The organism is Occallatibacter sp., assembly GCF_049510455.1.
Taxonomy (GTDB): domain Bacteria; phylum Acidobacteriota; class Terriglobia; order Terriglobales; family Acidobacteriaceae; genus Telmatobacter.
In genome coordinates this window covers 1-57,286 of the sequence record NZ_JBEKYX010000054.1, presented here as the reverse complement: position 1 = coordinate 57,286, position 57,286 = coordinate 1, and the positions used below count along the sequence as shown (strand labels likewise).

Below are 57,286 nucleotides of genomic sequence, written 5' to 3'. Positions count from 1 at the left end.
GAAGCGCCAGCGATTGCCCAGTTTAAAGGCAGGCACAAAGCCCTCGGATGCGTACTTATACAGCGTATCCGGAGATATGCCCAGGTAGTCAGAGGCCTGGCGGATGTCCATGACCTCGCGCACCTCGGGAACCAGTAGATTGGAACGACGTGCTGCCGCATTATTCATGGAATTCCTCCAGAGTAAGTTGCGCCAGACGGGGAGCCAATTCGCTTTCTGGCCGGTGTTCTTGTATATAACGCGGTTTCATCCGGTAATTCAAGGATTTTTTCCGGCTTTTCCAGTAATTTTTTGCTGGATAGACCGCAGCAGCCGAACCATGGATCGGCCAGAATCCGGGAACCCCGGCTATCTTGAGATGCTGCATCGGGCGAGCCGCAAGATATTGGGCTGTTATGTCGAATGGTGCGTCTTTCGGGCGGGCCTATAGTACGTTCCGCCACCAGGCGGACGGTTCGCTGCTCAGGTATTTGGTCTTGTCGCCGCGCGAAAGGTAAAAGTCCAGGTGCTCGTCCGGGCGGTAGGTCGAGCAATCGGGCCAACTGGCATCCTTTTCGAGATGGGTGCGGTCGTTGTGGCCGTCAACCAGCGTAATCTCTACCGGGGAACACTGGATCACGCGCTGCGCCTTCAGAGCAAACGCCGTTCCCGGCGGTGCTGCCGGAGGCACCTGATTGGCAATCTTTGTGAGCAGAAGGATAAATGCGAACACTGCCACAAGAATGGCGATTCTCTTCATAACCAAGGTCCAACTGTCTCGCAATATACCGCTTCAGCCTGAATATCGGCTGTTTTTTTGATCTCTCAAGTCAGAGCGGGGAGACACGTACAGAGTACCGCATTTGTCTGAAACAAATGCGGTACGGAGGGGGTAGAAACTTGACACAAGTGTGTTACGAGCCCTAGTTTTGCTGGTTTGGCTGCTGGCTCCCGCCGTTACTGCCAGTAGTGCTGCTGCCGGTAGTACCGCTGCCACTATCGCTTCCGCTACCCTGCTGGCCGCTCTGCTGCCCCTGATCGTCGCGACGCTTGAGCGTCGGGCGATCATCGCCGCTGCCCGATGATCCGTCGCTTGAATTCGGGTCGGAGCCTGATGCTGTGCTGGCGCGGCGCAGCGATGGCTTCTTGTCCTTCGTATCCGTCAGCCTGCGCTTATTCTCGATGCGGGCCAGGCGCGCCTTCACGTCGTCAAACTCCGACGTGGTAACGGTGTACTCGTCGCGCGGCGGCAGAATCCGGGCAATCTCTTCCTGAGAATGCAGAATGCGGTCAGGCGTCTGCGGATGGTCGGAGAATGCCTTGGCCACCAGTCCGGGCTTGCGCTTCTCCAGCGCTTGAACCTTCTCAAAGAAGGCGATAAACGCCTGTGGATCGTACCCGGCGCGATACATATACTGCAAGCCCAGGTAATCCGCCTGCGCCTCAAACTCGCGGAAGAAGTGCAGGAAGGTCATCGGTATGCCGATATTGGCCGCTTCGTAGATGCCGTATCCCGTCCAGCCGCCGATAAAGATCAACGGAATGGTGCCGATCTGCGCGTACTCCGCCCTGGTCATCTCGCGCGCCGTATGGTGTGCGCAAACATGCGCTGTCTCATGCGCCATGACACCGGCCAGTTCGGCCTCCTCATCGGCGTTGAGAATCAGCCCGGAATTGACGTAGAAGAAGCCGCCGGGGAGCGCCATGGCATTGATCTCGTCCGAATCGATAACCTTGATCGTGAACGGAACCTTGCAGTCTGAGTTCTTTACGATGTTCTGGCCGATGCGGTTGACATACTCGGTCACCACCGGGTCGGTAATGAATTTTGTGCTCTTCTCGATATCCATCGAGGCGGCCTTGCCCATCTTGATCTCGGTATCGGTGGAGAACCAGTTGCCCAGGCCGCGTCCGCCAATATCGCGATTGCCGACCGCGCTCACGTCGTCGATGCTGCCCGGCTTGACATTGATCTTCTGGCTGCCCGGCTCCACTACTTTTTCCGGATCCACGTTGACCGTGGGGGATACATCGCCATTCACAGGCGCGGTGCCGGGCGCGGGATTCTTCTTGTCTTTATCCTTGTCCTGAGTCTGAGTGCTCTGGCCGGCGCTCTGATTGGCGGGCTGTGCCGAGGGCTGCGTATCTCCGGCTACCGGCGTGGTGCCCGGATCGGGAGCGGTGGATGGCGTAGGAGTAGTGGATGGCGTGGAGGGAGGCGGGCTCGGCGGCTGTGCCGGAGTCTGCGTTTGAGGAGCCTGCTGCGCGTATGCCGCTGTAGCCAGCAAGACTGCCAGCGATAGAACAATTCTTTTCATTGCCCCGTGCCTCATGGCACACCTCCGCTTGAGAATACACCCTCTTCGCTCGACACGTTAGACGTTAGTATCCCCCTTTTGGCATGCATGCGTGGAATATATTCGCACCCCTGAAGTCTTCATTTCGATCCTGTGAAACCAAATACGGCTCATTTTCGTTTTAGCTTGTAAGGAACTGGCCAATCTGCCCGGAGTGGATGAATCTGATTCCTCACCCTGGCTGGCATTTTGCGTCGCAACCTGTCTGTTAGAGTGGAGTCCACAAGGGAAATGAAGCGAAAGCCACTTCTGTACCTATGCTTGCTCGCCCTCGCACTGCTGGCTCTGTGCGGCAGTAGCAGTGCGGCAGCGCAGGCGTCATCGGACCCTCCACAACCCCATCCGCATCCTCACGGCGGACCACCGGGGCCGATTCATGCCTTGAATCATCTGCTGGCTCCGCCGCCTGGGCAACGTTCGCCCGGCAAGGGTAAAACCGACACGCCGCCCGATGAACCGATCCTTCTGGACGCTACCCACATCGGCGTCCCGGTGATGTTGGCCAGAGGCTGGCGCGTGGGCGTATCGGGCAGCGAAGCCTCCGCGTCTGACTTTGACGATTCCAACTGGGCGGTGCGCAATGCAGCCGAATCTATTGCCGATGTCGATGACAACTCCGATAAGAACAACGATAAGGGGCCCAGGAGACAGGGTCCGACTGACTTTGTCTGGTTCCGGCTGCATGTGAAACTCGCGCCAAACCACGGCCCACTCGCTCTGCTCATTGAGGTGCCGGTCAAGGAAGGCGCGTCTTTGAATGGAGTCGGCAACTTCAGTTCCGACGCGGTCGTTTTCGCCAATGGAGAAGAGATTCGCCCCGATGGACCGAATAATGTAACTCCGGAGCGCTACCAGTCCATTTCCCGCATGTACCACTTGCAGGTGCCTCCGGAAGAGACCGATCTCACTTTAGCCATTCGGACATTACATATTCCCTTTGGCTTGACGGCGTACACGCACTTCTTTGCCGCGCGCACGCTCCTGCTGGGCAGCCCGGAATCGCTGAATCGCTCGGTGGATTTATGGCGCGATCATAGCCTCTTTGAGCTGCTGCCCAAGCTGGTGAATTCGATTCTGCTAGTGGTCCTGGCGGGGTTTCTTTTTGCACTTTATTTCACGCAAAAAGGGCACCGGGAATATCTCTGGCTGGGTTTGTATGAGCTGGTGCAGGCGCCCATCAGCATCATCGACACGGCAGGAAGTTTTGCGTATATCGAAACGTTGCTCTATGCCGCCACCTTTGCCCAGCTCGTGACTATTTCTGCCTACCTATATTTTGAATTTCTGGTGGCATTCCTGGACCTGCATCGCCGCTGGACGGGCAAATTCAAGCGATGGTTCATCTATCTGCTCCGCTTCATCGCGCCTGTTCTGCTCGGCGTGGGTCCGCTCCTGTTTTTTGTTGAGCACGGCCGGCTCATTGACGTTCTGCTGGTAGTTGACCTGGTGGCAAGCATCTTCTGGATGCTCCTCTGGCTGGTCTTCTGCCTGGTTGTGCTCATCGCTGCCACTGCCCGGCGCAACTATGAAGCAGGTCTGCTGTTGATTCCGCTGCTGCTCTCGTTCGTTGGACGGATCGAGCCCATCTTTACCTCAGGCATGATGGACACCAGCGGCCATCCTTATCATTCACCCCTCACGGTTTATGCCGGCCCTGTGCCCATTCACTTCGCTTCGATTGCAGATTTTGTCGGCCTGCTCACCATCGTGCTCATCATCTTTGGCCGATTCGTCCGCATTCAACGTACCCAGGAGCGTGCCTCAAGTGAACTAGCCGCGGCACGCAGCGTGCAGGAGTTGATGATTCCCCAGGAGAAAGTCCAAACACCTGGCTTTGAGGTGGAATCGGTCTACAACCCTGCTGCCGAGGTTGGCGGAGACTTCTTCCACGTCGAAAACACCCCCGACGGTGGAATGCTGGTTGTCATTGGCGACGTGGCCGGAAAAGGCCTCAAAGCTGCCATGAACGTCTCCATGCTGGTAGGTGCTCTACGCGGCGTGGATGTGCATAGTCCCGCCAGAGTTCTGCAATCGCTGAACAGGGCAATGGTCGGCAGCGACAGCTTCACTACATGCCAGGCGGCATGGTTCGGCCCAAACGGCGAGCTTGTCATAGCCAATGCGGGTCATTTGCCGCCTTATCTCAACAGTCAGGAGATTGCCATTCCTGGTGGCCTGCCGGTTGGCGTACTCGCCGACGTCACGTATGACGAGATACGCCTCTTTCTGCATCCCGGTGACCGAGTGCTCTTTCTCTCGGACGGTGTCGTCGAAGCTCGCAGTTCTTCGGGTGAGCTTTTTGGTTTTGACCGCGTGCATAATCTCAGCAATCAGTCAGCTTTCTACATCGCTGATGCCGCCAAGGAGTTCGGCCAGGAGGATGACATTACTATCCTCACCGTCCGTCGCCTCGCGCCTGCTGCTGTAGCTGCGTGATTTCAAGGCCGTGCTAGACTAGCTTAAGCTAGCTTAAATTGAGGTTTCCATGCTTGAAGTCGGCGCATTTGAAGCAAAGAATACCCTCGGGACACTCCTCGACCGCGTCGAAGCCGGTGAAGAAGTCCGTATCACGCGCCATGGCCGGCCAGTGGCAAGGCTTGTGCCGGACGCGAAACGGGATATTGACAGGGCGCGGGAAGCCGCGGCACGCATACGCGAGCGGGCGAAAGAAAATAACCTGGGTCCGTTCAATTGGGAAGAGTGGAAGGCCTATCGCGATGAAGGCCGCCGTTGAGTCTCGTTCTGGATGCTTCCGTTACACTGGCCTGGATTCTACCCGGCGAAAGAACGCTAAAGATTGAATCCGTGCTTAAGACCGTTGTAACTCATGGCGCTGTTGTTCCGGAACTCTGGCGTATTGAAGTCGCTAACATTCTGTTAGTAAGTGTTCGCCGTTCAAGAATCACGCCGGTATATAGAGATGAATCGCTGGAAGACCTGAACGACCTTGCTATCTCCGTTGACAACGAAACCAACCTACATGCGTGGTCGCGCACCCTCTCCATTGCTGACAAGCACAGCCTCACACTTTATGACGCGGCCTATCTGGAACTTGCACTGCGGCTCGCATTGCCGCTTGCTACGCTTGACATTCAATTGCGGCGCGCTGCGGAAACGGAAAAAGTTCAACTTCTCGGCGCATAAATGACGGATTGAAAAAGCAAAAGCCCCATCCGAGCGAATGGGGCTTTTCTACTTCATGTCACGCGGCTCAAATCAGTCGTAATACTCCAGCCCAAGGTGCGTAATCAACCCTTCGCCCTTGATATGCCGCAGCGTGTTCTTCAGCTTCATCGACTGAATAAACAGATCGTGCTCCGGGTACAACCCCTCAGCCGTCTGCGGCGATTTCAGGTAGAAGCTCAGCCACTCCTGAATGCCAAGCGAAGCCAGCTCCGGCGTACGCTTCGCCAGGTCAAGGAACAGCACCAGGTCAAGCGCAATCGGCGCGGCAAGAATCGAATCGCGGCACAGGAAATCCACCTTGATCTGCATCGGATAACCGAGCCATCCGAAGATGTCGATGTTGTCCCAGGCTTCCTTGTCGTCGCCCGCCGGCGGATAGTAGTTGATGCGAATCTTGTGGTAGATGTCCTTGTACAGATCCGGGTACAGATCCGGCTGGAAGATGTATTCCAGTGAGCCCAGCTTCGACTCTTCCTTGGTCTTGAAGCTCTGCGGCTCGTCCAGCACCTCGCCGTCGCGGTTGCCCAGAATGTTCGTCGAGAACCATCCGCGAACACCCAGCATGCGAGCCTTGAAGGCCGGTGCCAGCACAGTCTTCATAAACGTCTGGCCGGTCTTGAAATCCTTTCCGCAGATCGGCGCGGAGTTCTTCTTAGATAGCTCAATCATCGCGGGTGTATCTACCGTCAGGTTCGGCGCGCCATTGGCAAACGGCACTCCCTCGCTCAGCGCTGCGTAGGCATAAATCTGCGAAGGCGCAATGCCCTCGTCGCTGTTCTCGAGACCCTTCTCAAACGCCTCAATCGACTGGTGAACCGCAGACGGCTCGAGGAAAATCTCCGTCGAACCAGCCCAGATCATCACTACGCGGTCCACTGTCTTCCTGAAGTTGCGAATGTCTTCAATCACCTGCTCTGCAAGGTCCTTCTTGTTCTTGCCCTTCTTTACGTGCGTGCCGTTCAGGCGCTTCACATAGTGCTGATCAAACACCGCGGGCAGCGGCTTGATCGTCTCAAGATACGGCTTCAGTTGCAGCAGCAGATCCTTATTGAGCACCGCCGCGTGCGCCGCGGCCTCATACACGTTGTCTTCAAAAATATCCCAGCCCGTAAAGACCACATCGTTCAGATCCGCCAGAGGAACAAAGTCCTTAATCAGCGGCGAGGTGCCATCCGTGCGCTTGCCCAACCGGATCGTACCCATCTGCGTCAGCGAGCCGATCGGCTTCGCAATCCCGCGCCGCACAGCCTCTACACCTGCAATCATCGTGGTGGCCACGGCGCCTAGGCCCACCACCATTACTCCCAGCTTGCCCGTCGCGGGCGCTATGCTCTGCACTTCCTTGCTCGACATCGTTACTCCTCGTCCTTCCTGTCTATTCCAGCGCGGCTTTTTCGCATACCGTACTGTTTCAATTCGCCTTCATGGCCAAACACGTTAGTGTATCGCGTCAGGCCCCTTGCTTTCCCTGCGGGCGCGCTGCACATGCGTCCATACAAACCACACACCGGCCACCAGGATCAGCACAATGATCGCCGTGTGGAAACGATGAAAATATTCGTGAAATGGTGAGTGCGGATCATCCCACTGCTCACCCAGCTTCATGCCCGCATACGCCAGCGCCAGGCACCACGGCCACGATCCGATAAATGTGTACAGATGAAACTTCCCCTGCGGCATCTTCGCAATACCTGCGGGAAACGCAATAAACGTTCGGACGACCGGCAGCAGCCTGCCAACCAGCACGGTAGCCGAACCGTATTTCTCAAAAAACTGCGTCATGCGGTCCAGGTCGTGCCGGCTCATCAGCACCCAGCGCCCATAGCGCTCCACCAGCGGCCGTCCGCCCTTGGCGCCAATCCAATACGCCACCACAGAGCCCAGATTGCATCCGATCGCACCCGCCGTCGCCGTCCACCACAGGTTCAGGTGTTTGAGGTACACCAGGTAGCCCGCAAACGGCATAATGATCTCAGAAGGCAGCGGAATGCACGCCGATTCAATTCCCATCAGCGCGGCAATTCCGGCATACCCGCCGGCATCTATCACACTCGTTACAAAGTGAACAAGAAAGGCAACGATCTTATCGCTCATGCGTAGTTTTCAGTATAAAGGGTTCTTCGCGGACGGCGAATGCCCGCCTCACGGCAGGTTGTGTGAAAAGGACAGACTCGTTGCGGGTACTGGCTCGGTTTGAATTGTTTTGTAACAGGGCACGCGTTTACAGCTTGCTGAAAAACTAAATCGCACCAGCTTTGTAACAGGGCACGACTTTAGTCGTGCCGAAAATCCGGCTGATAAAGTCTTTGGGCTTTAGCCCCTGCGCGATTTTTCAAACTGAGTCATTACCTCGTTGCGCTGTTACGATGAATAGTCACATAAAGATAAAGAGGTGCTCGTTTTGTCCGACTTTCCTCCCGTTCCGCTCACGCTTGAGGGCTCCGCCGTACTCCATCAGTTCTTCCGCTTCGACTGGAAATCATGGCGGGCCTTCGCGGATACCTCTTCATACAGCGAGTCCTACTCGGAGAGCGAACGCAAGAAGATCGTCGTCGAGTTCATCGCGGTATTGCACAACCTTGAGAAATCCGCCGACGGCAAAGTTCAGTCCGCGCTGTTTTCGCAACTCGGCCATAAGGGTGACCTGATCTTCATGCACTTCCGCGACTCGCTCGAAGCATTGAATCAGGTAGAGCTCACACTAGCGCAAACCCGCTTCTACGACTTTCTGACGCCGGTGCACTCCTACGTCTCCGTCGTCGAACTAGGGCTATATGAATCCACGCGCAAGACGTATGAGGCCGCCGCCGAGAAGAGCCTCGTACAACACTCGCCGGAGTGGAACGCTGAAATTGCGGAATCGCTATCGCGTGCAAGCGCGGCTATGGCTCCACGCCTCTTCCCTGCCGTGCCTGATGCGAAATACCTCTGCTTCTACCCCATGGACCGCAAGCGTGACGAGCAGAAGAACTGGTACACCATCCCTTTTGCTGATCGCCAGCGCATGATGCACGACCACGGCATGATCGGCCGTCGCTATGCGGACCAGGTGCGCCAGATCATCACCGGCTCCATTGGCATGGACGACTGGGAGTGGGGCGTGACGCTTTTTGCAGAAGACCCCGTCGTCTTCAAAAAGCTCATCTACGAGATGCGCTTTGATGAGGTCAGCGCCGACTATGCGCTCTTTGGGCAGTTTTATATTGGGCTACGGTTGCAGATTGATAGGCTCAGCGACTGGCTCAGCGGAAAGCTCTAGTTCTTTGTTATGAGAGGTCAACGATGGCGCTGACGGTTGACGAACTCGAACGCGGCAGATGGATAGCCGAGAAGCTTCAAACTCTGATTAAGTGGCACGAACGGTAGGTCACGGCTTCAGCCGTGACATAAATGCAGCAAAATCAATGCGGCTTTAGCCGCTGAGGTATGCTTCACGGACTTAATCAGACCTTCCCTAGCTGACTTGTGGGGTGCGATTTGCGGGTATGACAAACGACCGGAGACCGAGCAGAAGCACATCGCAAACGCGTTTCTGCTAGCTTGTCTCCTCGATTATCGGAGAAGAGACAAGATCGACGATCCGTGGAATGCCGTCTACAAATTTTTTGAGAACGGCCCTGAATTCCGGGATGACCTGTGGCGTAAGATTTACGAAACTCCCGAGGAGGAGTGGCGCTCAGATTTCGCCTTCAGGCGACACAAGCTCCACAGGGAGCGCCCGCCGCACAACCGCCTATGGCCTATTGCTGAAGCAATTACATACTGGTTCGATGGTGATGCCCGGCTCATCTGGAAGGACAAAGATGCTTTCAGCACGCTGGCTCGGCTTCACTGGATTGGCGCTGGAGAACAAATCTCCCGCATGATAGTTGGTGCGCTCAAGGACTGCGGCTATGTCAAAGGCAAGGGCGACCCGAAGGCCGACGTTCGTATCTGCCGCGTCATCGGCCGCAGCATTCTCGGCGAGGCAATTCCAACCTCCAGGCCATTCTCTGCTATCCGCATCTGCCGCGAGATACATCCAGACGACCCATGGGAGTTGGACGGCCCACTCTGGCTCTTGGGCGAGAAGACCTGTACTTCGATAGCGCCAGACTGTGACCGATGCTATCTGCGCGAGAGATGCGCATACTTTCAAAAAAACCGCACTATGTAGCAATCATGGCAAAGCCTACGCCGCATTCAAAATAAGCTTCTTCCCCAGCGCGCGCAGCGCAGCATCGATGCGATCAATCTTCGTGGCGTGTTTCAGGTCGGTCAGCCGGTTTACTTCCTGCTTTGTTGTTCCGATGCGCCGCGCCAGCTCAATCGGCCTCACCTTCTGGCTCAGCATTTCATTCAGCAGCAGAACCTTTGCCGCTACGCTCACAGGCAGTTCCACCAGAACCTGTCCACGCTTGGGCTTCGACGGCATCGGCACCGGGCGCTGGTCCTCAAAATAGAAGTCCATTGCCAGTTCCAGCACTTCTTTCGCCATCTCCAGCGCCTCGGCGCGGTCTTTGCCACAGGTAATTGCTTCCGGAATATCTGGAAACGTAACCAGAATCGATTTCCCGTCCTTACGAAGATTTGCCGGGTAGCCTTGCATAGCTCTAGAGTACACAATTTTGTTTACATGCATATATATGGGTACTGGTTTCCCGGAGGGAGCAGGGGCCTTCAGGCCCCTGAAACAGGGATGCAAAATAACGCGGCTTTAGCCGCGGGCCTTTCGTTTATCCTTCCGCCATGCGCCTCGCACCGCAGGAAATCCGCACCTATCTCGTCACCTCTGTTACGGCTCAACGCCGCTCTCTCTTTCAGGTCACAGCCAGCGCAGAGATCTTGCAGCAAACAATCTTCGACTATCGCGCACAAGGCAAGTTTTTACTGCATGCATTTGTCATCATGCCGGACCATTTCCACGCGATCATCACACCCGCTCCGGAAATTTCTCTGGAAAAGGCCGTGCAGTTCATCAAAGGTGGCTTTTCGTTTCGATTTAAAAGCAAACTCGACGTGTGGATGAAAAGCTTCAACGAGAGCCAGATTCTTAATGAAGATAAATTTAGGAATGCCGTCCTATATATAGAGCAGAATCCTGTGCGGCGCGGGCTTACATCGTTACCGGAACAATATCCCTATAGCTCTGCTGCGAGAGTTTCTCTCGATCCTATGCCTGAACATTTACAAGCCCGGGCCTAAAGGCCCGGCATACTGCCGCATCCATTTCAGGGGCCTGAAGGCCCCTGCTCCCTCCGCTGAGATAGCATGAACTCAATCGAGATCATCATGCCCGCAACCAGCACCGCCGAAAAAAAATCCCCCTCTAAGAAAACTGCTCTGAATAAAGCCGTTGCCAACCACGGCGACCTCTCTCCCGAACGCGTTGCCGCGATCTTGCACGGCCTCGATGAAGCCTATCCTGAAGCCATCTGCGCGCTCGATCACAAATCGCCTTGGGAGTTGCTGGTGGCGACGATTCTTTCGGCGCAGTGTACCGATGTGCGGGTAAATATGGTCACACCCGCTCTCTTCAAGCGCTTCCCTACTCCTGCGGCGATGGCGAAGGCTACGCTGCCGGAGCTTGAATCCCTGGTGCGGACCGCCGGGTTTTATCGCAATAAGGCGAAGTCGATTCAGGGCGCGGGAAAGACCATTATGGAAACATTTGGCGGCAAGGTTCCGCAGACGCTTGCCGAGCTGATCACCGTTCCCGGCGCGGCGCGCAAGACGGCGAACGTGGTGCTTGGCGTCAGCTTTGGCAAGGCTGAGGGCGTTGTTGTGGACACGCATGTCTTTCGTATCTCGCGGCGTCTCGGATTGGCGAAAGGCGATACCCCACAGAAGGTGGAGCAGGAGCTGATGCACATCATCCCGCAGGATCGCTGGATCAGCTACTCGCACCAGATCATTCATCACGGACGCAAGGTCTGCATCGCCCGCAAACCCAAGTGCCATGAGTGCAATCTGGAGCAGCTCTGCCACTCGAAAGACAAAACCTGGCATTCCTGAAAAATTCTTAAAATAGTTTGCACAATATATAGTCCGTTTGTGCCACAATGATTTCAAGTTGAAAAAGGCCCGAATCCATTGCGGATTTGGGCCTTTCGCTTTTGAGGCTGTACAGTTGCACAGTTCCGGAATGAAGATCGCATAAAGATTCAAATAAGGACTGTGCAAACGTCTCCAATAACCACAAAATAAATTACTTAGGATTCAGCATTGCACAGGATAACTCAGCAATTTCTCTCAAAAAACCGCTTCACCGCAGCGATAAGGCCGGGAATGTCGCTGGGATTGGCTTCAGCGGCGGGAGGCCAGTTGTGCTCGCAGAGAGTCTGGCTGGTGATGGGACCGATGGAGATGGCGGCTATGCCATCCAGCGGAAATGGAATTCCTGCCTTGGCGGCGGCTTCCGCCAAATGCGTCACGCTGGATGAGCTAGTAAAGGTAGCAGCATCGAGTTTTTTCGCTAAAGCTGAGCGCAGCTTTTCAGGAGCGTCGGTCGGCATCACATTGCGATACGCATCGACGACATCGACCTGGGCTCCTGCGGTGCGGAGAGCATCGGGGATCACGTCGCGGGCCTGCGATGCCCGGGCCAAAAGGACTCGTTGACCGGGCCAGTAGCTGGCGAGACCTTTGATGAGGCTTTCTGCCACATAGCTAGTGGGAACGAAATCGACTTGAAGGCCCGCATTTTGAAGCGCAGCCGCAGTGGATGAACCGATGGCGGCGATCCGGGTATGCGGGGAGATGGAGAGTGCTGCTATCCCATCCATTTCGCGGTGAGACTGCGAAATGGATGGGGCACCCACGGTTGTGGCCCGCTCTATGAGGGCATGGACTGTATTGGTGCTGGTGAAGATGAGCCAGTCATAAGAGGCAATGTCGTGGAGTGCAGAGTCGAGGGCGGCAAAACTTCCCGGAGGACGGATTTCAAGGACGGGGACTTCGACGGGTTCGGCTCCGAGGGTTCGGAGGCCTTCTGAGAGTTTGCTGGCCTGATGCGCGGCTCGGGTGACCAGGATGCGGCGACCGGAGAGAGCCGTCATCCTCCTATACCTATGCGTTTTGCGGCGCCGGACTGCATCAGGCGTTTGGCGGCCAGGAGTCCGAGGGAGTGCGGGTCGGTTCCGTCGCGCAGTTCACGCTCGTGGATGCGGATGGCAGTGCCGGTGGCGGGGTCGGCTACTACGCCAAAGATTTCAACGTGTGCGGCGTCTGGGAAGCGGCAATGGACGCCGATGGGAACCTGGCAGCCGCCGCCTAAATCGGAGAGACAGGCGCGTTCGGCGATGATGGCGTAATGCGTGTCTGCATCATTGAGGAAGCTGAGGGCTTCGATTGTGGCGGTATCGCCTAAGCGAGTTTCGATGCCGAGTGCGCCCTGACCTGCGGCTGGGCAGAACTGGTCGGGTTCGAGGCGCTGGCGGATCCAGTCGGTGCGTTCGAGGCGGTCGAGGCCGGCAGCGGCTAAGAGGATGGCGTCTACCTGGTATTCTTCCAGCTTGCGGAGGCGGGTATCGACGTTGCCGCGAAACTCGATGGCTTCGAGGTCGGGACGGAGAGCTTTGAGCTGAGCGCGGCGGCGCTGACTGCTGGTGCCTATTCTGGCTCCCGGCGAGAGTGAGGCGAGGTTTTCGTACTTGATTGATACGAAGACGTCGCGCGGATCGGCGCGGCGGGGTGTGGCGGCCAGCTCGAAGCCTTCGGGAAGTTCCGTGGGCAGGTCCTTCAGGGAGTGGACGGCTAGGTCGACTTTGCCTGCGGCGAGTGCATCTTCGATTTCTTTTGTGAAAAGGCCCTTGGTGGTGCCGGATTGCTCGGCTACCTGCGCGAAGGTAATGGACTGGAGGCGGTCGCCAGTAGTTTTGATGATTTCGATTTCTACGGAGTGGCCTTGATCGCGGAGAAGTGCGGCGATGTGATTGGCCTGCCAGAGAGCGAGCTGGGAGCCGCGGCTACCGATGCGAAGGTTCATTTGCGGGACTCCGCGTCAGAATAAGCATTGAGCGGAAGCATTTGCTCCGTGACTGCTTCCGGCTGCGCTGTGATGACCTCCGGGCCGCCTTCCGTGATTACGGGAAGCGAGTACGTCTCGCAGATGGCGTCGAGGCGAGTGGCGTCGTTGTCGCGGGCGGCCTGCTTGAGCGCCTGCATGGGCGGGTGAAGGAACTTGTTGACGAGGCCGCGCGTGAGGGCTTCCACAGCTTCCAACTGATCGGGAGTGAGTGGACCGAGGCGGGAAAGAGCGCGCTTGATTTCAGACTGACGGAGTTCTTCGGCCTGCTTTTGCAGCGCGACGATTGCGGGCGCGGCGGAGACGGCGCGCTGGCGCTCGTGGAAGCGCTCGACTTCGCGGGCGATGAGGGCTTCGGCGTCGGCAGCCTCACGGCTGCGTTCGTCGAGATGCGAGGCGGCTACCTGCTGGAGATCGTCGATGTCGTAGACGAAGAGGCCTTCGAGCTTGTTGACTGCGGGGTCGACGTCGCGCGGGACGGCGATATCGATGAAGAACATGGGGCGGTTGCGGCGCTTGTGTAAAAGCGCCTGGCCGTGTTCGCGGCGGAAGATGGGATGCGGCGCGCCGGTGGATGTGATGACGATGTCGGCTTCGGCGGCGGCTTCATGGAGGGCTTCAAACGGAATGACGCGAGCGTTGAAGGGCTCGGCCATTTTGTGCGCGCGCTCGGCGGTGCGGTTGGTGACGAGGACGGCGCCTGCGCCCTGCTGGACCAGATGGCGCGCGGCGAGCTCTGACATTTTGCCCGCGCCGACGAGAAAGACGGTGCGGCCCTGGAGCGAGCCGAAGATGCGGCGGGCGAGCTCGACGGCTACTGAGGCGATGGAGACGGAGCTGGAGCCGATTTCGGTTTCTGTGCGGACTTTTTTGGCGGCGGCGAAAGTGGATTGGAGGAGATGGTCAAGCTGTCCGCCGATGGTTCCTGTTTCGCGAGCGATGGAAAAAGCCTCTTTGACCTGGCCGAGGATCTGCGGCTCGCCAATGACCATGGAATCGAGGCTGGAGGCGACTCGAAAGAGATGTCTCACGGCCTGCCTGCCGCTGTGTTGGTAGACGTGGCCTTCGAGGGATTTGGGGCCGAGGCTGAACTGGTTGCGCAGGAACGCGGTGAGATCGGGGCTGCTGCTGTTCTGGTTATCGAGGGCTGTGATGAGTTCGACGCGGTTGCAGGTGGAGACGATCATGCACTCGGCGACGCCGGGTACGGAGGCAAGTGCGCGGGTGACGGAGGCCAAGTCGTCACGGGAGATGGCGATGCGCTCGCGCAACTCAATGGGGGCGGTTTTGTGATTGACGCCTAAGACGCCGAGGACGGTTTTGTGATTCTGCTCGGGTGCGAGGTTGGGCTTCATGGGGCACCGTACCTGTGGACCGAGCTGAAGACGTTGGCTGCCCAGACGGCGAGCATGACCAGGAGGACGGCTCCGGAGAGATATGCGGCGCGGCGGCCTCGGAGGCCGGCTGTATTACGAACGAAGAGCAGCAGCACGTAGACTGCCCACATGATGAAGGAGGCGATGACCTTGGGGTCGCGGAAGTAGGCTGCGCCGAGAGCGGAATCCTGAGCGAGGACCACACCTATGATGAGGCCGACGGTCATGCAGGGAAAGCCGAAGAGCAGCGTGGCGTGCGCGATGCGCTCGAGGTTGTCGAGGGGTGGGAGCCAGTCGAATGTGCTTGGACCGGTGCTGGAAAGCTTGGTTTTGATGCTGCCGGACTTGATTCGTCTTTCTTGCACCAGATACAGCAGCGAGGCGAGGACGCTGAAGCCGAGGGCGGTGTATGCGGCGAGCAGGGCCACAATGTGCGCTACGAGCCAGCTGATGCGAACGCCGGCGGAGGGAAAGATGTATCGATCTACGCCAAGCGCGGGGATGAAGATGATGAAAAAGGTGACGGGCAGGGCGAAGATGCCGAGCGAAACGGCTTTGTACAGCCACCAGACGAGAAAAAACGCAGCGGCGATGAGCAGGGCGAGGAGCGATTCGGCGTCGCGGACGCCGACGGGAAGCCAGCTATGGGCGGCGGCGAGCATTTCCACGACGGAGACGAAGTGGAAGAAGAAGGCCAGGCCAGCAAGGTAGAAGGTGGCTTTGCGCCAGCGCTCGCGGGCAAAGAGCACGGCAGGAAAGACAGCGACGCCTCCCGCTGCGTACAACACCGCCGCTACTCTGAGCCAAAGTAAATACATTCCGCCGACCTCTTGGGACGCAAGTATCAGTATAGTTTGCGTTCTTGTTGTGCTGCCTGAGGATGGCCTGGGGAGGTTAAGCGCGGCATCCTCAATAGGGTTGATTTGGGTGGGGTGGGTCGGTGCGCAGGCTGGTTCGCTTTGCGGGGCGAAGGGGTGGAAGCACGATAATCTTGTTATCAATTGTGATTAAGGATGAAAGTCAATCCGTGGTGGAGACGTTTGCGCTGACTAGCCCTGGTGCTGAGGTGGGTGAGGGTTTGAGCGCGGAGCCGGCTGTGTCGGGTAAGGCTGCCGAGCTGACGCCGTTTATGCGGCAGTGGACGGCGGCGAAGACGGAGAATCCGGATGCGCTGCTGTTTTTCCGCATGGGGGATTTTTACGAGCTTTTCTATGACGATGCGGTGACGGCTAGCCGCGAACTGCAGTTGACGCTTACGGCGCGGGATCGGGAGCGGCTGGTGCCGATGTGCGGGGTTCCGTATCACTCGGTGGAAGGCTATCTGGCGCGGCTGTTGAGGCGGGGGTTCAGGATTGCCATCTGCGACCAGATGGAAGATCCGAAGCTGACGAAGAAGATTGTGCGGCGCGAGGTGACGCGGGTGCTTTCGCCGGGCACGGCGCTGGATGCGTCGCTGGCGGCGGAGCAAAATAATTTTTTGGCGGCTTATTTTGAATTTCACCCTGGCAATTCCCACCCTAGCGACAAGGACAAAGGCGTCGCGAGGGCGGGGCACACGGTTTGTGCCGTGGCGTTGCTGGATATTTCTACGGGGGAATTTAGGACGGCGGAGTTTGCGGGAGCGAATGCTCGGGCGCAAGCGGCGGACGCGATTCTGATGGCTGGTGCGAATGAAGTGTTGCTGGGGGTGAGTGCGGAGGTTCCGGCGGGGTTGGAGCGCGTCGCGGCCAGGACTCGCGTGGAGGATTGGGTCTTTACGCATGATTTTGCCGTGCCGCTGGTGGAGCGGCAACTGCATGTGAAATCGCTGGAGGGATTTGGGCTGGTTGGGCATGAGGCGGCGGCGATTGCGGCGGGTGCGGTGCTGCACTATGTGCGGACGACGCAGAAAAATGAGGCGCTGCATATTGATTCGCTGCGGTTCCAGGAGCACTCGACGGCGCTGGAGTTGGACCAGGTTTCTGTGCGGAATCTCGAATTGATTGAGCCGCTGTTTCAGGGGCAGAACTCGCGGGTGACGCTGTTTCATACGCTGGATGAGTGTTTGACGCCGATGGGCAAGCGGTTGTTGCGGGCTACGATTCTTCGGCCACTGATTGAGGCGGCGGAGATTGATGCGCGGTATGAGGCGGTGGGTGAGGCTGCGGGCGATTTGATGCGGCGCGAGGAGTTGCGGCGGGCGTTTGCGGGGATTCTGGACCTGGAGCGGCTGCTGGCGCGATTGTCGCTGGATTCGGCAGGGCCGCGGGATGTGAGGGCGCTGGCGGCTAGTTTGGCTAGGCTGCCGGGGCTGAAGGTGGCGATTGGCGCGATGAATGCGCCTCTGTGGAGGGCGATTGCGGCGAGGCTCGATGCGCTGGAGGATGTGACGGCGCGGGCTACGGCGACGCTGGTGGATGAGCCGCCGCTGACGTTGGCGGATGGCGGTGCGATTGCGGCTGGCGTGGATGCGGAACTGGATGAGTTGCGGACGATTTCGACGAGTGGGCGACAATCGATTGCGGCGATTGAGGAGCGTGAGCGGCAGCGTACGGGGATTGGATCGCTGAAGGTTCGGTATAACTCGGTGTTTGGCTATTACATCGAGATTACGAAGGCGAATCTTTCGCTGGCGCCGGTGGATTATGAGCGTAAGCAGACGCTGGTGAATGCGGAGCGGTTTACTACGCCGGAGCTGAAGGCGTATGAGGTGAAGATTCTTACTGCGCATGATCGCTCGATTGAGATCGAGAAGCGGATCTTTGCTGAGCTGAGGCGATTCGTGCTGGAGGCGGCTGGGCGGATTCGGCGTATCTCCGCTGCTGTGGCTGAGGCGGATTTGCTGGCGAACTTTGCGCATCTGGCGGCCGGACGGAAATATGCGAGACCGCAGTTGAGCGAAGAACCGATGATGGAGGCTGTGGGGGCGCGGCATCCGGTGATTGAGCACTGGATGGAAGAGACGCGTGAGGGAAGGTTTATTCCGAATGATATTTTTCTGAATGCGAATGGACTGGATTTGAACGGAGTGGGTCCGAGCCTGCTGTTGATTACCGGGCCCAATATGGGCGGCAAGAGCACGTATCTGCGTATGGCAGCGATGCTGGTGTTGATGGCGCAGATGGGATCGTTTGTGCCGGCGACGAGTTTACGGCTGGGATTGGTGGATCGAATCTACACCCGCATTGGGGCTAGTGACAATGTGGCGCGCGGCAGGTCCACTTTTATGGTGGAGATGACGGAAACGGCGACGATTCTTAATACGGCTACGCAGCGATCGCTGATTCTGCTGGATGAGATGGGGCGTGGCACGGCGACGTTTGACGGACTGAGCCTGGCTTGGGCGACGGTGGAGTATCTGCATGCGGAGACTGGCGCGCGCACGCTCTTTGCCACCCATTATCACGAGCTGACGATGTTGGCTGAGAAGCTGCCGCGTGTGCGAAATCTGCGTGTTGGTGTGAAGGAAGCGGCGAGCGGAATTGTCTTTCTGCATACGATTGAGCCGGGTGCGGCGAGCAAGAGCTATGGTATTGAAGTGGCGAAGCTGGCGGGGCTGCCGTCTGCGGTGATCGAGCGCGCGCGGCATGTGCTTAAGCAACACGAGAAGCAAGAACGGCAGAGCGTGCAGGTAGAGACTGAGCCCGAGCCGATGCAGTTGACGATTTTCACGCCGCTATCCCAGCGCATTGTGGACCGGATTGCGGAGGTAGATGTGAATGCTTTGACGCCGCTGCAGGCGTTGAATCTTTTGGAAGAATTGAAGAATGAGATTAAGGGCAGGGACTAAAGAACATGACTGTCTTTGGAAAATCATCATGTTTTATGAAACAAAAGCAAAACCTCAGGGGCTAAAGCCCAGCGAGTTTTTTGCGTTTCTTACGGCACGACTAAAGTCGTGCCCTGTTACAAAGCTGGCCTACGCTGAGCGACCGAAAATACTGAGCTGAGGAGTTGAAGGGACGGGATGGCTACGAGTATTCGTCATGCGGCGGGGAGCTTGATTGTTGTGGGGCTGAGCAGGACTGAGCTTAGTGGCCTGGAGAGCGCGTGGCTGAAGCTGGTGCGGCCGGGTGGAACGATCCTCTTTCGAAGAAATACTGCCGATGCTTTGCAGACGCGGGGGCTGCTTGGCGAGATCACTTCTTATTGCGCGCCGCGGGCGCTGCGGTGTGTCGATCTGGAGGGTGGCACTGTTGATCGGCTGCGCGATGCGCTTGCGCCGATGCCTGCGGCGCAGTTGGTGGCGAGGGCAGATGCGAATCTCGCCCTAGCGCCAAAAGCAAAAACGGCGCGAAGGTGGGGCACCCGGTCATTGGCTTTTGAGCATGGAGAATTGATTGGACGTGGGATTAAGGCGTTTGGGTTTAACGTTACGCTTGCACCGGTACTTGATTTGACGCTTCAAGACTCAGCGCAGGTGATGGGCATGCGATCCACGGGCAGTAATGCGGATGAGGTTGTGGCCTTTGCGCGGCCATTTCTTGCAGGGCTTGCGGCGCAGGGAGTGGCTGGGTGCGGCAAACATTTTCCGGGGCTAGGCGGAGGTACGAAGGATTCGCACTTTGATACGCCGGAGGTTGAGCGCACGTGGGATGAGTTATGGCAAGAAGACATTGCGCCATACCGCACGCTGCGGAATGAGTTGCCGATGGTGATGGTGAATCATGCGGCTTATCCGCGTACAAAGGGAAAGGATTTGCCTGCTACGGCCTCATCCTTCTGGATCAATGAAGTGCTTCGCAAGCGGGTTGGTTATCGCGGGTTGATTTTTTCAGATGATATGGAGATGGGCGGCATTCTGAAGTTTCTTTCGATGGAAGAGGCTGCCGTTGCTGCGATTCGCGCGGGGATGGACATGATTGAAATTTGTCATAGCCCGGAGTTGATTCTGCGCGCGTATGAGGCGCTGATTGCGGAAGCGGAGCGGTCGACTGCTTTTCGGACGCTGCTGTTGAAGCGGGCGCAGGAGGCGGCAAAGAAACGGGCGCGGATTGTTACCGCGCAGACTGCGAAAGCTCTGACTGAGAAACAGTTTGAAGCGCTGCGCGTAAAGATTCGCTTGTTTCATGAGAAGGTTGTTGCGCTGGCGGGAGATACTGCGTTGGATTCGGTGGGCAGCGCACTGAAACCTTTGGCGGAGACAGCATGAGCACGAAGGCAATGACGATTGCGGGCGTAATGAGCGGCACATCGGCGGATGGGATTGATGTGGCTGTTGTGAGGATTCTGCCGGGAAGACAACGCGCTAAGTTGACGCTGCTGGCGCATGAGGGATTTCCCTACCCTGCTGCGCTGCGCAATGCGATTCTTGCGGCAATGAATGCAGCATCGATTTCTACGGCGGAACTTGCGCGGCTGAACTGGCGGTTGGGACTTGAGTATGCGGATGCGATTCGCAGGACTGTCGCGAAGCATGGGGCCAGGATCGAAACTGGGATTGATCTGATTGGATGCCACGGTCAGACGCTTTATCATCAGGCGCGCACGAAACGTTATGCAGGACGAAATTTAGCCTGCACGTGGCAGCTTGGTGAGCCTGCTGTGATTGCGCAGGCACTGCGTGTGCCGGTGGTTTCTAATTTTCGGCCTGCGGATATGGCTGCCGGGGGACAGGGTGCGCCTCTTGTTTCTCTGCTGGACTATGTGCTCTTTGCGGATGCGAAGCGTGGGCGTGTGCTGCAGAATATCGGCGGCATCGCAAACCTAACGGCGATTCCTGCGGGGGCTGGGGCCGATACGCTGATTGCCTTCGACACCGGGCCGGGCAATATGGTCATCGATGCGCTTGTGCAGAAACTCTTTGACAAGCCGTACGACCGCAATGGAGCGATTGCGGCGCGCGGCAAGGTAATTCCGGCTATGCTGAGTGCGGAACTGAGGCATCGCTATTACCGGATTGCGCCGCCGCGCACGGCGGGGCGCGAGGAGTTTGGCCGTGAGTATGCGGAAAGCTTCGTGGCGGCCTGCAAAAAGCACAGCAAAAATCCGGAAGATGCAGTTACAACTGCGACGGCGCTGACTGCTGAATCGATTACGCGAAGCTATGCGCGGTTTGTTGCGCCAAAGATGCAAGGCGCGAAGGTAGACTACATTGTTTCCGGCGGGGGTGCGCGCAACCGCACGCTGATGATGATGCTTGAGGAACGGCTTACATCGCTTGGATGCGAGCTTGCTTCGATTGATGGTTTCGGCTTGCCTGCGGAGGCTAAGGAGGCTGCGGCTTTTGCGCTGCTGGCGTGGCAGACATGGTATAGGCTTCCGGGGAATGTGCCTGCGGCTACGGGGGCAGAACGGGCGGTTGTACTGGGACAAGTGACGTATGTTTAGGTGTGCCGGCTTTATGTCATCCCACCCCAGGCGCAAATACAAAGGCGCGCCGAGGGTGGGGCGCCCATTGTTGTTTGTCTGCGTAATTGCTCTTGCTCTGGCTGGATGCAAGACTGCGCAACGCGATCCGCGCACGGTGGTGTTTCTGATTGAGAGCAGTCCGACGAGCCTTGATCCACGCGTGGGCACGGATGCGCAGTCGGAATATATTGACGAGTTGATTTTTGATGGCCTCGTTCAGCGGGATGCGAACTTTCACTTCACGCCTGGGCTGGCAGAACAGTGGGATCAGCCTGATCCGAAGACGGTAATCTTTCATCTGCGCGCGGGTGTGCGTTTTCATGATGGGCGCGCATTGACCAGTCGCGATGTGATGTGGACGTTGAATTCGATGCGGAATGGCACGCTGATCACGGCCAAAGCCGCATCGTATGCATCGATTGACACGATGGAGGCGCCGGATGATCGCACAGTGGTTCTGCATCTGAAGCAGCCGGATAATTTTCTGCTGACGAATCTTTCAACGGGCGCGATGGGCATCGTTCCGGAAGGCAGCGGGAAGGATTTCTGGCGGCATCCGGTGGGCACGGGGCCGTTTCGCTTTGAGAGTCAGCAGATTGATCAAGATGTGGTGATACAGCGGAATCCACAGAGCTGGTCTGTGGCGCCGAAGATTGAGCGGGTGCGATTCGCGGTCGTGCCGGATTCGATCACGATGTCATTAGAGCTGGAAAAAGGTTCGGCGGATGTGGAGAGCAATGCGGTGCCGATGGATGCGCTGCCGGTACTGGCGAGCCGGGCGAATCTGGAAGTGACGGATGCGCCGGGAACGCAGGTGCAATACCTGGCGTTTAATTTGCGCGATCCGCTGCTGAAGGATGCGCGTGTGCGGCAGGCGATCTCATGCGCGATTGACCGGGATACGCTGATTCGCACGCTCATGGGCGGACGCGCCAGGCCGGCGAAGAGTTTGCTGCCGATGACGCATTGGGCATGGAATAACAATGGGCCATCGTTTAACTATGACCCAGCGCGAGCAGAGCAATTGCTTGACGATGCCGGTTATCGGCGTGGCAAAGATGGTGTGCGACTGCATCTGACGATGAAGACCAGTACGGTGGAAGATGTTCGGCTGCTCTCGGCAGTTTTTCAGCAGCAACTGGCGCGTGTGGGGATTGCGCTTGAGATTCGCAGCTACGAATTTGCGACGTTTTATTCCGATGTGCTGCACGGAGCTTTCCAGCTTTATTCGCTGCGCTGGATTGGCGGCAACGAACAGCCGGATATTTTTACCTATGCATTTTCGAGCTCGCGATTTCCGCCCAAGGGAGCGAATCGCGGACACTATGCGAACCCGCAGGTAGACGCGTTGCTGGATGACGCGTGGCAGAGTGGGGATCAGGAACGGCGGCGTGCCGATTATGCTCAGGCACAACAGATGCTGGCGAACGATCTGCCCGCAATCAATTTGTGGTACCGAGATGCAGTGGTGGTCCACAACAAACGCCTCACGAATGTGCAGCCTTCACCTTCCGGTAGATTTACCTTCCTGGAATCAGCCGAGTTAACCCAATAGCGTTCATTTCCGGCCATTTCAAGGCTGTTTGTCGTCTTTTTGGCGGCCTTGTTCGTCTACAGTAATGAGCAATGAATTCTTTAGTTGCAGGTTGGAAGACCTGCAAGCGGGGACGAATGACACGCACGACTCAAATTCGGATTCGCGTTGCAGCACTGGCTGCGCTGGTTCTCTCTCTTGTGGTTTCACTGGGCGCGCAGGCGGCCTCACGCTCGCTGCGCGGCGTGATTACCGCCATCAATGGCAGCACACTTACGGTCAAGACTGACTCGGGCGAATCGCACCAGGTAACGGTTGCCGCTGATACCGATCTCAAGCGCATTGAGCCGGGCCAGACGAGCCTGAGCAGCGCGGCTGCTATTACTCTTGCCGATCTGGCTGTGGGCGACCGCATTCTGGTGCGCGGCCTGGATGCCGACGCAACGGCGGACCCGTTGCAGCCGAAGCAGATTGTTGCGATTAAGGCGGCCGACATGGCGCAGAAGCAGGAGAAAGACCTGGCCGACTGGCAGAAGCGTGGAGTTGCCGGACTGGTGAAGAGTGTGGACGCTGCGAACGGAGTCATCACGGTATCGACCGGCGCGGGACCGACTGCAAAGACGCTGGTAGTGAAGACGACGAGCGCCACGATTCTCAAGCGCTATGCGGCAGGTACGGTGCGGTTTGACCAGGCGCAACCGGCACCGATTAACGCGATTCAAGCAGGCGACCAGCTTCGTGCCCGCGGCGAAAAGAATGCTGACGGTACCGAGATTGCTGCTGAGGAAGTTGTTTCGGGCAGTTTCAGGAATGTTTCCGGAACGATTCTGTCTGTGGATGCCGCGGCGTCTATTGTGACGCTGAAGGACCTGACTACGAAGAAGCAGGTGACGATTCATATTGGGCCGGATGCGCAGATGCACCGCATTCCCGACCAGATGGCACAGGCTATTGCTGCGCGGCTCAAGGGCACTGCGGGTGCGGGTGGTGGAGGACAGCGTCCGGCTGGATCGGGCGCAGGTGCCGGCTCTGGCGGTGGACGCGGGGCCGGTGCTGGTGGTGGCGATCCGCAGCAATTTCTGAGCCGCACACCTGTGATAAAGATTTCGGATCTGCAAAAGGGCCAGGCCATCATGGTTGTGGCCACGGATGCAGCCGGTAGCGGAGCTGCAAGCAACTCCGGAGACGTAAATGCCGTTATGCTTCTTGCCGGTGTAGAACCGCTGCTGGAAGCTCCCGCTGCACGTGACCTGCTCTCCAGTTGGAGCATGGGTGCCGGCGGAGATGCAGGCGGCGGAACACAATAAGTTATGGCCGATTTCGCTAGATCAAAAAAATTGTACTGAACTCATCGACTACACAAAGTCAGATCACAAAGAGGATTACTTTGCATTCCGCATTTCATCGATCTTTTTTTCTCTTGATGGCCCTTGGCGCGGGCTCCGCTATGATGCTCGCCGCGCAGGTTAGTTCTCCCCCGGCGGCTTCTGTAGCTGCTGCGACGCAGGCTGCGCCCGGTGCATCGACTGTCACGATTCGCGGACGTATTGCCGACCCTGATGGAGCATTGATTCCGGGCGCCAGGGTTGTTGTGAACGGGCCGGACGGCAAGGCCGTGGCAACGACGACGGCGGATTCCGCAGGCAACTATGAGATTCGCGGGTTGAAGCCGGGCAGCTACATTGTGATTTCGAGCTATGCGGGCTTCGCGCCATTCCAGTCGCAGATGATTGCAATTGCAGCCGGACAGGCCAAGCGCGTTGACATCGCCATGGCGATCCAGGTGGAGCAGCAGAATGTGGTTGTTACCGATGAAGCGCCTACTGTAAATGTGGAAGCCAGCGGCAATTCAAACGCAATCGTGCTCAAGGGCAAGGATCTTGAAGCTCTCTCGGATGATCCCGATGAGCTCTCGAATGAACTACAGGCACTGGCCGGTCCTGCGGCGGGCCCGAACGGCGGGCAGATTTATATCGACGGCTTCTCCGGCGGCCAGCTTCCGCCCAAGTCGGCCATTCGCGAAATCCGCATCAACCAAAACCCGTTTTCCGCGGAGTATGACCGCCTGGGCTACGGGCGCATTGAGATTCTGACCAAGCCCGGAACCGACAAACTGCACGGACAGGCATTTATCCAGGGCAACGACAGCTCATTCAACACGAACGATCCGTTCAACAAAACTCTGCCTTCTTATTACAGCTATCAGTACAATGGAACGGTCAGCGGCGCTTTCAACAAGAACACTTCATTCTTTGGCAGCGCGGAGCGGCGCAACATTGGCGACGTGCATTCGTTCCTGTTGTCGGAGGCTGTTCTTCCTGATGCAAATGGGGTCTACCAGGTACTCCCGAATTACTCCGTTGCACTGCCTACCCAGCACAACCGCACAAATGCTTCTGGGCGCATCGACTGGCAGATGGGACAGAAGAACACCTTCACGGGGCGCTACAGCTTTTACGATGACTCGCAGCAGAACGACCTGAATTCCGCGTCATTGCCGAGCGCTGCCTACAATGAATCCACTACCGACCATACAGTGCAGATCAGCGATGCGTACGTGATCAACGATCATATTGTGAACGAGAGCCGCTTCCAGTACGAGCGCACGAACGCGTACATTACACCGGCATCGACGGACCGCACGGTCTCCGGTGCTGGCGAATTTACAGCGGGCGGGTATTCGGCGCAGGCGAGTTCAGACCATACGACGAAGCTTGAGTTTCAGAACCTGACGACATGGAGCGTGAAGAACCACGCCATCAAGTTCGGAACACGGCTGCGCGATGGACGCGACGCGAACTTCACCAGTTCAAATTTTAATGGTGAATTGGGCTTCAGCAAGAGTTCGCAGATTGATCCAACAACGAACTCCGACTACACTGCCGGGGATGTTTACGCAAATTTTGCCAACGGCCTGGCGAACGGCGAGAGCTACCTGCAATTACAGTCACAGGGATGGACCCCAACCACCGCCAGCTACACCACCGGTAATGAGCATGCGCTCGCGAATATGTTCGATGCGGCGCTTTTCTTCCAGGACGATTGGAAGGTGAATTCGCGGTTGACGCTTTCCGGTGGCGTGCGCTGGGAGGCACAAAACCACATCTCCGATCATAACGATTGGGCACCGCGTGCGGCCCTTGCTTATGCGCTGGATGGCGGCAAAGGCAAGCAAGCTAAGACTGTGGTGCGCGCGGGGTTTGGCTTTTTTTACGATCGCTTTACTGTGGCCGATTTACTGACGATTCAGCATGCCAATGCACAAAACCAGTATGTGCTGAATCTGCCTGTGTGCAACGAGACTACGCCATCGAGCACCACTTCCTGCGCGGCGACCGGTGTAACCGTCAACACGCTTGACTTGAGCACACTGACGAGCACATCCGGTGCAACGGCGAACAGCACCATTCCGATACGGTATCGAGTGGATAGCAACTTTCACTCACCTTATACGGCTCAGGCAGGCGGAAGCCTGGAGCGACAGGTTACGAAGACCATCACCGCAACGGAGACCTATCTGCACTCCTTTGGCGGACACCAGTTGGTGACCACCAATGCGAATCAGCTGAATGCAGCGGGGGATTACCCCGTGAATCCCGGGGGTGGATATTTCTACCAGTACACGCCTGAGGCTGTCTTCAAGCAGGATCAGCTGATCAGCAGCATCAATGCGCGTATCAGCCCGAAGCTCAGCTTTGTCGGTTTCTATACGCTGGGGTTCGCACATAGCGATGGAGGCGCAGGATCGAATGCCTCAAACGCTTACGACATCAGCCAGGATTATGGCCCTGCGACATTTGTCTCGCGTCACCAGGTCTTTGCGATGGGCAACTACACGGGTCCTTTTGCAATACGTTTCAACCCATTCATGATTGCGCAGGCCGGCAAACCGTTCAACATTGCACTGCAAAATGACTTCCTGAATGGATTTGGCAACCAACGGCCGGGTGCGGCTACGACAGCCCAGTGCGCGGGCGATCCCAAAGAAAACCGTTATTACTCAACCCAGTATGGCTGCCTGGACTCAGAGCCCGTGACCGGCGAAGCGCTGATTCCGGCGAACATCGCCAGGGGACCCGCTGCTGTTGCCTTCAACCTGCGCATCAGCCGCAGCTGGGGCTTTGGCCCAGCGACTGGCGGCCCCACTGGCAATCAGGGTGGAGGACCTGGCGGTGGTGGGCCGGGCGGTGGTGGTGGTGGTGGCCGCGGTGGTGGCGCTCCCGGTGGTGGGCTTGGCCCCGGCGGGTTGGGAGGTGGCGGCGGTCGTGGAGGGTTTGGCGGAGGAGGAACTACGAACCGCAGGTATTCGCTTACCTTCAGTGTGCAGGCATTGAATCTGTTCAACGATGTGAACTACGGAGGGCCGAATGGAACTCTTGGTTCTAAGGATTTCCTGCAGTCGACTACATTGGCCGGAGGTATCTTCAACAGCCCTACCGGTTCTGCAGTGCGGCGAGTCTTCGGGCAATTGATCTTCCAGTTCTAGAGCCTGTTATTAACTTTCGAACGCAACCCGCGGGAAAGTTAATAACAGCTCTAAAGAGAGCAGACGATGAAAAGAGTTGAATGTGGTTTCCTGTTTCATAGCACCAGTTCTCCGGCGACTTCTCTTCATTGGAATAGGGACGGCATTTCTTAGTGGCTGCGCCAGTCATGGCGGAGGTTCGCAATCAACCACTCAACCGTCCCAGGCAGTCGTCATTTCAACTCAGCCCTCGAGCCAAACGGTTCCGATCGGCAGGGCGGCGACCTTCACAGTAACTGCCACCGGGGCTGCTCCACTGAGCTACCAGTGGAGCAAGAATGGCGTGGCGATTGATGGAGCCACTGGCGCCTCCTACGCTACGCCCACAGTGGCGTTGGGCGACAGTGGGGCAGCGTTTCAAGTGATGGTGAGCAACGCTTCGAGTTCCGCCACGAGCGGTAGCGCCACGTTGACCGCAGGACCGCGAGCGCCGGCGCTGGGCGACTTACGCTATTTGCTTTGTCAACAGGTGACCGCTCCCGGGTATTGCGTAGGCGACACTCTTATTATCAACGCCGTGGTGTATTCAGCGACGAATTCTTTGGGCACTCCTTATCAGATGGGATCGACTGCGATCACTACCGGGGGATGTGCATGGTTTGGCAGCGTTTGGCCTCTGCCGGCGGGCATGACCGGCCTGAACATGTACTACCAATACGACAATCCCGGCGACACGCCATACCCCGCCTATCTTGAATCGGTAGCCGCGCCCAATGTTGTCATCAATTCTATCGATCTGGAACCTCTCTGCGGTTTTGTCGCGTCCTGGGTGCAGACGACAGGGACCGGAGGGTTCGACTTCAAGATGGAATCGGTTCCGCCGTCACAGCTTCAAGCGACGGTGGCAGCGGATGGCGCCGCCAGCCGCATTGTGACGGCTACGACATTCGACGACAGTACAGGAAACGCCGTCCTGATCTCCTATGGCTGGCAAGGCGACACAACAACGATGTACGAAGCTCAAACGATGATCGCGACGCCGGACAATGTGGTCTCCGCGGCAACGACCCTGGCTGGGGAAGGTTATTTCATCAGCGCGTTTGGCGGCAACGATACCGATGGCTACATGCTGATCGGCATGCGCGTTCAAGGCGATACGTTGGCCCGTCCCATAGCGGCCGGGGCTCCGGCGAGTCCTGAGACTGTTCCCTACAGTATCGTAGTGTGGCTTTCTGAAGATGCAGGCCATTTCGGCACACAGCTTGGGGAACTATAAAGGGATTACTTAGAGCCTATTATTCACTTTCTGGCCTTCGCCTGCCTCATGGTCGAAGACCTCTTCAGGCTCTAGTTCACTGGATCAATCTGCAAAAGGCCGGAGCAAATGCTTTGGCCTTTTGCTTTTTACCGCAGGACGGAACGGTATATTTCTTCCCACTCGCGCGTTTTGGCTTCCATGCTGAACCGCTGCAGAATGCGGGCACGAGCAGCTTCGCCAATCCTGAGCCGTTCGGTGTCACTGAGGGCCATGATGCGAGCCATTGCCTCAGCGAGCGCATTGGAGTTCCCTGCCCGGACCAGCCAGTTGGACTCTGCCGTCATCTCCCGTACGCCGCCCACATCTGTAGCGACCACCGGCTTACCCATTGCCATGGCCTCGCCGAGCGCCAGCGGCATGCCTTCCCAGGCGGAAGCGAGTACGAATGCGTCGGCGGCATCCAGGAGGGTTGCTACATCGTGCCGCGAGCCAAGCCAGCGGATTTTGTCTTCGATGCCAAGGTTGCGGGCAAGCGACTGCAGTTCGTTTGTGCAGGAATGTTCACCGGCTCCTACGATCCATAGCCTGGCGGCAGGCTGCCCCAGTTGTAGCGCGGCAAACGCTCTCAGCAGGTTCGGATAGTCCTTTGCTGGAGCTAGCCTGCCTACGGCGATCCAGACAAAATACTTCCCGGTGACGCCCATTGTCGCGCGCATTGCATTGCGCTGGTTGAGGCTGGGGTGAAAATTGTCCGTCTCGATGCCGTTGGCAACAACGCCGCTTTTGTTTACTGCAATAGCTCGCAGCCGCGTGTAACGTTCGCAGGCTGCTTCACTCACAGCGATGGTCTGCCTGCTGAGCGGGTCTGAAATGCGGTAGGCGAGCATACGGAGCCGACCACCTTCATACACATTGTGAATTGTGGAGATTACAGGAACTCCGCCGCAGAGCCGGCCGAGCAGCCGACCGACAAGATTGCCGTGAAAATTGTGCGCGTGGATCAGATTGGGACCGAACTGACGGATGACAGAGGCTCCGCGTGCGAGGCCTCGCAGGGCGCTCCACGGATTCTTTTGAATGCCCAGATAGACCACGTCGAGCGAAGGCGAATCTGTTTCCGAGGCCGATTCCGAGAGCAGATCCTCTGCGCCGCGCGGCAGCAGAATCACCAGCCTGACGGCGTGTCCAGCGCGCGCCATTCGGCTCGCAAGCCAGAGGACTTGCCGTTCAGCGCCACCTACGCCAAGGGAGGTAAGAATGTAAGCGACACGCATGGACACTTAAATCTTACAAAAAACTACAGAAACAGTGGTAAAGTTGGCAGTACATCTCACGAGGAGCCCCATGGCTGGCGATATTCAACTTCAATGCAGCGACTGCGGACAGGAATTTTCCTTCACCGCTGCCGATCAGGCGTTTTTTTCAGAACGAGGTTTTTCCACTCCAAAGCGTTGTAAATCATGCCGCATGGCGAAGAAGGGCGAGCAACAGGGTGGTGGTGGTGGCGGAGGAGGCTATCGCTCCCAGTCGCCGTCATCGCATGGGTCTGGAACTCCGGTAATCTGCTCAGGATGCGGACAGCCGACGACCGTTCCCTTTGAACCGCGTGGCGACCGGCCTGTATTCTGCCGCGACTGCTATGTGGCCCGCAAAGGCTCAAGCGGCGGTGGCGGTGGACGCGGACGCTACTAGAGTTCCACTGCCGCATCCAATGCAGTTGGAATGACGACACGCTTCCCGATCGTCTAATTTGCAGCCGCCGTTCTTTGTGCGAATGGCGGAGCGTTGTCATCCGCACGTCAGCCTGCCCTCAATGCGGCAGGCTGCACGCCGCGTATTCGCGTGGATGGCTTCCGGAACTTCAACGGAAACCTGGGAACGGTGCTCTTTACCGGGCCGGAAGGATGGCCGGAGGATCCGAGCAAGTCGTTTCGCCACGGTCCTGCGCCCATTGATCCGGCCACCCGCACATCTGTGGCGGAGTGGACAGCCTGGCCGCAAAAACAAATACGCGGCGAGGGTGGGGACGCCCGAACTTTATACCTTGGGGAGAGATGCTCTGATGTTGCGGCCTGGGACGGCAGCGTCTGAGGATTTGCTGGAGCAACTTTCGCTTTTTGTTTTCGATGATTTACGGTGTTTACTAATTGATTATCATGAGCGGTTACTTTGGTGAGATACCCCCCCGAAAAAAAAATTTCTGGGCTGCCTTGAAAGAGCTACGGCCCGAATCCTTTTTGGGATTCGGGCCGTGGCTTTTTCTTCTGCTGATTTTGAGTAAAGCATAAATGGGGTTAATTGCATGCAAAGTTTCTGAAGGAGGTGGGGTTACGAAAGGGTGGTGGACTTTGGTAATGGGGAAAGAAAGGGACAAGGGACAAGGGACGAGGGACTAGGGAAAAGAGCAGTTATCCTCTTGCTGTGGAGCGATCCCAGCCTGGCCGCAAAAACGAATACGCGGCCAGGGTGGGGCGTCCACAACGGAAACTCGCAGGGCGTCAAGAACAAGGAGAGCGACGACCATCCGGACATTTATGTGTGCGGGCCGTTGAAGAAACCGTGGGCAGAGTTCTGGGCAAAGACGGAGGATTTCGGCTGAAGTCAGTAGAGCAAAACAGCCAGACGGTATTGGGTGAACCCACCTTCGATGTTCTGGGCGGGGCACGCGCCGATGGCGGCTTGCTGAAACTGGGTCGAGTGCAACTGGGCGGCTAGTTGTGGTGGCAGTTTGCTGAGGTCGGCGGTTTGCCAGCGCATGACGAAGCCCGGATCGCCGCCGCTGAGCTTTTCGGGCAGGCCGTGGTCCGCAGCGCAGGCGCGGCGGGCGTCGGTGGGATCGGTGCGGAAGCGAATGCTGGTTCCGGCGGCGCGGATGAGCGTGGTTATCTGGGCTTCAGCCTGTTCCGGTGTGTAGGAGCTGGTGGCGCGGGTGAAATCGGTGACAGCATAGAGATTGCCGTGGTGGGCGATGACGGCGATGCCGATGCGATCGACTTCCGGACTGAGCATGTTCTGGCGGTGACCTTCGGAGTGCATCCACTCGTCGTGAATCTGCCCGGCGCTGTGGCCGAAGGCGATGTTTTCTTCAATGAGGCTGAAGCGCACACCAGTTTGCGAGGCGCGTTCGCCAAGTTCCAGCTCACCTGGATAGACATGCTGAAGCGCTCCTTCCACCGACATGCGCTCACAGTGCTTCATGGCGGCCTGCGCGAGGGCTGGATCGACGGTGAGAGGCTGAAGACCGGCCTGGGAGCGAGCCTCATTGGCGAGGTTGACAAGCTTCTGGGCCGTGTCTGGTTGAGGACCAGAATCGGATTGGGCGTGGAGTGCGGGTAAGCACGCGAGTAACAAGCCGCTGACGAGGAAGGTGCGCCGGACGAAGGTCATACTCTATTGGATGAACGCGAGCGGAATGGGTTTGTCGCGGTATGCTCTAGGGTAACTATGGGATTTGCGGGGCAGGTGTGGAGGCGAGTTCGCAAGCAGCCGCTGGCGGCGGTAGGAGTCGTGCTGCTGGCGGTATTTATTCTTGGCGGGCTGCTCGCGCCGTGGCTTTCGCACTACAATCCCGCTGCGATTGACCTGACAAACAGACTGCAGACACCGAGCGCGGCGCACTGGGCGGGGACGGATGAGTTGGGACGCGATACGATGGCGCGGCTGCTGTGGGGAGCGCGGCTTTCGCTGGCCGTGAGTGTGACGGTAGTGGGTGTGTCTCTGGCGCTGGGGATTGCGATTGGCGGGCTGGCCGGATACCTGGGGGGATGGGTGGATACGGCGCTGACCACCTTTGCGATGAATACCTTCCTGGCGCTGCCGGGAATTTTGCTGGCGATTGCGTTTGCGGCGTTTCTGGGGCCGGGTTTTCTGAACCTGGTACTGGCGCTGGCGGTGGGCGGATGGGCCGGCTACGCCAGGCTGGTACGCGCGCAGGTCATGGCGGTGCGAGAGCGCGAGTATGTGGACGCGGCGCGGGCACTCGGCGCAAGCGGAATGCGGATCTTTTTGCGGCACATTCTGCCGAATATCCTGCAGCCGATTCTGGTGCAGGCTGCGATTGGAATGGCGGGGGTGATTCTGGCGGAGGCAACGCTGTCGTTTCTGGGACTGGGGATTCCCGCACCGGCTTCAAGCTGGGGCGCAATGCTGAACGATGCGCGGTCGCATCTGTTCGACTCGCCGCACCTAGTACTGTTTCCTGCGGCGGCGGTAGCGGGCGCGGTGCTGGGTTTCAACTTTCTGGGCGACGCGCTGCGGGACCGGCTGGACCCTCGGACGAGACTCGAAATGGGGCTGTAACCGGATGAAAATTGGGGTGGTAAGCGACACGCATGGGCTGCTGCGGCCAGAGGTAACGGCGGCGCTCGATGGCGTGGAGCGGATTCTGCATGTTGGCGACGTAGGAGACGCGGAGATTCTGCGGAAGCTCGAAAAGATTGCTCCGGTGACGGCGGTGCGGGGGAATATCGACTTCGATGGCGAGTGCGCGCGCCTGGCTGAAACGGAGATTCTGGAAGTTCAAGGAATTTCCATCTATCTGCTGCATATTATTGACAAACTTGATCTTGATCCCAGGGCGGCTGGATTTTCCGCAGTGCTGTTTGGGCACTCCCACAAGGCGGAAATTCGGCGTCATAATGGCGTGCTTTATTTCAATCCGGGCTCATGCGGGCCAAGGCGGTTTCAGCTCCCGGTGACGATGGGATTTTTGCGCTTGAACGCGGATGGGACTCTGGAAGCCGAGATCATTGACCTTGACTGAGAGGCTGGCTATGCCCTCATGCGGGGGTTAATCCAGCGGTAGACGATGTCGGTGAACAGGTTCACGAGGATATAGGTCAATCCGATGGACAGCAGGCATCCCTGGACCAGGGCGTAGTCGCGGTTGGAGATGGCATCGACAACCAGGCGGCCTAAGCCTGGCCAGGAGAAGATTTTTTCGGTGACGATGGCTCCGGCGAGGAGCGCGCCGAATTGCAGGCCGACGACCGTGACGATGGGCACAAGGGCGTTAGGCAAAGCGTGCCGCCAGACGACAGCGGATTCGGTGAGGCCCTTTGCGCGGGCGGTGCGAATGTAGTCCTGACCCAGTTCCTCAAGCATGGCGGTGCGGACCATCCGGGTAAGGATGGCGGCAAGCGAAGCACCCATGGCGATGGCAGGCAGGATGAGGTAGTGCCAATCGATGGCTTTGGTGCCGCCGTTGTTGGCTCCTGAGACGGGCAGCCAGCCAAGCAGGATGGAAAAGACAAGGATGAGTATGGGGCCGAGCGCGAGGCCGGGAACGGAGAGCCCGAAGAGGCTGACGACGGAGAGTACCTGATCGGTGAGCCGTCCGCGGCGGACGGCAGCCGCAATGCCTGCGGGAAGCGCGAGAAACAGGCCGACAATGAGGGCACAGAGGGTTAACGCGAGGGTGTAGGGGTAGCGCTGGGCGATGAGATGCGCAACGGAATCGTGGAGGCGGATCGATTCGCCGAGATCTCCGCGAAGGACGTTCTTCCAGTACTCGAAGTACTGCAGGTGAAGCGGGAGATCGAGGTGGTACTGATGCCGCAGGGCGGTGATGTCGGCCGCAGTCGCGCCGTCTCCCAGCATGGTCTGGATCGGGTCACCGGGCACGAGATGAATGAGCAGAAAGACGAGGGAGACGACCAGCCAGAGGACGGGAATGGTGAGAAGGAGACGAATGAGGATCTGCTTCATGCCTATGTTTTCACCATATATCAGGCGGTTTCAGGTTGTTTTTCGACGAGAGGAACCCAGAAGTGGAATCTGGTTCCTCTACCGAGAGTGGTTTCAACATCGATTCCGCCTCCGTGCGCCTGGAGAATGGCGCGGGTGATGGCGAGCCCCATGCCAGTCCCCTTGCCCGTGGCCTGGCCCCGGCGGCCGCGATAGAACTTTTCAAAGATGAGCGGCAGGTCGACGGCTTCGATGCCCGGGCCGCGATCTTCCACGGTAAAGTTAAGGTTTGAATTGGCGCGACCGCTGCGAAGAATAATAGGACTTCCAGGCGGAGAATAGCGCGCGGCGTTTTCAATAAGATGGCGCAGGACGCGGCTGATGAGATGCGAATCGAACCATGCGGGGGTATCGGTCTCATCTACTTCGATGATGACAGGATGGCCTGCGAGAGCGGCGCGGGACTCTTCAAGAGCATGCTCAAAGATGCTTCGAACATACTGCGGAGCGGTGCTTATGGTGACGGCGCGGGCATCGACCTCAGCCATTTCAACAGCTTCCCCGATGAGCTTATCGAGGCGCGCAGATTCTTCGTCGACGAGCAGGATGAGATCGCTGCGCGTGGCTTCGTCAAGGCCCTCATTCTGAACCAGGGTAGTAGCGGCAGCGCGGATGCCGGTGAGCGGAGTGCGGAGTTCGTGAGTGAGCGAATCGATGAGCGCAGTGCGAAGGCGCTCGCCTTCGCGGGAAGCCTCAATGCGGGTGTAGATTTCAATGGCCGCAGCGCGTGTAAGAGCAACGGAGACCTGCGCGGCAATTGCCGTGGCCGCATCGCGCGAGAGCGCATCCGGACGCCATGCCATTGCGCCGAGGTTCGTCATTCCCAGCATCAGCGCAATGGACGAAAACTCATCGTGCGAGCCCACGTTATGCCATGAGACGCGGCCGCGCATCTCCTCGTCCATGCCACGCGGCAGTTCGGCGACGGGACCGTAAAAGCGGTCCTGCTCCCGCACGTAGAGCACAACATCGCGCAGGCCGAAGGTCTTTCCAATCATCAGGGGCAGATCGCGCATGAGCAGACCGGCGTCATCGTGCAGCATCATCTCCTGGCTCAGCGTATAGAGGCGTTCCACATCGGCGCGGCGGATGTCCGCCTGCTGGGCTTGCTTGCGAGCGCGATCGGCGATGCGGCTCACGATAAGAGCGCTGGCAATGAACGAAAACAGTTCCATCCACTCCTGGACTCCAAGAAGCAGAAATGAAGCATGCGGCGGCAAAAAGTAGTACCAGAAGCTGAGCGCGCAGATGAATCCGACATAGAGCGAAAGCCGGACGCCGACGAGGGAAGCTGCCACGACCACGCCGGTGAGGAAGACAAGCCCGACAATGGAATCGTCGATCCGTGCCCGGGAAAGGAACGCCGTGGCGCCAGCTACGCAAAGGGTAGATACAAAAACGTGCAGGGAGACCCGCTTCAGCGTCTCCATTGGCAGTGTCTGAGCTACTCGCATGCGACCACCTTTCTTACAAAGCATGATACCGTCTGAAGCGGAAGTGGTATTGTTTGCAATGAAGAGGCTGTATGGCTGGAAGAATCCTGGTTATCGACGATGAGTCCCAGATTACGCGGGCGCTGCGCGCGGCGCTGACGGCGCAGGGCTTTGATATTCGCACGGCAAACGATCCGGAAGAGGGTCTGCAGGTTTTTCAGGAGTGGCCGCCGGACCTGGTGATTACGGACCTGATGATGCCGGGGGTGAGCGGCGTGGAGGTATGCCAAACGATCCGGCGCTCAGCGACGACGCCGATCATCGTGCTTTCCGTGCGCGACCATGAGCGATCCAAGGTGGAGGCGCTGGATGCGGGCGCAGACGATTATGTGACCAAGCCTTTCAGCATCCAGGAGCTGCTGGCGCGGGTGCGGGCGCATCTGCGGCGCGCTCCGGAGCGGACGGAAAACGCGATCGCGACGGGGGACTTTGTGGTGGACGTGACCGCGCACAGCGTGACCGTGCAAGGCAAAGAGGTTCACCTCACGCCGAAGGAATTTGACCTTCTCGCGCATCTGGCGCGGCATCCGGGCAAGGTGCTGACGCACCGCGCGCTGCTGACGGCGGTGTGGGGTGGTCAGGCGGCGCACCAGCCGGAGTATCTGCGGGTGTTTGTGGGGCAACTGAGAAAGAAACTGGAAGGCGAAACGGGACGGCAATACATTCACACGGAGCCGTGGATCGGATACCGCTTTGTTCCTGAAGGCTGGAATGAAGAACAATCGGGAGCGCAGTGAGGGCGCCCGCCCTTACGCATTCCTTAGAATTCACTTTGCCACTTTATAGATAAAAGCTGAAATTCTGGTTAGCGGCGAACATAAGCGCAACGCACTGTTCGCAGTGAGGATGGCATGTTGGACGATGCTCTGATGGTGCTCTTTACGGCAATCTTCTTTGCCGTTGCCTTTCTATATGTCAAAGCGTGCGAGAAACTGAGGTAGATACGTGCAAATTGACCCCATAACCGCCGCGGCCCTGGTTCTCTGCATTCTTCTGCTGGGGTATCTCGTCTTTTCCCTTCTTTTCCCGGAGAAATTCTAAAATGTCGGCGAATGGCTGGCTACAGTTTCTTGTCTACTCGATTGTTCTGCTGCTTACGGTGAAGCCCGTGGGACTGTATCTGGTTCGCGTGCTGGAAGGCAAGCGGACGTGGCTCCATCCCGTGCTGCACCCGGCGGAGCGGCTGATCTATAAGCTGGCCGGCGTAAACGCAGAGCATGAGATGCACTGGCGGCAGTACGCATACGCGGTGCTGGGCTTCTCCGCCGTGAGCATGGTAATAACGTATTTGATTGAGCGGCTGCAGGCAGCGCTGCCGGTGTGGAATCCGCAGAAGCTGGTGGCGGTGGGACCAGACCTGGCGTGGAACACGGCGGCGAGCTTTACGACGAATACGAACTGGCAAAGCTATACGCCGGAGACGACGATGAGCTACCTGACGCAGATGGCGGCTCTGGCGACGCACAACTTCTTCTCGGCCGCAGTCGGCATTGTGGTGGCCGTGGCCCTGGTTCGCGGAATCCAGCGCACCTCATCCAAGACGATTGGCAACTTCTGGGTGGATGCCACGCGGACGCTGCTGTATGTGCTGCTTCCGACATGTGTGATCTACGCGCTGCTGCTGGTGGCGCAGGGCGTACCGCAGAATCTGGCGAAGTATACCGCGGCGCACACTGTGGAGCAGGCAAACCAGACGCAGACAATTGCGCAGGGACCTGTGGCAAGCCAGGAAGCGATCAAGATGCTTGGCACGAACGGAGGCGGATTCTTTAACGCGAACAGCGCGCATCCGTACGAGAACCCAACGCCGTTTACGAACTTTCTCCAGATGCTTTCGATCTTTGTGATTCCGGCGGGGCTGACATACGCGCTGGGACGGATGACGGGATCGCAGGGACATGGATGGGCAGTGTTTGCGGCAATGTTTGTATTGTTCACTGCCGGGTTCACGGCAGTGTATTGGGCCGAGTCACAACCGCACCCGCTTCTGCATGGCGCAGCGCAAACCACGGTGGCGAGCGGCGAAACCGGCAACTACGAGGGCAAGGAAGTGAGATTCGGCATCTCACAGTCGTCCTTGTTTGCGGAGATTACGACGGCGGCAAGCTGCGGCGCGGTGAACAGCGTTCATGACAGCTATACGCCACTGGGTGGAATGGTAGTGCTGACGAACATTCTGCTGGGCGAGGTGATCTTTGGCGGCGTAGGGTCAGGGCTGTACGGAATGCTGATCTTTGTGGTGCTGGCGGTGTTTATTGCCGGGCTGATGGTGGGACGCACGCCAGAATACCTGGGCAAGAAGATCGAATCATACGACGTAAAGATGTCGATGCTGTATGTGCTGATCTTTCCGCTGATTATTCTTACGCTGACGGCGGTGTTTGTCCTGTCTCCGACGATTGGGCTTCCTGCGCTGACGAATAGTGGGCCGCACGGGCTGAGTGAGATTCTCTATGCGTTTACTTCCGCAACGGGGAATAATGGCTCGGCATTTGCCGGACTCAACGTTCCAGCCACCCCTGCTACGCAATGGTCGTACAACGTGGCATTGGGCTGGGCAATGCTGGCAGGACGTTTCCTGATGCTGATTCCCGTGCTGGCGCTGGCCGGGAACCTGGCTCAGAAGAAGGGCGTGCCGCCTTCACCGGGAACGTTTCCTGTGAATGGATGGTTGTTTTCGGTGCTGCTGGTGGGCGTGGTGCTGATTCTTGGCGCGCTGACCTTCTTCCCAGTGCTGAGCCTGGGACCGATTTTGGAGCACCTGCTTCTGCAGGCTGGACAGACGTTCTAACTAAAAAAGAGATATTGCGATGAATGAGAAAAAGAATCTCTGGAATTCGAAGATTGCTGGCGCGGCACTGCTGGATTCAGTGCAGAAGTTGAACCCGCGCAAGATGGTGAAGAATCCAGTGATGTTTGTTGTTGAGGTGGGCAGTGTGCTGACGACGCTGCTGCTGATCGACAACACGGTACATCATCGGCCTGGGTTCGGGTTCAATCTGCAAATCACGCTGTGGCTATGGTTCACGGTGCTGTTTGCTAATTTTGCCGAGGCGATGGCTGAAGGGCGCGGCAAGGCGCAGGCCGATACGCTGCGAAAGGCGCGCGGAGAGACAATTGCGCAGCGCTATGCGGCGAGCGGCGAGCTGGAAGAGGTGCCGAGCAGCGCACTGCGTGCTGGAAACGTGATTTACATCCCAGCGGGGCAGTACATTGCGGGCGACGGCGAAGTAATTGAAGGCGTAGCAAGCGTGGACGAGTCGGCGATTACGGGCGAGTCCGCGCCGGTGATCCGTGAAGCAGGCGGGGACCGCTCGGCGGTGACGGGAGGCACGAAAGTGCTTTCCGACTGGATCAGGGTGAAGATCACATCGAATCCGGGCGAGACCTTTCTGGATCGCATGATTGCGTTGGTGGAAGGCGCGTCACGGCAGAAGACGCCGAATGAGATCGCGCTGAGCATTCTGCTGAGCGGGCTGACGATTGTGTTTCTTCTGGCGGTGGTGACACTGCAGCCATTTGCGATGTACTCGAAGGCACCGCAGACCGTCTTTGTTCTGGTGTCACTGCTGGTGTGCCTGATTCCGACGACGATCGGCGGCCTGCTTTCAGCAATCGGCATAGCGGGCATGGACCGGCTGGTGCAGTACAACGTGCTGGCGATGAGCGGACGCGCGGTAGAAGCGGCAGGAGACGTGAACACGCTGCTGCTGGATAAAACGGGCACGATAACGCTGGGCAATCGACAGGCGGTGGAGTTCATTCCCGCGCCGAGCGTGAGCGCGGAGCGGCTGGCGGATGCCGCACAGCTTGCCTCCCTTTCCGACGAGACGCCGGAGGGCCGGTCAATTGTGGTACTGGCAAAGACACAGTACAATCTGCGCGGCCGCGATCTGGGAAGCATCCATGCGGAGTTTGTGCCATTTACGGCACAGACACGGATGAGCGGCGTGAATATTCCGGGAACACGGATTCGCAAAGGAAGTGTCGATGCGATTACGCGCTTTCTGGAAGAGCAGGGGTCTTCCCTGCCGCAGAAGGTGCGGGAGAGCGTGGAAGAGATTGCACGCGCGGGCGGAACGCCACTGGTAGTGTCTGAAAATGCAACGGCGCTGGGCGTGATTTATCTGAAAGACATTGTGAAAGGCGGCTTGAAGGAGCGGCTGGCGCGGCTGCGCGCGATGGGAATTCGCACCATCATGATCACGGGCGACAATCCGCTGACAGCCGCTGTAATTGCGCGCGAAGCGGGTGTGGACGACTTTCTTGCCGAGGCGAAGCCAAAGGACAAGATGGACCTGATCAAGCGTGAGCAGGCGCGCGGCAAGCTGGTGGCGATGACAGGTGACGGCACGAACGACGCGCCGGCGCTGGCGCAGGCAGATGTAGGCGTGGCGATGAACTCCGGCACACAGGCGGCCAAAGAGGCCGGCAATATGGTGGATCTCGATTCGAACCCGACAAAGTTGATCGAGATTGTGGAGATTGGCAAGCAACTGCTGATGACGCGGGGCGCGTTGACAACGTTCTCGATCGCGAACGATGTCGCAAAGTATTTTGCAATTATTCCGGCGATGTTCGCAGGCGTGTTTCCTGTGCTGAATGCGCTGAACATCATGGACCTGCGCTCGCCGCATTCGGCGATTCTTTCAGCGGTCATCTTCAACGCGATTATCATCATTGCGCTGATTCCGCTGGCGTTGAAGGGCGTGAAGTATCAGCCGAAGCCCGCGGATGTGCTGCTACGGCGAAATCTGCTGATTTATGGCGTGGGCGGCGTAATTGTGCCGTTCATCGGGATCAAGGCGATTGACATGGCGCTTGCGTTTTTGCACCTGGCCTAACCAAGGAGAATGACTGTGCATACTGCTTCCACATTGCCTGAAACACCTTCAGATGCGACCACAGCCGGTACGGAGATACAGACGCATTCGGTATGGTTAACGGCGGTTCGGTTCACGCTGATTGTGACGGTGCTGTTTGGGCTGGGCTATCCGCTGGCGATTACCCTGGTTGCCCATGTTCTGTTTCAGCACCAGGCGGAAGGAAGCCTGATTCTGAAGAACGGCCAGGTTGTGGGATCGGAGTTACTGGCGCAGAGCTTTACCTCTGACAATTACTTTCATCCGCGGCCTTCAGCGGCGGGCAATGGATATGACGCAACTGCTTCCGGCGGATCGAACCTGGCGCAGTCGAATGCGAAGCTGGTGCAGCGGATTCAAGGCGATATTGACAAGCTGAGCAAGGAATCCGGCGGCAAGCCGGTGCCGATTGATCTGGTGACGATGTCGGGATCGGGGCTCGATCCCGACATTACACCGGATGCGGCGTATTTTCAGGCGGTACGTGTGGCCAAGGCGCGCGGGCTAAATGTAGAGCAGATTCGTACACTGATTGCGCAGCATATCACTGGGCGGCAGTTTGGCCTGCTTGGCGAACCACGCGTGAATGTGCTTTTGTTGAACCTCGATCTCGATCGGCTATCGGGCAAATAATTGCCACTACTCTCGACGTACTGCCGCTGTCGTTCGGGCGCTCCGGTGAAGCACCTGTCCCACAAAACCTCCGGCGATGGCAAGTCCGAATAGATTACTCCACCACACTCTGGGACTAAACATCCAGGACAAAGAGCCACCGTTCTGATACTCGATAACGCGTGTCTCAAAGAAATTTTTCTCCTTCTTGAGATCCATCGCTTCGGACATCCAGGGAAGGGATTCTGCGTCTCGGGAACACCAGGCGTTTCTGGGTAGTGGCTCAGTTTGAAAACATCCATCAGGGGCTAAAGCCCAAAGACTCTATCAGCCGGATTTTCGGCACGACTCAAGTCGTGCCCTGTTACAAAGCAAGCCGAAGTCGATTCGTCAGACGCTGCAAAAACATCCCGCAGGGGCTAAAGTCCGGAAGTTTTGCAGCTTTTTTTGGCACGACTCAAGTCGTGCCCTGTTACAAAACAATTCAAACTGAGCCACCAGGCGTTTCTGTCGTTGTTCAATGTGTTATCGTTCAGTCAGATGTTTCAGGAGCCCGCAAGGGCGTAACAGGGAAGCCGGTGAGAGTCCGGCGCGGTCCCGCCACTGTAATCAGGACAATCGATCTTCCAACGAGCCACTCGGCGCGAGCCGGGGAAGGCGGAAGCTCTGAAGCCGCTCACACTGCGACTTCGCCTGAGAGTCAGGAAACCTACCTGAAATAGTGTTTTGTGATTCTTCTCCGCGTGGAAACGGGGACGATTGCTCATGAATCTTTGAGCCCTCGCACCTTCTTTCCCGCCCCGCGAGGTGCGTTTGCTCCGTCCGAGGCTGGACTCTATTCTCTCCGTGGCCCGAAAGGGCCGTTTGTCTTTTCTTTTCTTTGGATACCTCCTGCTTGCATTGACACCGATGTATGCAGCGATCGGGGGAAGCATCACGGGCATAGTGGCCGATCAGTCGGGCGCGGTCATTCCCAACGCCGCACTGGAGCTCGTGAACATAGCGCAGCAGACGAAGTATCACGTTAAGTCAGACGGTGCAGGCCTCTTCACCTTTCCCAATCTCCCAGTGGGCCATTATGAAATGACCGTAACTGCCACCGGCTTCAGGACGCAGAAGAAGACCGGGCTGGCGATCGACACCGACTCAGCGCTGAAAGTCGATTTCATGATGCAGGTTGGCGGCAACGCTGAATCGATCCAGGTCAGCAGCGAGGCTGAGGTTCAGATCGATACAGTCTCGACACATCTTGGCGACGTGGTGACCGGCACGCAATTGACCGCCCTCCCGCTGAACGGGCGTGCTTACACGGATCTGCTGGCGATTCAGCCGGGCGTCACGCCAATATCGACGCTGCTTCCGAGTTCAGTCATCATGGCCGGCGTGACAGGCGGCATTGAGCCATCCGGCGATCAGAATGCCGGCAATCTGTCGATCAGCGGCCAGCGAGAATCATCGAATGGGTGGATGGTGAATGGAATCGATGTTCGCGAGCACATGAACGGCGGCACAGCGGTCGTTCCCGACCTTGATTCGATCGATGAGTTTCGTGTGCTGACGAATAACTTCGATCCAGAGTATGGCAACTACAACGGCGGCATGATCACCGTGGTAAGCAAGGCGGGCACAGACCAGGTTCATGGCTCGGCATTCGAGTTTCTGCGAAACACTTCGCTCGATTCGCGCGGTTATTTCGATCCAGTGAGAGCGGTCTTTCGCCAGAACCAGTTCGGCAGTACCGTTGGGGGACCTATCAAGCACCACAAGGTCTTTTTCTTTGGCGACTACCAGGGAACGCACACCACCCAAGGCGTTTCAACAGGAAATATAACCGTTCCCTCATTCGCAGAGCGGAGCGGTGATTTTTCAGGCGAGTTCGCGGCAGCGGACGCTTCAGCCAGTACACCGTATGCAGTGAGCGGTCCCTATATTGCTTCCCTGCTCACGCAGGCCCTTGGCACTCCCGTGACCGCAGGCGAGAAGTACACAGACGTTTTCCCTGGCGGGGTGATTCCGGGAGCGGCATTTTCTGCGCCCTATCAGAAGCTGATTGGATATGTTCCTCAACCCAATAGCGGACTCAACGAATTCACCACATCGGCTTACAATCAGCTGGTCACCGACAATAAGTTTTCCGTCCGGGCCGACAGCAATACACATATCGGCCAGGTTTCCGGCTATTACTTCTTTGATCAATACAATCTCGATAATCCCTACCCAGGCAGCGTGGCCGGCGCAAGCATCCCCGGCTTCGATGCGATCTTCAGTGGACGTGCTCAGCTTGCCTCTTTAGGAATCACGACTACGCTCGGCTCCAAGACGGTTAACGAGTTCCATCTCGGAGTCCTGCGCAACGCCAACATCGTCGGTCAACCAAAAGGCGGCCTTGGTGTGCCTTTGTCCGCGCAGGGAATCACGGCAGGAGGCAATACCGGCATTTATATTCAGGCGCCCCAATATGAAGGCGTAATGAACATCACCTTCCCTCAGTTTGCGATGGGGGTACCGATCACGAACGTGATTCAGAACAACAATACGTACTACCTCAGCGACGGATTGACCCGCGTGATCGGTGCGCATTCGTTGAAGTTCGGCGTGCAGTTTCACATGGACCAGGTCAACGAGCACCCTAACGGCACGTTCAACGGAACTTTCAATATCGATGGTACGGAAACCGGTATTCCATTCGCCGACTTCCTGCTCGGAGTGACGAGCAATTACACTCAGTCTGACGGACCGCCCTTTTATCTGCGGAATCACTATTTAGGGGCGTATGGCCAGGATAGCTGGCGCGCGCGTCCCGACCTGACGATCAACCTTAGTGTGCGCTGGGACATCATCGAACCGTGGTCGGAAAAGTACGATTCCATTCAGACCTACGTCGCCGGTCGCCAATCCGAGCTATATCCAAACGCTGTTCCGGGCATGCTGGTACCGGGAGACCCAGGCATTCCGTCTACAATCTCCCCCACCAAATACGGCAGCGTAGCGCCGAGAATCGGCTTAGCGTATTCGCCGAATTTCGACAAAGGCATTCGTGGAAAGCTGCTGGGCGCTTCGGGCACGACGAGCATCCGCGCCAGCTACGGCCTCTTCTACACGTCGTTTCCTGGTCTCAATACGGGCATCATGTATGCCGTGCCGCCATTTGGTTACAACTATTTAAGCTCTCAACCGCCGCTTCTCTCGCAACCTTTTGTCAACGTATCAGACGGCGGAGTTGAACCGGATCCGTATCCACTCGCGCTGCCGCCGCATGGCATCTCACAGAGCCATCCGTATTCCGGGTTCAACTGGACGGCAGTGACGCCGGTCTCGGCCGATCCATTCTTCTATTACAAGAATTCAGTACCGTATATCAGCAACTACATGCTGTCGATTCAGCGCCAGTTGAGAACAGGGTTACTGCTTACCGTGAGCTATGTCGGCAATCAAGGCCATCACATTATGGAACTAGCGTCGGTAAACCCAGGCAATCAAGCTCTGTGCCTCAGTCTTCCAGGCTGCGGGCCGTTTGCCGAAGATGGTACGTTTACCACGGCTTCCGGCGCAACCTACCAGGGAACGCGATCCGGCCAGGAGCGGAGAACCACCGGCGTCGATGTAACCAATCCACCTGCTCTTTGCTCCTCGTATGTCAATGGCTGTGAGCTCTATCAGGAAAATACAGAAGATGCCTCCATCGGCAACTCCAATTACAACACCTTGCAATCCACCTTGCGTTACCAGCGGAGTGAATCACAGGCTTCGCTGAGTTATTCTTACGCCAAGTCAATCGATCAGGGATCGAACATCGGCGAACAGCTCGATCCTCTTGATCCAAGACACTCGCGGGCAATCTCCGCATGGGACATGAAGCATTCGGTGGTTGGCAACTACACCTGGCAAATGCCTGTAGCCTGGGCAACGCGTCGTCATAGCCGGTTGACAGAAGGATGGAGTTTGTCTGGAACGGCGCGGTTCACGACCGGTCTTCCCGTCACGTTATTTGATAACTCAGACAATTCGCTGCTGGGTACTCTCGGCAATGGCGCCAACAATTACCTGCTGGACACCCCGCAGCATCTGCCCGGACCTCTCCACATCAACACGAACGGACGTAACGGCAAGCCGGCGTTTCATACGGCGCTCTTTCCGGAAGAAAATCTTGGACAGTCAGGCAGCGCTCGGCGGCGCGAGTTCTATGGGCCGGGGATCGAAGACTTCGATACAACGCTTAAAAAGGATCTCCGCATCACTGAGCGGACGAATGTAGAACTGCGCCTGGAAACCTTCAACACACTCAACCATGCCCAGTTCTATGGTCCAAGTGCTATCGATGGCCAGAGGAGCGACGCGGCCTTCGGCAAAATCGAAAGCGCTCAGGCACCCCGGCTTATGCAGCTCGCGGCGAAGTATTCGTTTTGAAGTTGATCATGTCTTGAGACTCTGACCAGGACCAGCATCTCTCACTCCATAGAGAAAGGGAGGAGATGCCTCATATCCAATACAAAGCGGTGAAGGGAATAGCCGTTTTAATTGCCATGATGAAGATATGGGTGGGCTGACCATCACACAAGAATGCCCAAGCCAGAGCTTTCATTGAAGTTATAAAACTTCTTGCCGGTTGCCCGCGCTATCTCGGTCACAGCCTGTTTGACCTGAGGAAAAGACTCCGTGTCATGAAAGATGGTGCATTGAGAGTGGTTGGCACTCCATAGGCCGCACGCAAAGGTATCCGCAAAAGTGTGGATGATATCGACATGGATCAAGCCATAGGATCCATGGTCCTGCTGAATAAAGTCGCGGTAGTCGCTGCAGATGAGGTTAATGTTGGCGAAGCACGACAGTCTTTCCGATGTCTCACTGTATATGTCGCTTTTGTTGGTGGTGTGGCGATCTCCTTGAAAGGTGTCCACACCGGTTACTGCGTTGAAAAAGGAAGACAGGGCTACAGTCGAGAAGCCGTACTCAACGCCGAACTCAAGACAGCGATTTGTGTCGATGTCGAATCGCTGAATGAGATCGGCGAGAATATTCTGGATTCCCTCCCAGGCAGATACGACTTCCAGGGAACGCGAAGGAGGCTGGCGACGCTGGGGAATGTAAGGTGTAACCGGCACCTTGGGCTTGGTAAGACCTTTGAAAACCGATTGCCAGTAAGCATATTCAAACTTGCCCTTCACAAAACCCTCTTTTCCATTCCAGGTGGATGGCCTAAACCGAAGACTATTTTACCTTGTTCGAAGCATGAGCCGGGTCCCGGCCATGTGTACGAGCGAAGTTCGCTCTCCGCTATCGAGCGCTATAAACCATGCGATCAGCAAGGTACTCAAGACCAGCGCGGTCCACATGGGAAGAGTCAGCGCAGGCGGTGTTGTAAGCCACCAAAGACGGAACAGCAGGAGAGACGGGAGCGCAATGAGAAAGGGACGAGCAAGGCCGTTCAAGAAAAGGCGCGTACGCGAAATGGAAAACTGGGAATATGTGAAGTGCATATTGAACACAAAATGCACGCCCACACTCACGAACGATCCGATGAGTGTGCCGTATGCAACTCCAATTGCACCGAAACGGCGGCCCAAATATATGCTTGAGGTGAGATTAACGACGGCTTCAGCGATCGCACAAAAGATTCCAACTTTCTGATTGTCTGTCGCGACCAGCATGCTCGCGTATGGCATACACATATTGCGCAAAACATTTGCTATGACAAGAATACGTAAATAGCCAATCGCATTCGTCGCATACGTTGGCCCGACCCATATCCGTAACATCCAGTAACCTCCAACGAGCAGTGGAATGCTGGATACGATCAGTAGAATTGAAGCATAGCGCGTTACCTTCGCCAGGAGCATGCCCATCTGTTCCGGTGTACGGAGTACGCTCAATGCGGAAGTGGTGGGCATCAGTGGAGCAAGTGCAGCTCCCATGATCGAAATGCCGAAAGTCATTGGAAGGGCGGCGACGGAATAGAAGGCAGTCTGGCCAAAGTCATATCTCCCTACGATGGTTAAATCCAGCCCACTGATGAACAACATCGCTCCATTCCATATAGCGAGCGAAGAACAATAGACGAACATCTTCCGCACAACACTGCGATCAATGGAGGCCAGACTTAAACGGACGCTTCTTCCCCACCGCCGCCATGCTTCAAACTGCAACAGTCCCGTAAACACATTGGTAAAAGCTACCAATGCGCCCATCGTCGCGAGGCTCAAATGATATGCAGCAGCGCCGAGCACCATCCCCGTAAACAAAAAGCGATTCACGATACCGATGATCATTGGTACTGTGAATCGCTGAAGCCCTAAGAAAATAGAAGAGAAAATGGAAAAGACAAGTCCGAGCGATAGGGAAATGCCCACGAGGATAATACTGACTCGTATATCTCCATAAAGGTCGGAGGGGATGTCGTGAAACAACTGAGGTGCGCACCAGGCTAAGATCAATGTCAGGACTATACCCAGCGCGCCGGCAAGCAGCATGAGGAGTAATCCCGCACTGGCACGCATGTTTAAGCCGGCAGCGTCCTGCTTAACTCGGTATTCGGCTACAAACTTGGAAATGGCTGTCTGAATACCAAAATCAAGATAGCTTACATAAGAGCTTACCTGTAGGATTAACACCCATGCCGCGTAAGTCTTGATAGGCATTTTGTGCGTCAGGTAACCTGGCAGGACCAGAGCGATTCCTGCGGTTACGAAAAGGCGAAGCATGCTGATGATCGAGTTACGGGTGAAGGTTGCCTTGGAGCCGACATTCTTAACTACTTCAGTTGCGTCCTGAATCTCAGGCTGCCCCGGTGGGCCGTCTTGGTTCTCGTCAAGAGCGTTCATATCTATGCATAATTTTAGCAATGCTTTGGCGTGCAATGACCTTCGACGACAGAGGATGGCCCGGCAAAGCGAAGCCATGGGAACGACTGTACCTCCGGTTGCAGCAAAAACGCGCGAACTCCAGTCGAGGTTTCGAGCGGGCGTTGTATCGGTCGATAGAGCTTGAATCTGCGATAACGCGAGCGTTCGACGCCTGGTGTTTAGTCCCAGGGAGTGGTGGATGAGGTGGAGGGTAAACCTGTGGGGGGCTTTCTGCCAAGCGGCACAGATGAACTGGTAGGGAGTCAGCCCTTTGAGTGTCTTGAAACGCTTGGCGATAGTCTTCTTTTCTTCCGTTTTCGTACAGGTAAAGAGACTTCCGACATTTGCACTTCCGCCACTGAGGGTTATTCTTGTGGAGACACTTAGCGGAGTGGCGGGTGAACACGGAAATAGTAAAAGTCGAAGGCGCCGTGGGCATGGTTGGAGTCCTGTCTGCCACGCCGTCTATGGTAATTTGTTCCGCAAATTTTCCGCAATTTGGTCCGAAGCGCGGATGCTGGACAGAAGTTATCATGGAAACAATAGGTTTAGCATGAACTTGCCCAATTCCATCACGATGAGCCGGATTGTCATGATCCCGCTGCTGCTGTGGATTCTTTCGAGCAAGTTTCCGTGGCAGGGACCGGAGGGCTTGCAAGAGGCTTCCGCCGCGGTGCTGTTCATTCTTGCTTCAATTACCGATGGAGTGGACGGCTACCTGGCGCGGAAGCGCGGGCAGATTACGACGCTGGGGATGCTGCTGGATCCTCTGGCGGACAAGGTCATGGTGACGGCGGCGCTGATTGCGCTGGTGGCCTATACGCCGCAGGTGGTGAAGGTCTGGATTGCGGTGGTGATTATCGGTCGCGAGTTCCTGATCTCGGGGCTGAGGTCGATTGCGGCGTCTGAGGGATTTACGATCCAGGCAAGCGACCTGGGCAAGCTGAAAACAGTGCTTCAGATTGTCTCAGTGGTGGCGGCGATTCTCTCGCATCGATGGTTTGAGTGGAAGCTTGGGCTGATTGTTCTTCCGGTGAAGTGGACGGCGATTACCGGCATGTACTTTACCGTGGGCGTCTCGACGATTTCAGCGATTGATTATTTTGTGGGCTTCTGGAAACAGATCGATCGCGCGTCGAAGGACCGGCGGAGTTCGTTTGTGCTGTCACGCAGCGGCAAACACGAGACTGTAAATTAAAATCACTCTGCCCTGTAGCGGCAATCATACATACTGAGCAAGAAGAGAGGGTGCCGTAGATGAATCTATCGCTGAGGCGCATTACCAGCGGAGGCAGCTATATCCCGGAGATCGATGGGCTGCGTTTTGTGGCCATCGCTTCAGTGGTGATTTATCACACATACGTCCAGACAGATGTTCGTGTTGTGCTGGGCGGAATGCCTTTCTGGATTGAGCACCTGCGCCGTGGAGTCGAGCTGTTTTTTATTATCAGCGGATTCATTCTTGGGCTTCCCTTTGCGAAGCAATATCTGGCGGGCGGGAAACAAGTACGCATTGGAGCCTATTTTCTGCGCCGCCTGACGCGCCTTGAGCCTCCGTACATTCTGATTCTCTGCATTCGCGCAGCCGGTCTGCTTGCGGCAACGCATGCGCTGGGCTATATTGCAACGCATCTGCTGGCAAACATCCTGTACGTGCATAGCCTGTGGTACGGCTACGCGAGCGTCATTCATTTTGTGACCTGGTCTCTGGAGATTGAGGTACAGTTCTACTGCCTGGCTCCGCTGCTGGCGATGATTTTCCTGCTGCGCCCGGCGTGGATGCGCCGCCTGTTGCTATTGATTGCGATCATTGCGATGGGCTATGCGCAACTTGCGTGGATTCCGGGGGCCGTGCCTGGAGTTTATTCGCGCGTTGGGCTCACCATTCTGGATTGGGCGCAGTTCTTTCTGGCCGGATTTTTGCTTGCAGATATTTACGCAACGGACTGGAAGAGCATCCCTGAGAGCTGGGGATGGGACGTTGCCTCCGTGCTGGCGTGGCTGGGCATCTTTCTGCTCCCGCCATCTCCGGCTCATGTGTGGATTGCTCCGTTGTCGCTGGTGGCTTATACCGGCGCCTTCAAAGGAAAGCTGTTCCCGGCCTTCTTCCGCTTTCCGGCTGTGCCAATTATCGGCGGCATGTGCTACAGCCTTTATCTGACACATCCCATTGTTTTTACGGTGATGAAAGACCTCCTGCATCGCATGCACCTGGAACGCCGTGTGCCGGCATGGGGGTACCTGGCGGTGACGGATCTGGTCTGCATACCGGCGATCCTGCTGGTTGGAACTATCTATTTTGTGCTGATTGAGCGGCCCTGCATGGATCGCGACTGGCCGAAGAAGCTGATGGCCAGGCTGCGGGGAAAGCGGGCAGTGTGTCAGGTGGCTTGAGATTCGGGTTGTAATGGGAACGGCCGCGACATTGTCGCGGCCGTTGTTGGTTGCGGAGAGATTGCGTCAGGCCATTGCGGGAATGGGCTCGGCAGTCTTTATGGCGGGCAGGGCTGCGGCTGCAGGCGCATGCACGGGCGCGTGATTGGCGCGCGTGAGCCGGTGAACGAAGTGATACGGAGGCCACGGACCGGAGATCTGCATCTGGCACTCCTTCATGGTCGCGGCGGTGGTTGCGAACTTGTTCTGGTAGCGCTCGACGAACTTGCGCTCAATCAGGTGCGAGATGTCGAGGATCATTTTGCCGTTTTCCGTGAGGCGGCAGGTGACCTCTTCATCGAGCGGATTGAAGAGACGACGCATCTGGAAGCTGACGGCTCGGCCGCGGGTCTGACGCTCGCGCTGACGGGCGGCATTTTCGCGGAGGTTGGAAAGGTATTCGCGACCGACGCCCTCGGTGGGAAGGTTGCCGATGAGGGCTCCGGCACAGCAGTCGTCAACGAGGATCTTGATGTGCATCTCGGTTTTGCCGCGAAGCTTATCGATATTCGTCTGAAACTGGCGTTGATTGGAGCGGATGGATTTGCGAAGGAGATCGTCGGTATCAAAAACGGTACCAAACCGGAAAGGAAGAATGGTGGAATGCTGAAAGCAGTCTGCGATCACTCTTGCATGATCGATTCCCGATCGCTGGTTGAAGCTTTCAGCCGGATTGTGCTCGCTGACAACGATTGCGAGGTCACTTGCCGGGTAAAGGAAAACCTGATTGCCGCTAACCCCGTGAACTTGCTCAAGGGGAACTGGTTTGCGATGCCTGACCAACTCTGGAAATGCTTGCTTCTCACCTATGCAGTAGGCATACCATGCCATATAGGAAACACTCCCCGCGGCCAGCGGACTGCGCCGCGCTAGATCTGAAACTGTGGGAATAAAACTGTGGGAACAAGCTGCATACAGCGCACACGCCGGGTCCTGCTAGAAGATTCCAGAAATCCCGGTAGAAACTATGCGAATACTAGCTCTTCCGAAATACAACTGGCAATGTCTGTCTTGCCCACTTTGGAATTGGTAGCTCGAAAGTGCAAGATTGCATTGATATTATCAAAATTTAACTTCATTAAACTGAATTTATCCCATAAAGCGCCTCCGAATGGCCGCCTATGGAATTTTTATTGTGGAAATTTCAATGTTACTTTGGTTTGAAAGCATCTGGCTGGCTGCCGGCTGGCAGGTCACCGGGGCCGAATTTTTGCCAGCCGCACGAGGAGTTTCGTGAGAGAACCGAGCGGCGCAAGGCCTGGAATCGCGAAAATCATTGCGCCATATCGGCTCAACTTACCCATGCACGCGTGATAATCCAGAGGGCTAAACCAGCCCACAAAACTGGAGCGGCCCTCTTTCAATTGCGCGCCCGACTCGCATGGCCCAGACGGCGCGATGCAACCAATTTTTCAAAAACTCTTCGAGCCGCCTCGTATACTTTCTCCATGCTGGCATTCCGCTCCGCCTCTTTCGTTGCCCTTCCTGCGCTTGCTGCGTTCACCGTTGCCCTTGTTGCGCCGCCTGCCGCCCATGCATGGGGCGATGAAGGCCATCGCATGGTGAACCGGCTGGCTGCTTCTTCCCTGCCCTCGGACGTTCCGGAGTTTTTGCGCTCGAAGGATGCTGTGGCACTAATTGAATACCTGGGACCGGAGCCGGATCGGTGGCGCTCGCCTGCTGAGCCGGAGCTGAACAGCGCGCAGGCGCCGGAGCACTTTATCGACCTGGAGCCTGCCGATGCGCTCGGTCCGCTGCCGCATCGGCGCTTCGACTTTCTGGCCAAGGTGTATGCCGCCGGACAGAATCCGAGCAGGATTGGCCTGCAGCCGTGGGAGGCGACGGAAGTGTGGGAGAGGTTAAAGGCCGCGCTGCGAACGTATCGCCAGCTTTCGGCAGATCACAAGCCCACGCGCGAGGTGGAGCAGTCAGTCCTGTTTTATGCCGGATGGCTGGGACACTATGTGGGCGATGCCTCACAACCGCTGCATACGACAATCCAGTACAACGGCTGGACTGGGCCTAACCCCAACGGCTATACGACAGACCACAAGATTCATGCGCAGTTTGAGACGCTGTTTGTTCGCGACAACCTGCAGACGCTGGACGCCGGAGCGCACACCAAAATGACGGCGCCGCATGTGATTGAGGGCGATATTTTCGACCAGTATGTGGCATATATCCGCCACACGGCGACATACGTGGAGAAAGTGTACCAGTTGGAGAAGGCGGGTGGATTTACCGGAGGTGGCAGCGCGGAATCGCGCGATTTTACCGCCGAGCGCCTGGCGGCGGGAGCAAGCATGCTGCGGGATATGATCTACACGGCATGGGTGGACAGCGCACAGCCGGTTTCGACTCCGAATTATTGACAAACCTGCGGAAAATGGCAAAGTCTTTTCAATTACTCACGGGAAACAGGTTTTTGCGTTGGATGCTGTGGTCCTATTAACCTGCCGATGATTCAGTAACCTGCACTGAGGACAGCGCTGGAACCCGCCGCAGTACGCTGGTAAGCGCTACGGTGAGCAGCAGAACGACGGGAATGGCGACGAGTAGCCAGGCCAGGAGCGCTTCACCGGCAAGAAGGCCTAGCTGCCTGAGCAACTGACCGGAGGAATGGCGGATAAGCTCCAGCGGTGAGTGCGTCAGCACATGCAGGTCGATTGCGCTGCCTGCTGCGAATGGAGCGATCCCGACGCTAATCCAGACGCCGAGCCGGGCCAGAGGCACAATGAGCGCCAACTGAAAGGGCATGGCGATGTAATTGGCCGCTTGCATGGCGGGCAGGTTGAGCCGGAAGAGCAGCGCGATCATGGCGCACAGTGCCGTGGGAATGCCAATGACGGGAATGCAACCCAGCGCAAAACCCAATGCAAGCGTGAGGGCGAGCCGCCGCGGGGTGATTCCCCGCAGCAGAAGCTGGTCGGCTTGTGCCCTGATGGCGGTCCAATTGGGTCGGAATATGCGCATCGCTATGTAGAACGTAGTGATTTTCGGATGAATTACGCCTCACGGATGAATAAATCTTTTATGACTGGAATCAAGATGGGAATACCACTATGGTGCGAGGTTCAGTCCGAAAAGGTGAAGAGTCCCCGCTGACGCAGCCAGGCAACGACCTCTTCTACTTTGAAGTCGAGGTTCTCGGCTCCATCCAGAGTGAGATCGGCATGAACGGCGGAGGGCCTGACCCAGGCGAGAGCTGCGGGATGGACGGTGTCTGCGTATTGGCGGCGAACGGACTCCTCGGTGCGGCCGCGCTCCAGGATGTCGCGGCGTAGGCGGCGCTCGAAGCAGAGATTCTCGGCGGTTTCCACGTAGACGCGCAGGTGGTAGAGCGGAAGCAGATCCGGGTAGACGAGGGCGAAGAGGCCTTCCACGACGACCAACGGCGCGGGGTGGATGGTTTCTGTGCGGTCGAGGATGCGGGTGTGCGTGGGAAAGTCGTAGAGTGGGCGCTCGATGGCTTCTCCGCGGGCGAGTGCGGCTACATGCGCGGCGAGTAGAGGGCTTTCAATGAGTGCGGGGTCATCGAAGTTCTGATGGGCACGCTCGGCGGGAGGCAGATGGGCAAGATCGAGGTAGTAATTGTCGAGCGGGAAATGGATGCCGTTGAAGGCTCGGGCCAGCTCGCGGGCGAGGGTGGTTTTGCCGGAGCCGGAGAAGCCGGCGATGCCGAGAACGATGGGCTTTCCGGATTGAGGGGCGGGCTGGCTCACTGTTGGGTGGAGATTCCTCTTGCGATGTTTGGGACGAGGCGCTTGAGAAGGCCGGCGAGGCGGTGTTCCACGCGGCGGCCGGCTTCGAAGACTTCTTCATGACTGAGTTGAGCTGCGCCGAGGCCTGCGGCGAGGTTGGTGACGCAGGAGATGCCGAGGACTTGAATGCCCATGTGGCGGGCGACGATGGTTTCCGGCACGGTGGACATGCCGACAAGAGTGGCGCCGAGGGTGCGGAAGGCGCGGATTTCCGCTGGCGTTTCAAAGCTGGGGCCGGGTGTGGCGAGGTAGATGCCTTCGTCGAGGGTCCAGCCTTCCTGCTGGGCGGCTTGTTGCGCTAGCGAGCGGAGTGGTTTGGAGTAGGCTTCGGTCATGTCAAAGAAGCGCAGGCCTGCGCCCGGCGCGATGGCGAAGCGCGGTTCGTTGGGGCCGGTGAGCGGGTTGAAACCGAGGGCGTTGATGTGATCTGAAAGCGCAACGAGCTGGCCGATGCTGAGGCCGGGTGCGATGCCGCCTGCAGCGTTGGTGAGCACGACTGTACGGATGCCGGCGAGGCCGAGGACGCGCATGGGGAAGGTAACCTGGAGCGGTGTGTAGCCCTCGTAAAAATGGACGCGGCCCTGCATGACGATTACTGGCGCTTCGCTTAGCGTGCCGGCGACGATGCGGCCGGAATGGCCTTCGACTGTGGACTGCGGAAAGTGTGGGATTTCGCCGTAAGGGATGTAGACGGGGTTCTCTACGGCGTCTGCGACAGCGCCGAGGCCGGAGCCCAGGACGATGGCTATTTGCGGTGTGAGCGCGCCTAGTTTGGATTGCAGATAGGCTGCGGCTTCTGAGACTTGATCGAAGTAAACGGAACTCATTGTGAATACTTTAATCGCCTTGGGCGGCGGAGAGCGACGGGAAACAAGCTGAGCGGCGAGCTGGTCTGGAGCTGAAGGAGGATCTGGTAGGCGGCGTGCGCTACTGGGAGGCAGCGTGCAGGTTTTCCTTCACGCGGTGTGGGCTTCGCGGCACTTTTGTTCCGCAGGCGACCGGGGCGTTGGTCATCTGCTTTACGAAGACGCGGTAACTAAGGGTGTCTGGACGCAGGGTGGACCAGTAGCTCCTGGGAGTGAGCAGGGGCTCGCGGAGATCGACGAGCTGGTTTTTCATGATCCGAATGCCGCAGAGAAGATTATTTTTGGGCTGCAGAATGGTCTTGCCTGCGTCGCGCGTGGCGAGGGACTTGTCGTGATTCCAGTCGAAATCGCAGCCATAGCGCTCGGAGTCTTCGTAGGTGAGTTGAAGGAGACCTTCACTGCGGACCATGCGGTGGCTGACCTTATCGGGGACTGCTACAGCAGGATCGGAATGGCTAACGTTGGTGGTGGGCTTGAGGCCGGCTTCTGCGCCGGAGAGGGCCTGGAAGAGATATGCCCAGAAGGCGCGCTTGTCGACATCTGGCAGCGAGGAGAAACGTGGGCAATAGGCTCCTACGGCTTTGCCCATGCCGGGGGAGAGCATCTCCGGGGGAAGGTTTTCTTCAATGAGGACGTCCCACTGGGGGTTCCAGTTGCCGGTTTCGTTCAGAGTGTCTTTTTGCTCGGCAATGGGGGTGGGGGGAGCGGGTTTGATCCCCTTTGCCGGCACAGGGCCGCCCGGTGGCACTGGCACAGCGGGCTGCGCGGCGGCGTCTTTTTTCCCTGGGGCACCGGGCTGCGATTCCTGTGTGGCAGGGGCTTGCGCGTGGAATGCGGGAGCGGCGGACAGCATTGCGACTATCGCCAATGAAAGCACCGCGGAATCAGTCATGCGCCGCACCAGTACATGGATGCGTTCCACATTCTGAAAAGTTGGTTCTAATTGTGGGAATTCCGACGGGGATTGGGTGGGAATGGCGAGATGGAACGGATGAAAAGCAGTGGACAGTGGACGACGGACAGTGGAAAGTTGGGAAAGCGACAAGTGGACGATGGGGGCAAGAGTGCGAGAGATTGTGGCGGTGATTTTTGGGCTGGGGCTGGTGTGCAATGCGCTGCTGTTTGTGCCGCAGGTGATTGCGGTGTGGCGCAAGAAGACGGATGAGGGCGTGTCACTGATTACGTTTGGCGGCTTCAGCGTGCTGCAGGTGATTGGGATTGTGCATGGGGTTTTCGAGCATGACTGGTCGCTGATTCTGGGGATGACGGCGAGCCTGCTGAGCTGCGGGACGGTGACGCTGCTGACGGCGTTTTACCGGATGCAGCGGCTTGGAAGGGAAAGGAGCGCGTAACGATGTGCCGGAATATCAAGTCTGTGCAGTTTGTGCGGAAGATCAGTGGGTTTGCTAAGCCTTCGAAGGCGAATGAGGCGGCGTTTGATGCGGCGGTGAGTGAGATTGCTGCGGCTTCTGCGCGGTTGCTTGGGGCGCTGGAGACGAATGCTCCGCATCGGAATCGGGAAGAGGAGGCTGCGAAGGCTAAGGCGCGGGGTGAAGGTCGGTTCGGGACATGAAGAATGAGCAGCTTTTGATTCTTCAGTCTTATTGATTATTTCTGATCTGCGCCGTATCTCTTAACAACAAGGTGCGAAGCTGACTCTACGCAAACCATCTGCATCGCGCCTTCCTTTTTCGGCGTAAATGGACAAACTTCAAAATCGCTGAATATTTTCTCGCTGCCTGCAGTGAATTGCAGCATCTTTTTTGGGCAGATTGGACTGTCCGCGTCATCTGCTACGGGTCCAGCCGTCACGCCGAGCATGCGCTTCGTTCCTACCGGCCAGATTCTCAATGCTGGTGTCCCAGAACCGAATGAAGCGCGACCGTGAACTATATAACATGCGCTCACGACCTTAGGGCTTTCCTTACACTGTCGAGCTTGGGTGAAACACGGCACCGCAAGGCTCAGAAAGCCGATGAGTACAAGAATCAATCTGAGTTTCGCGTGTTCCATAATCGTCTTACCCCAAAAACATTCCTGCGATTGAGGCGCTGATCAGGTTGGCCATGGTGCCGGCTAGCATGGCGCGGATGCCTAGTTTGGCTAGGTCGTTGCGGCGTTCGGGGACAAGTGCGCCGATGCCGCCGATTTGCATGCCGATGGAGCCGAGGTTTGCGAAGCCGCA

General features: G+C 57.3%; 54 protein-coding genes and 1 riboswitch (1 of these 55 cut by a window edge). Of the genes, 30 read left to right on the top strand and 24 right to left on the bottom strand.

Translation table 11 applies throughout. The features are described 5' to 3' along the window. The 4 genes from ABSG47_RS11630 to ABSG47_RS11615 all read right to left on the bottom strand — a co-directional run. On the bottom strand, positions 1-168 hold the 5' portion of the coding sequence (locus tag ABSG47_RS11630; protein ID WP_424169853.1) for a helix-turn-helix domain-containing protein. It extends 102 nt beyond the left edge of the window; 168 of the gene's 270 nt are visible here — the first part of the coding sequence; it begins with the start codon at positions 166-168; its stop codon lies off the left edge, out of view. Next, positions 161-367, bottom strand: a complete 207-nt coding sequence (locus ABSG47_RS11625; protein WP_424169852.1) for a hypothetical protein — start codon at positions 365-367, stop codon at positions 161-163. Before ABSG47_RS11625 ends, ABSG47_RS11630 begins: the two co-directional genes overlap by 8 nt. Before the next feature lie 57 nt (positions 368-424). Next, positions 425-739 carry a hypothetical protein gene (locus ABSG47_RS11620; RefSeq protein ID WP_424169851.1) on the bottom strand — a complete coding sequence of 105 codons (315 nt, stop codon included), beginning with the start codon at positions 737-739 and terminating at the stop codon, positions 425-427. Between the two features lie 163 nt (positions 740-902). Then, positions 903-2,297 carry a M48 family metallopeptidase gene (locus ABSG47_RS11615; RefSeq protein WP_424169850.1) on the bottom strand — a complete coding sequence of 465 codons (1,395 nt, stop codon included), beginning with the start codon at positions 2,295-2,297 and terminating at the stop codon, positions 903-905. Between the two features lie 270 nt (positions 2,298-2,567). On the opposite strand from ABSG47_RS11615, the gene ABSG47_RS11610 reads away from it, so the two are divergent. Genes ABSG47_RS11610 through ABSG47_RS11600 form a run of 3 tightly spaced genes read left to right on the top strand, consistent with a single transcriptional unit; the run spans position 2,568 to position 5,480 of the window. Beyond that, positions 2,568-4,772, top strand: a complete 2,205-nt coding sequence (locus tag ABSG47_RS11610) for a PP2C family protein-serine/threonine phosphatase (protein WP_424169849.1) — start codon at positions 2,568-2,570, stop codon at positions 4,770-4,772. 49 nt (positions 4,773-4,821) lie between these two features. Then, the gene (locus tag ABSG47_RS11605) at positions 4,822-5,070 is read left to right on the top strand and encodes a type II toxin-antitoxin system Phd/YefM family antitoxin (protein ID WP_424169848.1); all 249 of its coding nucleotides are present in this window, start codon (positions 4,822-4,824) and stop codon (positions 5,068-5,070) included. Next, positions 5,067-5,480, top strand: coding sequence for a type II toxin-antitoxin system VapC family toxin (locus ABSG47_RS11600; RefSeq protein ID WP_424169847.1), 414 nt, complete (start codon positions 5,067-5,069; stop codon positions 5,478-5,480). The genes ABSG47_RS11605 and ABSG47_RS11600 overlap by 4 nt, the downstream gene beginning before the upstream one ends. 72 nt (positions 5,481-5,552) lie before the next feature. On the opposite strand, the gene ABSG47_RS11595 is transcribed toward ABSG47_RS11600, so the two are convergent. Both ABSG47_RS11595 and ABSG47_RS11590 read right to left on the bottom strand, forming a co-directional pair. Next, positions 5,553-6,875 (bottom strand): inositol-3-phosphate synthase, encoded by a 1,323-nt coding sequence (locus ABSG47_RS11595; protein WP_424169846.1) that lies wholly within the window; start codon positions 6,873-6,875, stop codon positions 5,553-5,555. Positions 6,876-6,959: 84 nt separating this feature from the next. After that, entirely contained in the window at positions 6,960-7,616 is a 657-nt protein-coding gene (locus ABSG47_RS11590; protein WP_424169845.1) for a DedA family protein, read from the bottom strand. Between the two features lie 307 nt (positions 7,617-7,923). On the opposite strand from ABSG47_RS11590, the gene hemQ reads away from it, so the two are divergent. Then, positions 7,924-8,781, top strand: coding sequence for a hydrogen peroxide-dependent heme synthase (hemQ, locus tag ABSG47_RS11585; protein WP_424169844.1), 858 nt, complete (start codon positions 7,924-7,926; stop codon positions 8,779-8,781). 204 nt (positions 8,782-8,985) lie between these two features. Further along, positions 8,986-9,678 (top strand): hypothetical protein, encoded by a 693-nt coding sequence (locus ABSG47_RS11580; protein WP_424169843.1) that lies wholly within the window; start codon positions 8,986-8,988, stop codon positions 9,676-9,678. Between the two features lie 15 nt (positions 9,679-9,693). Here the strand turns inward: ABSG47_RS11580 and ABSG47_RS11575 are convergent, their stop codons facing one another. After that, on the bottom strand, positions 9,694-10,110 hold the full coding sequence (locus ABSG47_RS11575) for a type II toxin-antitoxin system HicB family antitoxin (protein ID WP_424169842.1): 417 nt from the start codon (positions 10,108-10,110) through the stop codon (positions 9,694-9,696). 140 nt (positions 10,111-10,250) lie between these two features. Here ABSG47_RS11575 and ABSG47_RS11570 point away from each other — a divergent pair, with 140 nt between their 5' ends. Next, positions 10,251-10,706, top strand: a complete 456-nt coding sequence (locus ABSG47_RS11570) for an REP-associated tyrosine transposase (RefSeq protein WP_424169841.1) — start codon at positions 10,251-10,253, stop codon at positions 10,704-10,706. Between the two features lie 66 nt (positions 10,707-10,772). Next, a complete protein-coding gene (nth, locus tag ABSG47_RS11565) occupies positions 10,773-11,516 on the top strand; it encodes an endonuclease III (protein WP_424169840.1) in 744 nt (247 codons plus the stop codon). A gap of 224 nt (positions 11,517-11,740) precedes the next feature. Here the strand turns inward: nth and ABSG47_RS11560 are convergent, their stop codons facing one another. Genes ABSG47_RS11560 through ABSG47_RS11545 form a run of 4 tightly spaced genes read right to left on the bottom strand, consistent with a single transcriptional unit; the run spans position 11,741 to position 15,721 of the window. Further along, the gene (locus tag ABSG47_RS11560) at positions 11,741-12,559 is read right to left on the bottom strand and encodes a uroporphyrinogen-III synthase (protein WP_424169839.1); all 819 of its coding nucleotides are present in this window, start codon (positions 12,557-12,559) and stop codon (positions 11,741-11,743) included. After that, positions 12,556-13,488, bottom strand: a complete 933-nt coding sequence (gene hemC / locus ABSG47_RS11555) for a hydroxymethylbilane synthase (protein ID WP_424169838.1) — start codon at positions 13,486-13,488, stop codon at positions 12,556-12,558. The genes ABSG47_RS11560 and hemC overlap by 4 nt, the downstream gene beginning before the upstream one ends. Then, positions 13,485-14,882 carry a glutamyl-tRNA reductase gene (hemA, locus tag ABSG47_RS11550; RefSeq protein ID WP_424169837.1) on the bottom strand — a complete coding sequence of 466 codons (1,398 nt, stop codon included), beginning with the start codon at positions 14,880-14,882 and terminating at the stop codon, positions 13,485-13,487. Before hemA ends, hemC begins: the two co-directional genes overlap by 4 nt. Then, positions 14,879-15,721, bottom strand: a complete 843-nt coding sequence (locus ABSG47_RS11545) for a cytochrome C assembly family protein (protein WP_424169836.1) — start codon at positions 15,719-15,721, stop codon at positions 14,879-14,881. Before ABSG47_RS11545 ends, hemA begins: the two co-directional genes overlap by 4 nt. 311 nt (positions 15,722-16,032) lie before the next feature. Here ABSG47_RS11545 and mutS point away from each other — a divergent pair, with 311 nt between their 5' ends. The 7 genes from mutS to ABSG47_RS11510 all read left to right on the top strand — a co-directional run bounded on the left by mutS (position 16,033) and on the right by ABSG47_RS11510 (position 28,508). Beyond that, entirely contained in the window at positions 16,033-18,672 is a 2,640-nt protein-coding gene (gene mutS, locus ABSG47_RS11540; protein WP_424169870.1) for a DNA mismatch repair protein MutS, read from the top strand. Positions 18,673-18,849: 177 nt separating this feature from the next. Continuing rightward, positions 18,850-20,034 carry a beta-N-acetylhexosaminidase gene (gene nagZ, locus ABSG47_RS11535; RefSeq protein WP_424169835.1) on the top strand — a complete coding sequence of 395 codons (1,185 nt, stop codon included), beginning with the start codon at positions 18,850-18,852 and terminating at the stop codon, positions 20,032-20,034. Next, positions 20,031-21,212 (top strand): anhydro-N-acetylmuramic acid kinase, encoded by a 1,182-nt coding sequence (locus ABSG47_RS11530; protein ID WP_424169834.1) that lies wholly within the window; start codon positions 20,031-20,033, stop codon positions 21,210-21,212. The genes nagZ and ABSG47_RS11530 overlap by 4 nt, the downstream gene beginning before the upstream one ends. Before the next feature lie 13 nt (positions 21,213-21,225). Next, on the top strand, positions 21,226-22,788 hold the full coding sequence (locus ABSG47_RS11525) for an ABC transporter substrate-binding protein (protein WP_424169833.1): 1,563 nt from the start codon (positions 21,226-21,228) through the stop codon (positions 22,786-22,788). Positions 22,789-22,904: 116 nt separating this feature from the next. Continuing rightward, positions 22,905-24,074, top strand: a complete 1,170-nt coding sequence (locus ABSG47_RS11520) for a hypothetical protein (protein ID WP_424169832.1) — start codon at positions 22,905-22,907, stop codon at positions 24,072-24,074. A 116-nt stretch (positions 24,075-24,190) separates the two neighbouring features. Beyond that, positions 24,191-27,253 carry a TonB-dependent receptor gene (locus ABSG47_RS11515; RefSeq protein WP_424169831.1) on the top strand — a complete coding sequence of 1,021 codons (3,063 nt, stop codon included), beginning with the start codon at positions 24,191-24,193 and terminating at the stop codon, positions 27,251-27,253. A gap of 322 nt (positions 27,254-27,575) precedes the next feature. Next, positions 27,576-28,508: a hypothetical protein gene (locus ABSG47_RS11510; protein ID WP_424169830.1), complete on the top strand. Its 933-nt coding sequence runs from the start codon at positions 27,576-27,578 to the stop codon at positions 28,506-28,508. A 128-nt stretch (positions 28,509-28,636) separates the two neighbouring features. Here ABSG47_RS11510 and ABSG47_RS11505 read toward each other — a convergent pair whose 3' ends face one another. Continuing rightward, a complete protein-coding gene (locus tag ABSG47_RS11505; protein ID WP_424169829.1) occupies positions 28,637-29,764 on the bottom strand; it encodes a glycosyltransferase in 1,128 nt (375 codons plus the stop codon). Between the two features lie 70 nt (positions 29,765-29,834). On the opposite strand from ABSG47_RS11505, the gene ABSG47_RS11500 reads away from it, so the two are divergent. The 3 genes from ABSG47_RS11500 (at position 29,835) to ABSG47_RS11490 (ending at position 31,089) form a co-directional block, all read left to right on the top strand. After that, on the top strand, positions 29,835-30,182 hold the full coding sequence (locus ABSG47_RS11500) for a CxxC-x17-CxxC domain-containing protein (protein ID WP_424169828.1): 348 nt from the start codon (positions 29,835-29,837) through the stop codon (positions 30,180-30,182). A gap of 93 nt (positions 30,183-30,275) precedes the next feature. Then, positions 30,276-30,581 carry a hypothetical protein gene (locus ABSG47_RS11495; RefSeq protein WP_424169827.1) on the top strand — a complete coding sequence of 102 codons (306 nt, stop codon included), beginning with the start codon at positions 30,276-30,278 and terminating at the stop codon, positions 30,579-30,581. A 325-nt stretch (positions 30,582-30,906) separates the two neighbouring features. Beyond that, on the top strand, positions 30,907-31,089 hold the full coding sequence (locus ABSG47_RS11490; protein ID WP_424169826.1) for a hypothetical protein: 183 nt from the start codon (positions 30,907-30,909) through the stop codon (positions 31,087-31,089). A 2-nt stretch (positions 31,090-31,091) separates the two neighbouring features. Here ABSG47_RS11490 and ABSG47_RS11485 read toward each other — a convergent pair whose 3' ends face one another. Further along, the gene (locus ABSG47_RS11485) at positions 31,092-31,877 is read right to left on the bottom strand and encodes a CAP domain-containing protein (RefSeq protein WP_424169825.1); all 786 of its coding nucleotides are present in this window, start codon (positions 31,875-31,877) and stop codon (positions 31,092-31,094) included. Between the two features lie 57 nt (positions 31,878-31,934). On the opposite strand from ABSG47_RS11485, the gene ABSG47_RS11480 reads away from it, so the two are divergent. Then, positions 31,935-32,789 (top strand): ABC transporter permease, encoded by an 855-nt coding sequence (locus ABSG47_RS11480; RefSeq protein WP_424169824.1) that lies wholly within the window; start codon positions 31,935-31,937, stop codon positions 32,787-32,789. A gap of 4 nt (positions 32,790-32,793) precedes the next feature. Then, positions 32,794-33,252, top strand: coding sequence for a metallophosphoesterase family protein (locus tag ABSG47_RS11475; protein ID WP_424169823.1), 459 nt, complete (start codon positions 32,794-32,796; stop codon positions 33,250-33,252). A gap of 8 nt (positions 33,253-33,260) precedes the next feature. On the opposite strand, the gene ABSG47_RS11470 is transcribed toward ABSG47_RS11475, so the two are convergent. Both ABSG47_RS11470 and ABSG47_RS11465 read right to left on the bottom strand, forming a co-directional pair. Next, complete coding sequence (locus ABSG47_RS11470; protein ID WP_424169822.1) at positions 33,261-34,196, bottom strand: ABC transporter permease; 936 nt, start codon at positions 34,194-34,196, stop codon at positions 33,261-33,263. Between the two features lie 20 nt (positions 34,197-34,216). After that, positions 34,217-35,689: a sensor histidine kinase gene (locus tag ABSG47_RS11465; RefSeq protein ID WP_424169821.1), complete on the bottom strand. Its 1,473-nt coding sequence runs from the start codon at positions 35,687-35,689 to the stop codon at positions 34,217-34,219. 71 nt (positions 35,690-35,760) lie between these two features. Here ABSG47_RS11465 and ABSG47_RS11460 point away from each other — a divergent pair, with 71 nt between their 5' ends. The 6 genes from ABSG47_RS11460 (at position 35,761) to ABSG47_RS11435 (ending at position 45,609) form a co-directional block, all read left to right on the top strand. Further along, positions 35,761-36,465 (top strand): response regulator transcription factor, encoded by a 705-nt coding sequence (locus ABSG47_RS11460; protein ID WP_424169820.1) that lies wholly within the window; start codon positions 35,761-35,763, stop codon positions 36,463-36,465. Between the two features lie 208 nt (positions 36,466-36,673). Continuing rightward, positions 36,674-36,769 carry a K(+)-transporting ATPase subunit F gene (gene kdpF / locus ABSG47_RS11455; protein WP_424169819.1) on the top strand — a complete coding sequence of 32 codons (96 nt, stop codon included), beginning with the start codon at positions 36,674-36,676 and terminating at the stop codon, positions 36,767-36,769. A 1-nt stretch (position 36,770) separates the two neighbouring features. Then, positions 36,771-38,519, top strand: coding sequence for a potassium-transporting ATPase subunit KdpA (gene kdpA / locus ABSG47_RS11450; protein ID WP_424169818.1), 1,749 nt, complete (start codon positions 36,771-36,773; stop codon positions 38,517-38,519). Between the two features lie 19 nt (positions 38,520-38,538). Next, the gene (gene kdpB, locus ABSG47_RS11445; protein ID WP_424169817.1) at positions 38,539-40,572 is read left to right on the top strand and encodes a potassium-transporting ATPase subunit KdpB; all 2,034 of its coding nucleotides are present in this window, start codon (positions 38,539-38,541) and stop codon (positions 40,570-40,572) included. Between the two features lie 15 nt (positions 40,573-40,587). Continuing rightward, the gene (gene kdpC, locus ABSG47_RS11440) at positions 40,588-41,223 is read left to right on the top strand and encodes a potassium-transporting ATPase subunit KdpC (protein WP_424169816.1); all 636 of its coding nucleotides are present in this window, start codon (positions 40,588-40,590) and stop codon (positions 41,221-41,223) included. 509 nt (positions 41,224-41,732) lie between these two features. Next, positions 41,733-41,933: riboswitch (cobalamin riboswitch) on the top strand. Between the two features lie 178 nt (positions 41,934-42,111). Next, complete coding sequence (locus tag ABSG47_RS11435) at positions 42,112-45,609, top strand: carboxypeptidase-like regulatory domain-containing protein (protein WP_424169815.1); 3,498 nt, start codon at positions 42,112-42,114, stop codon at positions 45,607-45,609. A 143-nt stretch (positions 45,610-45,752) separates the two neighbouring features. Here the strand turns inward: ABSG47_RS11435 and ABSG47_RS11430 are convergent, their stop codons facing one another. Next, complete coding sequence (locus ABSG47_RS11430) at positions 45,753-46,367, bottom strand: class I SAM-dependent methyltransferase (protein WP_424169814.1); 615 nt, start codon at positions 46,365-46,367, stop codon at positions 45,753-45,755. 48 nt (positions 46,368-46,415) lie between these two features. After that, complete coding sequence (locus tag ABSG47_RS11425) at positions 46,416-48,020, bottom strand: MATE family efflux transporter (RefSeq protein ID WP_424169813.1); 1,605 nt, start codon at positions 48,018-48,020, stop codon at positions 46,416-46,418. Positions 48,021-48,594: 574 nt separating this feature from the next. Between ABSG47_RS11425 and pgsA the strand changes: the two genes are divergently transcribed. Continuing rightward, positions 48,595-49,239, top strand: a complete 645-nt coding sequence (gene pgsA / locus ABSG47_RS11420; RefSeq protein ID WP_424169812.1) for a CDP-diacylglycerol--glycerol-3-phosphate 3-phosphatidyltransferase — start codon at positions 48,595-48,597, stop codon at positions 49,237-49,239. Between the two features lie 59 nt (positions 49,240-49,298). Next, on the top strand, positions 49,299-50,435 hold the full coding sequence (locus tag ABSG47_RS11415) for an acyltransferase family protein (RefSeq protein WP_424169811.1): 1,137 nt from the start codon (positions 49,299-49,301) through the stop codon (positions 50,433-50,435). Between the two features lie 66 nt (positions 50,436-50,501). Here the strand turns inward: ABSG47_RS11415 and ABSG47_RS11410 are convergent, their stop codons facing one another. Further along, a complete protein-coding gene (locus tag ABSG47_RS11410; RefSeq protein WP_424169810.1) occupies positions 50,502-51,305 on the bottom strand; it encodes a GvpL/GvpF family gas vesicle protein in 804 nt (267 codons plus the stop codon). A gap of 617 nt (positions 51,306-51,922) precedes the next feature. Between ABSG47_RS11410 and ABSG47_RS11405 the strand changes: the two genes are divergently transcribed. Next, positions 51,923-52,846: a S1/P1 nuclease gene (locus ABSG47_RS11405; protein ID WP_424169809.1), complete on the top strand. Its 924-nt coding sequence runs from the start codon at positions 51,923-51,925 to the stop codon at positions 52,844-52,846. A 76-nt stretch (positions 52,847-52,922) separates the two neighbouring features. Here ABSG47_RS11405 and ABSG47_RS11400 read toward each other — a convergent pair whose 3' ends face one another. The 4 genes from ABSG47_RS11400 to ABSG47_RS11385 all read right to left on the bottom strand — a co-directional run bounded on the left by ABSG47_RS11400 (position 52,923) and on the right by ABSG47_RS11385 (position 55,993). After that, complete coding sequence (locus tag ABSG47_RS11400; RefSeq protein ID WP_424169808.1) at positions 52,923-53,447, bottom strand: DUF2062 domain-containing protein; 525 nt, start codon at positions 53,445-53,447, stop codon at positions 52,923-52,925. 101 nt (positions 53,448-53,548) lie between these two features. Next, entirely contained in the window at positions 53,549-54,196 is a 648-nt protein-coding gene (locus ABSG47_RS11395; protein WP_424169807.1) for a uridine kinase family protein, read from the bottom strand. After that, on the bottom strand, positions 54,193-55,062 hold the full coding sequence (locus ABSG47_RS11390; RefSeq protein ID WP_424169806.1) for a purine-nucleoside phosphorylase: 870 nt from the start codon (positions 55,060-55,062) through the stop codon (positions 54,193-54,195). The genes ABSG47_RS11395 and ABSG47_RS11390 overlap by 4 nt, the downstream gene beginning before the upstream one ends. A 100-nt stretch (positions 55,063-55,162) precedes the next feature. Further along, positions 55,163-55,993 (bottom strand): hypothetical protein, encoded by an 831-nt coding sequence (locus ABSG47_RS11385; protein WP_424169805.1) that lies wholly within the window; start codon positions 55,991-55,993, stop codon positions 55,163-55,165. A 130-nt stretch (positions 55,994-56,123) separates the two neighbouring features. On the opposite strand from ABSG47_RS11385, the gene ABSG47_RS11380 reads away from it, so the two are divergent. Both ABSG47_RS11380 and ABSG47_RS11375 read left to right on the top strand, forming a co-directional pair. After that, on the top strand, positions 56,124-56,453 hold the full coding sequence (locus ABSG47_RS11380; protein ID WP_424169804.1) for a hypothetical protein: 330 nt from the start codon (positions 56,124-56,126) through the stop codon (positions 56,451-56,453). A 2-nt stretch (positions 56,454-56,455) separates the two neighbouring features. Continuing rightward, positions 56,456-56,674 (top strand): DUF2277 domain-containing protein, encoded by a 219-nt coding sequence (locus ABSG47_RS11375; RefSeq protein WP_424169803.1) that lies wholly within the window; start codon positions 56,456-56,458, stop codon positions 56,672-56,674. A 35-nt stretch (positions 56,675-56,709) separates the two neighbouring features. Here ABSG47_RS11375 and ABSG47_RS11370 read toward each other — a convergent pair whose 3' ends face one another. After that, positions 56,710-56,922, bottom strand: a complete 213-nt coding sequence (locus ABSG47_RS11370) for a hypothetical protein (protein ID WP_424169802.1) — start codon at positions 56,920-56,922, stop codon at positions 56,710-56,712. A gap of 199 nt (positions 56,923-57,121) precedes the next feature. Then, positions 57,122-57,286: nucleoside transporter C-terminal domain-containing protein (locus ABSG47_RS11365; protein WP_424169869.1), on the bottom strand; the 165-nt coding region annotated here is incomplete at its 5' end.

Coding starts and splice junctions, on each gene's coding strand:
- ABSG47_RS11625 (WP_424169852.1), bottom strand. CDS start 367: ATGCAGCATCTCAAGATAGCCGGGGTTCCCGGATTCTGGCCGATCCAT.
- ABSG47_RS11620 (WP_424169851.1), bottom strand. CDS start 739: ATGAAGAGAATCGCCATTCTTGTGGCAGTGTTCGCATTTATCCTTCTG.
- ABSG47_RS11615 (WP_424169850.1), bottom strand. CDS start 2,297: ATGAAAAGAATTGTTCTATCGCTGGCAGTCTTGCTGGCTACAGCGGCA.
- ABSG47_RS11610 (WP_424169849.1), top strand. CDS start 2,568: ATGAAGCGAAAGCCACTTCTGTACCTATGCTTGCTCGCCCTCGCACTG.
- ABSG47_RS11605 (WP_424169848.1), top strand. CDS start 4,822: ATGCTTGAAGTCGGCGCATTTGAAGCAAAGAATACCCTCGGGACACTC.
- ABSG47_RS11595 (WP_424169846.1), bottom strand. CDS start 6,875: ATGTCGAGCAAGGAAGTGCAGAGCATAGCGCCCGCGACGGGCAAGCTG.
- ABSG47_RS11590 (WP_424169845.1), bottom strand. CDS start 7,616: ATGAGCGATAAGATCGTTGCCTTTCTTGTTCACTTTGTAACGAGTGTG.
- ABSG47_RS11575 (WP_424169842.1), bottom strand. CDS start 10,110: ATGCAAGGCTACCCGGCAAATCTTCGTAAGGACGGGAAATCGATTCTG.
- ABSG47_RS11570 (WP_424169841.1), top strand. CDS start 10,251: ATGCGCCTCGCACCGCAGGAAATCCGCACCTATCTCGTCACCTCTGTT.
- nth (WP_424169840.1), top strand. CDS start 10,773: ATGAACTCAATCGAGATCATCATGCCCGCAACCAGCACCGCCGAAAAA.
- ABSG47_RS11560 (WP_424169839.1), bottom strand. CDS start 12,559: ATGACGGCTCTCTCCGGTCGCCGCATCCTGGTCACCCGAGCCGCGCAT.
- hemC (WP_424169838.1), bottom strand. CDS start 13,488: ATGAACCTTCGCATCGGTAGCCGCGGCTCCCAGCTCGCTCTCTGGCAG.
- hemA (WP_424169837.1), bottom strand. CDS start 14,882: ATGAAGCCCAACCTCGCACCCGAGCAGAATCACAAAACCGTCCTCGGC.
- ABSG47_RS11545 (WP_424169836.1), bottom strand. CDS start 15,721: ATGTATTTACTTTGGCTCAGAGTAGCGGCGGTGTTGTACGCAGCGGGA.
- mutS (WP_424169870.1), top strand. CDS start 16,033: ATGCGGCAGTGGACGGCGGCGAAGACGGAGAATCCGGATGCGCTGCTG.
- nagZ (WP_424169835.1), top strand. CDS start 18,850: ATGGCTACGAGTATTCGTCATGCGGCGGGGAGCTTGATTGTTGTGGGG.
- ABSG47_RS11530 (WP_424169834.1), top strand. CDS start 20,031: ATGAGCACGAAGGCAATGACGATTGCGGGCGTAATGAGCGGCACATCG.
- ABSG47_RS11525 (WP_424169833.1), top strand. CDS start 21,226: ATGTCATCCCACCCCAGGCGCAAATACAAAGGCGCGCCGAGGGTGGGG.
- ABSG47_RS11520 (WP_424169832.1), top strand. CDS start 22,905: ATGACACGCACGACTCAAATTCGGATTCGCGTTGCAGCACTGGCTGCG.
- ABSG47_RS11515 (WP_424169831.1), top strand. CDS start 24,191: ATGGCCCTTGGCGCGGGCTCCGCTATGATGCTCGCCGCGCAGGTTAGT.
- ABSG47_RS11505 (WP_424169829.1), bottom strand. CDS start 29,764: ATGCGTGTCGCTTACATTCTTACCTCCCTTGGCGTAGGTGGCGCTGAA.
- ABSG47_RS11500 (WP_424169828.1), top strand. CDS start 29,835: ATGGCTGGCGATATTCAACTTCAATGCAGCGACTGCGGACAGGAATTT.
- ABSG47_RS11485 (WP_424169825.1), bottom strand. CDS start 31,877: ATGACCTTCGTCCGGCGCACCTTCCTCGTCAGCGGCTTGTTACTCGCG.
- ABSG47_RS11480 (WP_424169824.1), top strand. CDS start 31,935: ATGGGATTTGCGGGGCAGGTGTGGAGGCGAGTTCGCAAGCAGCCGCTG.
- ABSG47_RS11475 (WP_424169823.1), top strand. CDS start 32,794: ATGAAAATTGGGGTGGTAAGCGACACGCATGGGCTGCTGCGGCCAGAG.
- ABSG47_RS11470 (WP_424169822.1), bottom strand. CDS start 34,196: ATGAAGCAGATCCTCATTCGTCTCCTTCTCACCATTCCCGTCCTCTGG.
- ABSG47_RS11465 (WP_424169821.1), bottom strand. CDS start 35,689: ATGCGAGTAGCTCAGACACTGCCAATGGAGACGCTGAAGCGGGTCTCC.
- ABSG47_RS11460 (WP_424169820.1), top strand. CDS start 35,761: ATGGCTGGAAGAATCCTGGTTATCGACGATGAGTCCCAGATTACGCGG.
- kdpA (WP_424169818.1), top strand. CDS start 36,771: ATGTCGGCGAATGGCTGGCTACAGTTTCTTGTCTACTCGATTGTTCTG.
- kdpB (WP_424169817.1), top strand. CDS start 38,539: ATGAATGAGAAAAAGAATCTCTGGAATTCGAAGATTGCTGGCGCGGCA.
- ABSG47_RS11435 (WP_424169815.1), top strand. CDS start 42,112: ATGTATGCAGCGATCGGGGGAAGCATCACGGGCATAGTGGCCGATCAG.
- ABSG47_RS11425 (WP_424169813.1), bottom strand. CDS start 48,020: ATGAACGCTCTTGACGAGAACCAAGACGGCCCACCGGGGCAGCCTGAG.
- pgsA (WP_424169812.1), top strand. CDS start 48,595: ATGAACTTGCCCAATTCCATCACGATGAGCCGGATTGTCATGATCCCG.
- ABSG47_RS11415 (WP_424169811.1), top strand. CDS start 49,299: ATGAATCTATCGCTGAGGCGCATTACCAGCGGAGGCAGCTATATCCCG.
- ABSG47_RS11410 (WP_424169810.1), bottom strand. CDS start 51,305: ATGGCATGGTATGCCTACTGCATAGGTGAGAAGCAAGCATTTCCAGAG.
- ABSG47_RS11405 (WP_424169809.1), top strand. CDS start 51,923: ATGCTGGCATTCCGCTCCGCCTCTTTCGTTGCCCTTCCTGCGCTTGCT.
- ABSG47_RS11400 (WP_424169808.1), bottom strand. CDS start 53,447: ATGCGCATATTCCGACCCAATTGGACCGCCATCAGGGCACAAGCCGAC.
- ABSG47_RS11390 (WP_424169806.1), bottom strand. CDS start 55,062: ATGAGTTCCGTTTACTTCGATCAAGTCTCAGAAGCCGCAGCCTATCTG.
- ABSG47_RS11385 (WP_424169805.1), bottom strand. CDS start 55,993: ATGACTGATTCCGCGGTGCTTTCATTGGCGATAGTCGCAATGCTGTCC.
- ABSG47_RS11375 (WP_424169803.1), top strand. CDS start 56,456: ATGTGCCGGAATATCAAGTCTGTGCAGTTTGTGCGGAAGATCAGTGGG.
- ABSG47_RS11370 (WP_424169802.1), bottom strand. CDS start 56,922: ATGCTCGGCGTGACGGCTGGACCCGTAGCAGATGACGCGGACAGTCCA.